The organism is Chryseobacterium sp. RLHN22, assembly GCF_051011795.1.
Classification (GTDB): domain Bacteria; phylum Bacteroidota; class Bacteroidia; order Flavobacteriales; family Weeksellaceae; genus Chryseobacterium; species Chryseobacterium zhengzhouense.
Map to the genome: position 1 here is coordinate 230,687 of NZ_JBPCHW010000001.1, position 57,671 is coordinate 288,357.

General features: G+C 35.8%; 40 protein-coding genes and 1 pseudogene (1 of these 41 cut by a window edge). 23 read left to right on the forward strand and 18 right to left on the reverse strand.

Translation table 11 applies throughout. From position 1 onward, the window contains the following. The 11 genes from ACR1PN_RS01025 to ACR1PN_RS01075 all read left to right on the forward strand — a co-directional run. A protein-coding gene (locus ACR1PN_RS01025; RefSeq protein WP_433978498.1) for a rhamnogalacturonan lyase crosses the window boundary here: on the forward strand, positions 1 to 392 show its final stretch. 1,483 nt of this gene lie to the left of the window's left edge; only the last 392 of its 1,875 coding nucleotides appear in the window; its start codon lies off the left edge, out of view; the stop codon is at positions 390 to 392. A 203-nt stretch (positions 393 to 595) separates the two neighbouring features. Continuing rightward, positions 596 to 1,372 (forward strand): rhamnogalacturonan acetylesterase, encoded by a 777-nt coding sequence (locus ACR1PN_RS01030; RefSeq protein WP_433978499.1) that lies wholly within the window; start codon positions 596 to 598, stop codon positions 1,370 to 1,372. 318 nt (positions 1,373 to 1,690) lie between these two features. Continuing rightward, entirely contained in the window at positions 1,691 to 2,848 is a 1,158-nt protein-coding gene (locus ACR1PN_RS01035) for a glycoside hydrolase family 88/105 protein (protein ID WP_433978500.1), read from the forward strand. Between the two features lie 485 nt (positions 2,849 to 3,333). After that, positions 3,334 to 4,422 (forward strand): L-rhamnose/proton symporter RhaT, encoded by a 1,089-nt coding sequence (gene rhaT, locus ACR1PN_RS01040; RefSeq protein WP_433978501.1) that lies wholly within the window; start codon positions 3,334 to 3,336, stop codon positions 4,420 to 4,422. A gap of 4 nt (positions 4,423 to 4,426) precedes the next feature. Then, on the forward strand, positions 4,427 to 4,744 hold the full coding sequence (gene rhaM, locus ACR1PN_RS01045; protein WP_378173143.1) for an L-rhamnose mutarotase: 318 nt from the start codon (positions 4,427 to 4,429) through the stop codon (positions 4,742 to 4,744). Positions 4,745 to 5,090: 346 nt separating this feature from the next. Further along, positions 5,091 to 8,132, forward strand: coding sequence for a SusC/RagA family TonB-linked outer membrane protein (locus ACR1PN_RS01050; protein WP_433978502.1), 3,042 nt, complete (start codon positions 5,091 to 5,093; stop codon positions 8,130 to 8,132). Positions 8,133 to 8,151: 19 nt separating this feature from the next. Next, the gene (locus ACR1PN_RS01055; protein ID WP_433978503.1) at positions 8,152 to 10,230 is read left to right on the forward strand and encodes a RagB/SusD family nutrient uptake outer membrane protein; all 2,079 of its coding nucleotides are present in this window, start codon (positions 8,152 to 8,154) and stop codon (positions 10,228 to 10,230) included. 194 nt (positions 10,231 to 10,424) lie between these two features. Next, positions 10,425 to 12,527: a bifunctional aldolase/short-chain dehydrogenase gene (locus ACR1PN_RS01060; protein ID WP_433978504.1), complete on the forward strand. Its 2,103-nt coding sequence runs from the start codon at positions 10,425 to 10,427 to the stop codon at positions 12,525 to 12,527. Between the two features lie 257 nt (positions 12,528 to 12,784). Beyond that, positions 12,785 to 14,065 (forward strand): sugar isomerase, encoded by a 1,281-nt coding sequence (locus ACR1PN_RS01065; RefSeq protein WP_433978505.1) that lies wholly within the window; start codon positions 12,785 to 12,787, stop codon positions 14,063 to 14,065. A gap of 225 nt (positions 14,066 to 14,290) precedes the next feature. Continuing rightward, positions 14,291 to 15,676: an FGGY-family carbohydrate kinase gene (locus tag ACR1PN_RS01070; protein ID WP_433978506.1), complete on the forward strand. Its 1,386-nt coding sequence runs from the start codon at positions 14,291 to 14,293 to the stop codon at positions 15,674 to 15,676. A 124-nt stretch (positions 15,677 to 15,800) separates the two neighbouring features. Next, positions 15,801 to 16,952, forward strand: coding sequence for an alpha-hydroxy acid oxidase (locus ACR1PN_RS01075; RefSeq protein ID WP_433978507.1), 1,152 nt, complete (start codon positions 15,801 to 15,803; stop codon positions 16,950 to 16,952). A gap of 215 nt (positions 16,953 to 17,167) precedes the next feature. Here the strand turns inward: ACR1PN_RS01075 and ACR1PN_RS01080 are convergent, their stop codons facing one another. The 6 genes from ACR1PN_RS01080 to ACR1PN_RS01105 form a co-directional block, all read right to left on the reverse strand. Next, a complete protein-coding gene (locus ACR1PN_RS01080) occupies positions 17,168 to 17,608 on the reverse strand; it encodes a nuclear transport factor 2 family protein (protein WP_433978508.1) in 441 nt (146 codons plus the stop codon). Between the two features lie 91 nt (positions 17,609 to 17,699). Beyond that, positions 17,700 to 18,746, reverse strand: a complete 1,047-nt coding sequence (locus ACR1PN_RS01085; protein WP_433978509.1) for a GntR family transcriptional regulator — start codon at positions 18,744 to 18,746, stop codon at positions 17,700 to 17,702. A gap of 319 nt (positions 18,747 to 19,065) precedes the next feature. Further along, the gene (locus ACR1PN_RS01090) at positions 19,066 to 21,201 is read right to left on the reverse strand and encodes a hypothetical protein (RefSeq protein ID WP_433978510.1); all 2,136 of its coding nucleotides are present in this window, start codon (positions 21,199 to 21,201) and stop codon (positions 19,066 to 19,068) included. A gap of 236 nt (positions 21,202 to 21,437) precedes the next feature. Further along, complete coding sequence (locus ACR1PN_RS01095; RefSeq protein ID WP_433978511.1) at positions 21,438 to 25,001, reverse strand: DUF4450 domain-containing protein; 3,564 nt, start codon at positions 24,999 to 25,001, stop codon at positions 21,438 to 21,440. Between the two features lie 241 nt (positions 25,002 to 25,242). Then, positions 25,243 to 26,643: a glycoside hydrolase family 28 protein gene (locus ACR1PN_RS01100; protein ID WP_433978512.1), complete on the reverse strand. Its 1,401-nt coding sequence runs from the start codon at positions 26,641 to 26,643 to the stop codon at positions 25,243 to 25,245. A 252-nt stretch (positions 26,644 to 26,895) separates the two neighbouring features. After that, the gene (locus ACR1PN_RS01105) at positions 26,896 to 27,960 is read right to left on the reverse strand and encodes a 3-oxoacyl-ACP synthase III family protein (protein ID WP_433978704.1); all 1,065 of its coding nucleotides are present in this window, start codon (positions 27,958 to 27,960) and stop codon (positions 26,896 to 26,898) included. A gap of 301 nt (positions 27,961 to 28,261) precedes the next feature. Here ACR1PN_RS01105 and ACR1PN_RS01110 point away from each other — a divergent pair, with 301 nt between their 5' ends. Next, positions 28,262 to 29,386 (forward strand): 1-acyl-sn-glycerol-3-phosphate acyltransferase, encoded by a 1,125-nt coding sequence (locus ACR1PN_RS01110; RefSeq protein WP_433978705.1) that lies wholly within the window; start codon positions 28,262 to 28,264, stop codon positions 29,384 to 29,386. A gap of 112 nt (positions 29,387 to 29,498) precedes the next feature. Here ACR1PN_RS01110 and bglX read toward each other — a convergent pair whose 3' ends face one another. The 3 genes from bglX to ACR1PN_RS01125 form a co-directional block, all read right to left on the reverse strand. After that, positions 29,499 to 31,793, reverse strand: a complete 2,295-nt coding sequence (gene bglX, locus ACR1PN_RS01115) for a beta-glucosidase BglX (protein ID WP_433978513.1) — start codon at positions 31,791 to 31,793, stop codon at positions 29,499 to 29,501. Between the two features lie 179 nt (positions 31,794 to 31,972). Next, positions 31,973 to 33,598, reverse strand: a complete 1,626-nt coding sequence (locus ACR1PN_RS01120) for a DUF6377 domain-containing protein (protein ID WP_433978514.1) — start codon at positions 33,596 to 33,598, stop codon at positions 31,973 to 31,975. 74 nt (positions 33,599 to 33,672) lie between these two features. Further along, positions 33,673 to 35,097, reverse strand: a complete 1,425-nt coding sequence (locus ACR1PN_RS01125; protein WP_433978515.1) for a PLP-dependent aminotransferase family protein — start codon at positions 35,095 to 35,097, stop codon at positions 33,673 to 33,675. Between the two features lie 98 nt (positions 35,098 to 35,195). Between ACR1PN_RS01125 and ACR1PN_RS01130 the strand changes: the two genes are divergently transcribed. The 3 genes from ACR1PN_RS01130 to ACR1PN_RS01140 are packed head-to-tail and all read left to right on the forward strand — an operon-like array spanning position 35,196 to position 36,856. Continuing rightward, entirely contained in the window at positions 35,196 to 35,681 is a 486-nt protein-coding gene (locus ACR1PN_RS01130) for a cupin domain-containing protein (RefSeq protein WP_378173065.1), read from the forward strand. Between the two features lie 19 nt (positions 35,682 to 35,700). Beyond that, on the forward strand, positions 35,701 to 36,600 hold the full coding sequence (locus ACR1PN_RS01135) for a dihydrodipicolinate synthase family protein (protein ID WP_433978516.1): 900 nt from the start codon (positions 35,701 to 35,703) through the stop codon (positions 36,598 to 36,600). Between the two features lie 25 nt (positions 36,601 to 36,625). After that, the gene (locus ACR1PN_RS01140; RefSeq protein ID WP_433978517.1) at positions 36,626 to 36,856 is read left to right on the forward strand and encodes a thioredoxin family protein; all 231 of its coding nucleotides are present in this window, start codon (positions 36,626 to 36,628) and stop codon (positions 36,854 to 36,856) included. 53 nt (positions 36,857 to 36,909) lie between these two features. On the opposite strand, the gene ACR1PN_RS01145 is transcribed toward ACR1PN_RS01140, so the two are convergent. Further along, positions 36,910 to 37,797 carry an AraC family transcriptional regulator gene (locus ACR1PN_RS01145; protein WP_433978518.1) on the reverse strand — a complete coding sequence of 296 codons (888 nt, stop codon included), beginning with the start codon at positions 37,795 to 37,797 and terminating at the stop codon, positions 36,910 to 36,912. 407 nt (positions 37,798 to 38,204) lie between these two features. On the opposite strand from ACR1PN_RS01145, the gene ccoG reads away from it, so the two are divergent. From ccoG to ACR1PN_RS01185, 8 genes and pseudogenes are all read left to right on the forward strand, one after another. Continuing rightward, positions 38,205 to 39,662: a cytochrome c oxidase accessory protein CcoG gene (gene ccoG / locus ACR1PN_RS01150; protein WP_378173050.1), complete on the forward strand. Its 1,458-nt coding sequence runs from the start codon at positions 38,205 to 38,207 to the stop codon at positions 39,660 to 39,662. A 126-nt stretch (positions 39,663 to 39,788) separates the two neighbouring features. Continuing rightward, on the forward strand, positions 39,789 to 40,121 hold the full coding sequence (locus ACR1PN_RS01155; RefSeq protein ID WP_433978519.1) for a DUF6660 family protein: 333 nt from the start codon (positions 39,789 to 39,791) through the stop codon (positions 40,119 to 40,121). A 154-nt stretch (positions 40,122 to 40,275) separates the two neighbouring features. Next, positions 40,276 to 44,640 carry a CusA/CzcA family heavy metal efflux RND transporter gene (locus ACR1PN_RS01160; RefSeq protein WP_433978520.1) on the forward strand — a complete coding sequence of 1,455 codons (4,365 nt, stop codon included), beginning with the start codon at positions 40,276 to 40,278 and terminating at the stop codon, positions 44,638 to 44,640. Positions 44,641 to 44,642: 2 nt separating this feature from the next. Next, complete coding sequence (locus tag ACR1PN_RS01165; protein ID WP_433978521.1) at positions 44,643 to 45,872, forward strand: efflux RND transporter periplasmic adaptor subunit; 1,230 nt, start codon at positions 44,643 to 44,645, stop codon at positions 45,870 to 45,872. A gap of 59 nt (positions 45,873 to 45,931) precedes the next feature. Next, the gene (locus tag ACR1PN_RS01170) at positions 45,932 to 46,609 is read left to right on the forward strand and encodes a response regulator transcription factor (RefSeq protein WP_433978522.1); all 678 of its coding nucleotides are present in this window, start codon (positions 45,932 to 45,934) and stop codon (positions 46,607 to 46,609) included. A 100-nt stretch (positions 46,610 to 46,709) separates the two neighbouring features. Next, a pseudogene (locus ACR1PN_RS01175) lies at positions 46,710 to 46,994 on the forward strand (four helix bundle protein). 27 nt (positions 46,995 to 47,021) lie between these two features. Then, positions 47,022 to 48,305 carry a sensor histidine kinase gene (locus ACR1PN_RS01180; RefSeq protein ID WP_433978523.1) on the forward strand — a complete coding sequence of 428 codons (1,284 nt, stop codon included), beginning with the start codon at positions 47,022 to 47,024 and terminating at the stop codon, positions 48,303 to 48,305. 54 nt (positions 48,306 to 48,359) lie between these two features. Then, complete coding sequence (locus ACR1PN_RS01185; protein ID WP_433978524.1) at positions 48,360 to 50,366, forward strand: LTA synthase family protein; 2,007 nt, start codon at positions 48,360 to 48,362, stop codon at positions 50,364 to 50,366. Position 50,367: 1 nt separating this feature from the next. Here ACR1PN_RS01185 and ACR1PN_RS01190 read toward each other — a convergent pair whose 3' ends face one another. The 8 genes from ACR1PN_RS01190 to ACR1PN_RS01225 all read right to left on the reverse strand — a co-directional run bounded on the left by ACR1PN_RS01190 (position 50,368) and on the right by ACR1PN_RS01225 (position 57,429). Next, on the reverse strand, positions 50,368 to 50,949 hold the full coding sequence (locus ACR1PN_RS01190; RefSeq protein WP_433978525.1) for a YdeI/OmpD-associated family protein: 582 nt from the start codon (positions 50,947 to 50,949) through the stop codon (positions 50,368 to 50,370). Next, positions 50,949 to 51,335 (reverse strand): DoxX family protein, encoded by a 387-nt coding sequence (locus ACR1PN_RS01195; RefSeq protein WP_433978526.1) that lies wholly within the window; start codon positions 51,333 to 51,335, stop codon positions 50,949 to 50,951. The genes ACR1PN_RS01190 and ACR1PN_RS01195 overlap by 1 nt, the downstream gene beginning before the upstream one ends. 1 nt (position 51,336) lies before the next feature. After that, positions 51,337 to 51,807: an SRPBCC family protein gene (locus ACR1PN_RS01200; RefSeq protein ID WP_433978527.1), complete on the reverse strand. Its 471-nt coding sequence runs from the start codon at positions 51,805 to 51,807 to the stop codon at positions 51,337 to 51,339. Position 51,808: 1 nt separating this feature from the next. Next, the gene (locus ACR1PN_RS01205) at positions 51,809 to 52,132 is read right to left on the reverse strand and encodes an ArsR/SmtB family transcription factor (RefSeq protein WP_433978528.1); all 324 of its coding nucleotides are present in this window, start codon (positions 52,130 to 52,132) and stop codon (positions 51,809 to 51,811) included. Between the two features lie 88 nt (positions 52,133 to 52,220). Continuing rightward, positions 52,221 to 55,016, reverse strand: a complete 2,796-nt coding sequence (locus tag ACR1PN_RS01210; protein ID WP_433978529.1) for a COG1470 family protein — start codon at positions 55,014 to 55,016, stop codon at positions 52,221 to 52,223. A gap of 8 nt (positions 55,017 to 55,024) precedes the next feature. Continuing rightward, on the reverse strand, positions 55,025 to 56,050 hold the full coding sequence (locus ACR1PN_RS01215) for a hypothetical protein (RefSeq protein WP_433978530.1): 1,026 nt from the start codon (positions 56,048 to 56,050) through the stop codon (positions 55,025 to 55,027). Continuing rightward, a complete protein-coding gene (locus tag ACR1PN_RS01220) occupies positions 56,043 to 56,834 on the reverse strand; it encodes a fimbrial biogenesis chaperone (RefSeq protein ID WP_433978531.1) in 792 nt (263 codons plus the stop codon). The genes ACR1PN_RS01215 and ACR1PN_RS01220 overlap by 8 nt, the downstream gene beginning before the upstream one ends. 73 nt (positions 56,835 to 56,907) lie before the next feature. Further along, the gene (locus ACR1PN_RS01225; RefSeq protein ID WP_433978532.1) at positions 56,908 to 57,429 is read right to left on the reverse strand and encodes a hypothetical protein; all 522 of its coding nucleotides are present in this window, start codon (positions 57,427 to 57,429) and stop codon (positions 56,908 to 56,910) included. Positions 57,430 to 57,671 lie beyond the last annotated feature (242 nt).

Below are 57,671 nucleotides of genomic sequence, written 5' to 3' on the forward strand. Positions count from 1 at the left end.
GGGATGGTGATTTTTTGAGCGAAATTTTAGACGGAACCGTTATTTCAAAATGGGACTGGAAAAAAGAGAAATCAAATGTCCTATTGGATGCCAAAGATTTCCAATGCGAATCGAATAACGGAACCAAGAAAAATCCGGCTCTGGTTGCCGATTTATTTGGAGACTGGCGTGAAGAAGTGATGTACAGAACTGCCGATAATCAGGAATTAAGAATTTTCAGTACAACGATTCCGACGAAACATCGTTTGTATACTTTGATGCATAATCCGCAGTATCGATTAAGTATTGTCTGGCAAAATGTAGGGTATAATCAACCGCCGCATACGGATTATTATCTGGATGAATCAGTGAAGGGAGTTCCGAAACCGAATATTTTTACGGAAAAGAAATAGATTTTAACCGCAAAAGTCACAAAAGATTTTAGACACATTAGTTATTTAAGTTGGTCATTCGACTTTTAAGAAGAGCACATAAGTTTCGAAAATCAAAGATTTTCATAGTGAGCTTCTATAAACGATAGTGGCTCTGTGAAACTAAAAAACTAAAAAATTAAAAAGAAACTTTGTGAGCTTAGTGTTCAAAAAAAATATAAATTATGAAAATAAAATTTTTAGTTCCGATTGTAGCTTTAATTGTTTTGATTACAGCTTCATTTCAAAAAAATCAGAACAAACCGGTTTTATACATCATCGGAGATTCTACTGTACAAAATGGTTCAGGAAAAGGGGCAGATTCACTTTGGGGATGGGGAAGTTTTATGGATTTGTTTTTAAATACGGATAAAATTGAAATTCAGAATCATGCAAAAGGCGGACGAAGTAGCCGAACTTTTTTAACGGAAGGAAGATGGGATTCCATTATGAAAACCATTAAAAAAGGTGACTATGTTTTGATGCAGTTTGGTCACAACGATGGCGGTGAACTGGCGGATACGTTAAGAGCGCGAGGTACGATTAAAGGGATTGGAGAAGAGTCTAAAGATATTTATAACCCAATCAGAAAAGTAAATGAAACAGTGTATACTTTCGGACATTACATGAGAAAATATACGAATGAAGCGAAATCTAAAGGTGCAATTCCAATTATCGTTTCGCCAATTCCTAGAAATAAATTTAATGCAGAAGGGAAAATTGAAAAAGATCATTATGGAGTTTGGGCTCAAGAAGTGGCACAACAAACCGGAGCTTATTTTTTAGATTTAAATACGATGGTTATCGAAAAATATGAAAAAATGGGTGCCAAAAAAGTGAAGGTTTATTTTCCGAAAGATCATACTCACACTAATAAAGAAGGTGCCATTGTAAATGCAGAATTGGTAACAAAAGGTATTAAACAATTAAAAGATTGTGACCTGAAAAAATACATTAAATAACTCATTGTGAATTCGTTTCTGATGTTTGAATAAATATGAAAACTGATTAAACTTTTTATTTTTCAAAGTTTGTCATTCTGTAGGAATCTAGGCAAAGTATTAGAAAATAAAATGGAAAGATTCGAGTCCAGACTCCTACCGGAATGACAAACTCTGCAGATATGTCATAATGCTTAAATCGAGGACAAGAGCCATAGCCCCGATTGCAACGACATCCTTTTGTGTAGCGAAGCGGAGCAAAAGATATAGTGGAAAGCGGGAAAAGCTTCAAATAAAAATTTATGATTAAAAAGAAAATAGAAAAATAAATATATACTTATGAAAAGACTATTAACAGCAGGTTTTTTTGCCGTAATCATTGGGGGATTTTCCTCTTGTACGGCTCAAAAACAGAAAAATGCTAAGGTTGTTCTTCCCAACAAGAAGGAAGTTTTGGAAGTTGCTCAGCGAACGAATCAATATTTTATGAACAAATGGCCCGATACCAAAAAAGATATTGTTGGAAAGAAGGTTTGGCCAAGTAATTTGTGGACGAGAGCTGTTTATTACGAGGGTTTAATCGCATTATATAAAGTAGATCCTAAAAAAGAATATTACGATTATGCCATGTCGTGGGCAAATAGCCACAATTGGAATTTACAGCGTGGAACGTATACAAGAAATGCCGATCATCAGGCTTGTGGACAAACCTACCTTGATCTATATGAAATTGATGGCAGAAAAAATCCAGAAAGGATTAAGAATGTAAAAGCTGCGATGGACAGCATGATTGCCACAAAAAAAGTAGACGATTGGTGGTGGATTGATGCGCTTCAAATGTCGATGCCGATTTTTACAAAATTAGGGAGAATTACAGGTGAGCAAAAATATTTCGACAGAAACTATGAAATGTACGCTTACACAAAATACAAGCACGGTGGAAATGGTTTATACAATCCGAAAGATCAGCTTTGGTGGAGAGATAAAGATTTTGTTCCGCCTTACAAAGAGCCGAATGGTGAAGATTGCTATTGGAGCCGTGGAAACGGTTGGGTAGTGGCGGCTTTGGCAAAAACATTAGATGATACTCCAAAATCTGATGCCCACTATAAAGAATATCTTAAGGACTACAAAGATATGTTGACAGCTTTAGTTCCGCTTCAGAGACAGGACGGATTCTGGAATGTAAGTTTGCACGACCCCAATAATTTTGGCGGCAAAGAAACTACAGGTACGGCACTTTTCGTGTACGGAATGGCCTATGGAATCAACAAAGGATTAATTGATAAGAAAACCTATTTACCGGTTTTGGTTAAAGCCTGGAATGCGATGGTGAAAGATTCTGTTCAGCCCAACGGATTTTTAGGATGGGTTCAGGGAACGGGAAAGGAGCCTAAAGACGGACAGCCTTTAGCCGTAGACAAAGTTCCGGATTTTGAAGATTACGGATTGGGATGTTTCCTTTTGGCAGCGAGTGAAGTTTATAAATTAAAGTAAGACTTTAATAGCCAAGTAAAAAGTAAAAAGAGCCAAGTTTAATACATGTTTCTGAAATAATTTGACCTGATGGATTTATGATTCATCAGGTTTTTTATAAATTGACGAGTCAGATTAGTGAAAATTTCAGCTGTGATTTGCTGAACGGAGCGCCCATGTGAACGAAAAAAATAAAACATTTTAAACAATCACTTTGCAAGCTTAGCAAAAAAACAGTTCGTATACTTTTCATTTCAGTTAACTCAATTTCATAACATTTTTAGTATGATAAGCTAAAATCATAAACTTGGCTCTATGTTTTGGGAAAAATTTTAGGTTTAAAATAAATCTGAAATCAGTATAACTGCCAAGAAAATAGTAGTTTAAATGTTTTTTTTAAGACCTGGCGAAAATTCTTATTTTATCGAAACTTTAAGCATGACACTACAAGATGCGCAATCGGTTTCATCTTGGTAATTTTCAACATCAATCAATTAGAATAAATTATGAATGCATTATTAGGAGTAATTTTCCATTTTTTAGGAGGCTTTGCTTCGGGCAGTTTTTATATGCCCTACAAAAAAGTAAAAGGTTGGCAATGGGAAACTTTTTGGTTGATCGGGGGCTTGTTTTCGTGGATTATTGTTCCGCCTTTAGCAGCATTTCTTACAATTCCGAATTTTTGGGGCATTATTCAGAGTGAATCTTCATCTATCATAGGTTTCACATTCTTGTTTGGAGCACTTTGGGGAATCGGTGGTTTCATGTATGGTTTGGGCGTTCGTTACTTGGGCGTTGCTTTAGGAAGCAGCATTATGCTGGGCTTAACGATGGTGATCGGGTCGCTTCTTCCTTCTATTTATTATGAATTTAATCCGCAGGATGGAAAAGATAATATAGGCTTAATGCTTTCCAGTGAGTGGGGAAAAATGGTTCTTTTAGGGCTTTTGGTGTGCGTTATCGGGATCATCATCAGCGGAAAAGCGGGAGTGATGAAAGACAAAGAACTTCAGACAGACGCTGTTGATCCTCACGGGGTAGAGGTGAAAACGGAATATAAATTTGGTTTAGGATTAATTGTTGCCATTATTTCAGGGGTTTTAAGTGCTTGTTTCAATTTTGGTTTAGAAGCAGGGAAGCCAATGGCTAACGTTGCCAATGAAGCCTGGAAGATGGCAAATCCGAATCAGGGAGAGTTTCTTTTTCAGAATAATGTGACGTATGTTGTGGTTCTTTGGGGCGGAATGGCTTCAAACCTTATCGGCTGTCTTTATCTTTCATTTAAAAATAAATCTTATACAGATTATACTAAAAAGAATGTTCCTGCAGTAAAAAATATTCTCTTCTGCGCTTTGGCAGGAACGATGTGGTTTTTACAGTTTTTCTTCTACGGAATGGGAGAAAGCAAAATGGGGAACGGCCCAAGCTCATGGATTTTACACATGGCATTCATCATTTTAATTGCCAATCTTTGGGGCGTTATCATCAAAGAATGGAAAGGGGTTTCCAGGAAAACAATCTCTACGATTGTAGTAGGAATGCTGGTAATGTTTGTTTCTATTTTAATTGTTGGGTACGGGAACTCGTTGAGATAATTTAATGATGAAAAGAATCGCATTTAAAATGTTTCTTCATCAAGGTTTCGAAGAAGAATATAAGAGAAGGCACAAAGAAATCTGGACGGAGCTTAAAGTTCTTTTAAAAGAATCTGGAGTGGAAGATTATTCTATCTTTTTAGACGAAGAAACTCATATTTTATTTGGTGTTTTAAAGTGCAGCAATGAACTTCGATATAAAGATCTGCCGTTGCAACCGATCATGCAAAATTGGTGGGAATACAACAAAGATATTATGCAGACCAATGAAGACAATTCTCCAAAAAGTATCAGTTTGGAGGAAGTTTTTTATCTGGAATAACAAAATTCTCAATTTAATAAAGTACAAAATTTACTTTTTTTTATCATATTCATATAGTTAAGAGTTAGAAGCTCAAAGGCACTGAAAAATTCAGTGCTTTTTTGTATTAACTAAAAATGAATTCTGGCAACAGTTTTTGGTTAAGAAAATTAATATATAATATTTCAGTTTCAGTTTAAAATTAATATTTATATTATCTTTTTATAAATGAATTGATGGTTTTTGTACCTAATATTAGTTTTTATGTGTTTATTTATGATAAATTATGAATTTTATAATGCAGGATATTGCAGGATGCCAAAGTTTTTGTAACGGTGTACTTTGGTAACATAAAAAATTAATAGATATGTCTTTGATGGTTAAACAGAAGAACTTTAAGCCGCTTATCGCACCGCTGTTTTTGCTTGCGTCTGGCTTTATGTTCGGACAAAAAACAGTAAGTGATACTGCAAAAGTAGATACAAAAGATATCGAGGAGGTAGTTGTCATCGGTTACGGTAAAGTAAAAAAATCTGACTTAACAGGTTCTGTAGCTTCTGTATCGGCAAAAGATTTGGCAGCAACACCGGCGATGAATGCTTTACAAGCTTTACAGGGTAGGGCTTCAGGTCTGAATATTGTAACTTCAGGCGGCGCTCCGGGAGCGGGTGCAAACGTTACCATTCGTGGAGGAGCTTCAATTACACAAGGCACCTCTCCTTTGTACATTGTAGACGGTTTCCAGCTGGATAATGCATTAAATGTAATCAACCCGAATGATATTGAAAGTATTGATGTACTAAAAGGAGCTTCTGCGATTGCAATCTACGGAGCACGTGGTTCAAACGGTATTATCGTTATCAAAACTAAAAGCGGTAAAAAAGGCAGAACAACCATCAATTATAATTCTTTCATGATGTTTGATATGCTTTCTAAAAAACTGGATATGATCTCCAATGCAGAGCAATACGTAAAATATCAATACGAATTTGCGCAGCTTCAGAATAAAATGACAGGTTGGAGTAGTGTTTTTGACAATGGTCTTCCATTAGATACGCCGGGGTTTTATGCAGGTGCTTTCAACAGAATTTCCGATCGTTATGCATCAGCTTCAGCATTAGACTGGCAAGACAAAATGTTAGGAGGAACTGGTTTAACGCAGAATCAGAATGTAAACATTTCTACCGGAAACGAAAAAACTCAGGCTTTCATCAGTTATAACTACAATAAGCAGGATGGTTTATTACAAAATTTCAGTGAAACAAGAAACTCATTGCGCGCAAATATCAATTCGGAATTATACAAAGGCGTTAGAGTAGATTTTAACTCAATGTTTAATTCAAACTCTACGAATGGCGGGGGGGCTTATGGCGGAATGAAAAAAATTCTTCTTCAGCCGATCACGGGAGGTACTCTTTTTAACCAGGATCAGCTGTTCAATACACAGACTTTCCCAGATTTCTCAAGTCTTGATTCAGGTTTCGATACAGAAAACCCTTTTGTGGAAACCAATGCGTCAACTTCAAACAACCGTTCCAGAACATTTATTGCCAACGCTGGGATTGAGTTTGACTTCCTGAAAAACTTTACTTTCAGAACTGCAGGTCAGTATAACTGGAACCAAAGCAAATCTACATCATTCTCAGACGAAAATTCAAGAGCTTATCTTACAGATCCGGTAAACACAGGGATTAATGGAAGTATCGGGAATAGTGAGTCTTACAGATATCAGATCACTAATACTTTAACCTTTAACAAAACTTTTGCAGAAAAGCATAGGGTGAACGCATTGTTGGGTTACGAGATTGTTTATTCACAATCTGAAAATAACAGCATGCGATTAACCAAGTTCCCATTCCCCAACTTTGGACTGGATGATATATCTAATGCTTTTGTACAGGAAAAATCGTCAGGTCGTTCCAGCAACAGTTTATTGTCTTACTTCGGACGTGTAAATTATACTTATGATGATCGCTACTTATTAACAGCAACTGTGCGCCGAGATGGTTCTTCTAAGTTCGGGCCAAGCAATAAATGGGGTGTATTTCCTTCTGTAGCAGCAGCATGGCGTGTTTCTCAAGAAAGTTTTTGGCAGGATTCTAAAATTGAAAAATTCATTAACGATTTAAAATTAAGATTTGAATACGGTATTACTGGTAATAATGATATCGGAAACAATTTATTTGTAACGAATCTTTCACTGACCGATTATCCGATTAATAATACACCGGGAAATCCTGCATATGTAACAAGTACAAATTTAGGCAACCCTTTACTGAGATGGGAAGAGCTGAAATCTACCAATTTGGGAATAGATATCGCATTATTTAATAACAGAGTGAAATTAACTTCAGAATGGTATAACAATAATGTGAGCGGAATGCTACTACAAAGCGTTCTTCCGGTTTCAACAGGATATTCAAGACAGTATCAGAATATTGGTTCTTTAAGAAACCGAGGTTTGGAATTTACTTTAAACACTGTTAACATTAAGTCTGAAAGCTTCAGATGGTCAACAGATTTCAATATTTCATTTAATAAATCCAAAGTAATGTCTCTTGAGCAGGGACAAACCAATAGAACATTCAGTGTGGGTGGAAACAGAACCGGTATGGTTACTTATTATGCTACAGTAGGTGAAGAGTTAGGAGATATGTATGGATATGTTTATCAGGGAGTATATACTACTGATGACTTTATTCAGAATGCAGACGGATCTCTTAGTTTGAAACCAGGTGTTGTAAAACCTGCTACAGGAACTCCAAAGCCAGGTGATATGAAGTTTGCTGCAGACAACGAAAAAGGTGACCAGTTTACAAGAAAAATGCAGAAAATTGGTAATGGTACTCCGGATTTCATAGGAGGTATCAGTAATAATTTCTCGTATAAAGGTTTTGATCTTAATATATTCATGAAATTCAGTGTAGGAAATGATATTTATAATGCAACCAAGCACAGTTTGAGTCCTTATGCAATGTTTCAGAACGTACCTTCAGAATTTGGAGATAATTACTACCGTCTGATAGATCCTAATACGGGTTTAATTACCAATAACCTTGCTAGATTGAGAGAACTGAATCCTGATGAAAGTTCTCGTCTTTGGAGTTTGAGTGGTGTAAACTCTCAAAATATTACTTATCCTTCATCATACTATGTAGAAGATGGTTCTTATCTTAGAATTGCGCAGGTAACATTAGGATATAGCTTTGCAAGAGAGTTTTTAGAGCATGTGAAGCTTACCAATGCACGTATTTATTTTACCGTTAATAATCTGGCAACAATTACAGGATATTCAGGTTATGACCCTGAAGTAACAGCAGCAAGTGGTGTTGCGGTTACCCCTGGATTTGATAGTTCAACCTATCCACGTTCAAGAAGTTATGTTCTTGGTTTAAATTTAACCTTCTAAGTAAAAAATGTTTCAGATCATGAAAAATGCTAACAATAAATTAAAACTTTTAAAAAGACTGATCATCATTCCGTCTTTAATCGTTGCATCACAAATGATAAATTCATGTAGTGACGATTTTTTAGATCAGCCTGCATATAATGCCGCCGATACAGAATCAGTATTTGCAGATCTTACAACTGCAGATATGTTTGTTCAGGGATGCTACAGAAGTTTGGTTCCTACAGAAATGTACTATCAGTTGGGAGCTGGTGATACGGTAATTCATTCAAGTGAAGACGGTTCTACCAATAATTCAAAGTATAATATCTGTAATTATCAATATGATGCGTACACGCCAAATACACTTACAGGAATTTATGCGGCAATGTATGCATCCATTGAAAGAACGAACATTGCAATCAGCAGATTAGGACAGATGCCTGCAAGTGAAAAACGTGATGCTTTACTGGCTGAAGTGAAAGCTATCCGGGCTTATTGCTATTATAACCTAATCAGAGTTTATGGTGATGTTCCGGCAATCTGGAAACAGCTTTTAGAGCTTGATCCGAATGATCCGAACACACTATATCCCAAACGTGCTTCACGTGATGAAATATATGATCATATTATCGCTGACCTTCAGGAGTCTGTAAATGCGATGCCTACTTTGGGACAACCTGGTTTTCCTACCACTGAAAGATTAACAAAATCAGGAGTTAATGCTTTGCTTGCAAGAATTGCTTTATATGCAGCAGGATATTCACTGCGTTGGCCTTTAAATTCATCAACTCCGGGAACAATGTCGCGTCGTCCGGATAATGCAAGAGTTCAGCAATTGTATCAGATTGCAGATAATGCGGCAGCTGCTGTCATAAATGGAGGAGGGCATTCTTTAATGCAGGCTTCGGGCGGAAAAAGCGGTTTCGAAAACTTATGGTTTAATTTCTGTCGTAGAAATCTATCGGCAGTTAATAATGAAATTATTTGGCAGATCGCTCAATATGGGCAAAATACCAACTCTGCATTTGGAGTATATGCACATCCGGGAACAAGAGGTGGTACATATGGTTCCCGTAAAGCGCTTCAGTTTGTCTTGCCCACTTATTACTTATCATTTGCTCCGGGAGATACCAGAAGAGATGTATCTTGTACCTCATATAGTATTTATTTCTTAAATAATGGAAATGCCGGAGATACATTTGTGGATGTAGGAACTACATTCTCATGTATTATGCCGGGAAAATTCAGAATTGGGTGGTGCGTAGAACCACAAGCGGCTGATGCAAGAAACCTAAACATTCCGTTAATAAGATATGCAGACGTATTATTAATGTATGCAGAAACCCAAAACTATCTAAATGGAGGTCCTACAGCGCAAGGAATTGCAGCATTGATGCAGGTAAGAAACCGTGCAGGAATTGGTTCAATGCCTGTTCCAAGTGGTCAAGCTGCATTTGAGCAGGCTCTTGTTCAGGAACGTAAATGGGAGTTTGCCGGTGAGTTTAATCTTCGTACTGATTTAATCAGAATGAATAAACTTGAAAGTGAAATTAATGCTACAAGACAGGCAATGAAAAATTTGTCAGACAAAACGGGTGCTTATGCAAATACTCCGGCAATTCGTCTTTATAAATTTCATAAAAATGCACAGGTTTATGGGGATCCTTTCTTGGCAGTAACCTACATTAATATTACAGATCCTGCACAAATTGCAACGGTTTCGGCAATCCCAACGAACTCAGCTAACTATGCTGCATATCAAACAACTTTAAAAAGCATAGCATTAGCGAACGGACAGGCTTCAACAGCTGATGACAAATGGTACCCTGTAAATATGTTCCAGGCATATACAAGTACTTTTAATGCTAATGCAAGAAGAACAGTTGGGTTTAGTACAGGCGCGGTAAACACATTACAAATTGGAAACATCATTTACACCAAACCAACTGGTTCTGCAGAAAATGGAGGAACTTATCCAAACTGGATTCAGGGTGGAGGTGATGGTCTTTTCTACGGATTTGTACCAAATAAAACAGAATTATTTCCGTTCGCAGCGCAATCTGCAGGTCATCCAATGGTTGATAACCCGAACTTAACTCAGCTTCCTGGGTATTAAGATATTTAAAACACCAAATCATAATATTAATTCACCATTAACCTAAAATGAAATACCGTACGGCTGAATCGTAAACATGATAAATGTCACTGTTAATTTATCTTTAAATCATAGATTCAGCAGTATAGTACGGGATGCTGTAGAAATTAGGACAGTCTAAATTTGGGTTAAAATTCAGAAAACAAAAGAAATCAATGGAAAAAGTAAAAACATTCAAATACGTAGACTATTTGTGGGATGATGAAAAAGCAGCATCTTTCGGAGATGACCAGGTTGCTTTATTTTTATACCGTTCAAACATCTTGGGAGCAGACCTTAGAATCACCAATTATGGAGGCGGAAACACAAGCTGCAAAACCATCGAGAAAGATCCTTTAACGAATGAAGATGTTGAGGTAATGTGGGTAAAAGGTTCAGGTGGTGACATCGGAACGTTGACAAGAAAAGGGATTGCTGGTTTGTACACAGAAAGATTAAGAAATCTTAAAAATGTATACGAAGGTTTGGCAGACGAAGACAGAATGGTTGGCCTTTTCAATCACTGTATTTACGATTTGGACAGCAAAGCACCTTCTATTGATACGCCGCTTCACGGACTTCTTCCATTCAAACATATCGATCACCTTCACCCTGATGCTTTAATTGCCGTAGCTGCAGCAAAAGACAGTCAGGCGGTAACTAAAGAAATCTGGGGCGATACAATGGGTTGGGTTCCTTGGCAAAAACCAGGTTTTGACTTAGGTTTACAGTTAGAAAAATGTTTAAACGATAATCCTGGAATCAGAGGAATTGTGTTAGGCAGCCACGGTCTGTTCACTTGGGGAGACACTTCTTACGAATCTTATATCAACAGTTTGGAAGTAATCGAAATGGCTTCTGAATATATCGCTAAAAAAATCGAAGAAAAAGGTCAGGTTTTTGGCGGACAAAAAGTAGAATCCCTTCCAGCTGAAGAGCGTAAAGAAAAAGCAGCTCAGATTATGCCTTTACTAAGAGGTTTAGCTTCTTCCGAAAACAGAATGGTGGGTCATTTCACAGACAGCGATGTAGTGTTGGAATACATCAACAGTAACGACTTGGAAAGATTGGCTCCGCTTGGAACTTCTTGTCCGGATCACTTCTTAAGAACGAAAATTCAGCCTTTAGTTTTAACTTTAGATAAAAATGAAGATTTAACAGATTCTAAAGCGATTTTAGAAAAATTAAATCCACTTTTCGAGCAATACAGACAAGAATACAAAGAATATTACGAAACTTGTAAACATCCAAACAGCCCTGCAATGCGTGATCCGAATCCGGTGATCATCATTTATCCGGGAGTGGGGATGTTCAGTTTCTCAAAAGATAAACAAACGACTCGTGTTGCAAGTGAGTTTTATGTAAATGCCATCAACGTAATGCGTGGTGCAGAAGCAATTACAGAATATACTTCATTGCCAAGACAGGAAGCATTCGACATTGAATATTGGTTGTTGGAAGAAGCAAAACTTCAGAGAATGCCGAAAGAAAAGCCATTGTCAAGAAAAATTGCTATCGTAACCGGAGCCGGAGGCGGAATCGGACAGGCAATTGCTGATAAAATGGTTGCTGAAGGTGCTGTTGTCGTTTATACCGATTTAAATACAGAAGCGGTAGAATCTGCAACTTCAAAATACAACAAAGATCAGGCGGTTGCTGTTCGGTGCGATGTGACGAGTGAAGAAGCGATTGCCAATGCTTTCAAAGAAACTGTTTTGGCTTTTGGTGGAGTAGATATTATCGTTCATTCAGCTGGTTTGGCGATTTCTAAATCATTGGAAGATACTACTACAAAAGACTGGGATTTATTGGAAAATGTTTTGGTAAAAGGTCAGTTCCTAATGTCAAAAAGCGGTGTAGAAATTATGAAAAAGCAAAATTTGGGTGGCGACATTGTAAATATTGCAAGTAAAAATGGTTTGGTTGCAGGTCCGAATAACGTAGCTTACGGAACGGCAAAAGCAGCGCAACAACATATGACGAGATTATTGGCGGCAGAATTGGCAGCAGATAAAATTCGTGTGAATGTTGTAAATCCTGACGGCGTAATCGTTGGAAGCAAAATCTGGGAAGGTTCTTGGGCAGAAGGCCGTGCAAAAGCCAACGGAATCACCGTTGAAGAATTGCCTGCATTCTACGCAAAAAGAAATCTTTTGAACGAAATTATTCTTCCGGAAGATATCGCCAACGGAGTTTTTGCGTGTGTTGCGATTTTAGATAAATCTACAGGAAATATCATCAATGTAGACGGTGGAATGGCAAATGCGTTCCCGAGATAATATTTTTGGTTGTCGGTTTTTAGTTGTCAGTTGCTAGTTTTTTTAACTTTCAATTTATTTGGGCAGCTTTATCCGCCCTCCGTTCCCGCTTTTTTGTCTCCGCTTCGCTGCGACAAAAAGAGCTCCACTCAGGTCGGGCTGCGAGCGATTCGAAAGCAATTGAAGGAACGAAAATAAAATATTTAGTACTAATTTAGACAATAAATTTAGCCTTGTCAAGATTCAAAACCTAGACAAGGCTAATCAAAAATCAAAATATGATTATAGGAAAAGATATCATTGAACAAAATAATAAAAACGAGGTTGAAAATTTCAATTCAGACTTCGCTTATTTATCAGATAAATTAACAAAATCAGGAGCCAACGTTTCTGAGATTGTCAACAAAATCGCTGACTTCCAAGTAGCAATTCCAAGTTGGGCTTTGGGAGCAGGCGGAACCCGTTTCGGGAGATTTTCTTACGGCGGCGAACCCTCTTCTTTAGAACAAAAATTAGATGATGTAGGATTAATTCACGCTTTAACACATTCTGCAGGAGCAGTTTCTCTTCATATTCCTTGGGATATTCCAAGCGATGTAGCAGCGATTAAAGAAAAAGCAGCTTCTCACGGATTGATTTTCGATGCGATGAATTCAAACACATTCCAAGATCAGCCGAACGCAAAACAATCGTACAAATTTGGTTCGTTAAATACGGTAAATGAAGATGCAAGAGCTTACGCAGTAGAGCATAACAAAGAAGTCATCAGAATCGGGAAAGAATTAGACTCAAAAAGCTTAACCGTTTGGTTGGCCGATGGAGCAAGTTTCCCTGGACAATTAAATTTTCAGACCGCTTTGTCAAAAACAGAACAGAGTTTAAAAGAAATCTACGCAGGAATGCCGGAAGATTGGAAATTATTCATCGAATATAAACCATACGAACCGAATTTCTATTCAACAACCATCCAGGATTGGGGAACATCTTTTATGCTGGCAAACGCTTGCGGAGATAGAGCCTATACTTTGGTAGATTTAGGTCATCATTTACCAAACTCAAACATTGAGCAAATCGTTGCAACTTTGATGTACAAAGGTAAATTAGGAGGTTTCCATTTCAACGACAGCAAATATGGAGATGATGATTTAACGGTAGGTTCAATCAAACCTTATGCATTATTCCTGATTTTCAACGAACTGGTGTACGGAATCGAGAACAATCCGAATAACCCTTATCCGGCTTGGATGATTGATGCAAGTCACAACATCAAAGATCCTTTGGAAGATTTAATTCAGTCTTTGGAAGCGATTCTAATTGCTTATGCACAGGCTCTTTTGGTCGACCAAAAAGCATTGAAAGATGCTCAATTGAAGAATGACGTAGTTCGTGCACAGGAAATTTTGCAGAATGCGTACAGAACAGATGTGCGTCCGTTATTAAAAGCGGCAAGATTACAGACAGGTGCTGCATTAGACCCAATTGCAGCGTACAGAAACCTTAAAGTAAGAGAAACATTAATCTCCGAAAGAGGTCTGAATGTAAAAGCAACAGGATTATAAGCCTGTTTTAATTTGATAATTTAAACTTTCAGGTGCAATCGAAAGTTTTTAATTATATGTATCCTTATATAGTTTCGTTAAGGTAAAAGTGTTCGGATATTAAGTTTACTTGATGTCTGAACACTCCTTAATGATTTTGTTTTTTTATAATTAAAGTAAAACAACTTAGTGCTATTAGTGAAAATACTTGCGCTATTTGTGTTTAAATAAATAATTCATCCAAGAATGTCCAAAAAAAAGGTAACCATCGTATTTGATATTGGAAAAACCAACAAAAAGTTTTTTCTGTTTGATAAAAATTACAAAGAAGTTGTTCGTGAGTATACAGAATTGCCGCTCACGACTGATGAAGACGGTTATCCCACGGAAGATCTGGTCGCTTTGCAAAACTGGATCAAAGATAATTTTAATGCCATTCTTGACGATGAAAATTTTGAAGTAAAAGCCATCAATTTCTCTACGTACGGAGCAAGTTTTGTACACTTGGATCAGAAAGGAAATGTTCTGACGCCTTTGTACAATTACACAAAACCGATGGAAGATGAAATACTGGATTTATTCTATGAGGAACACGGAAGCAAACTGAAAATTGCCCGTGAAACAGCTTCTCCACAAGCAGGAATGCTCAATTCAGGATTGCAGTTGTTTTGGTTAAAATACAAGCATCCGGAAGTCTTCAAAAAAATCCGCTACAGTTTACATTTGCCTCAATATTTATCGTATTTGTTTACCGGAATTTGTGTGTCGGAATTTACTTCGATAGGCTGCCACACAAATTTGTGGGATTACGATAAAAATGATTATCACGACTGGGTTTACGAAGAGGAAATCGATGCTTTATTGCCTCCGATTGTTCCGACTTCTGCAAGTATTAATACTTCGTACAGAAATAAAAAAATAAAAATAGGTGTTGGAATTCACGACAGTTCTTCAGCACTTTTACCCTATATTTTAAGTAAAAAAGAACCGTTTTTACTGCTTTCGACAGGAACCTGGAGTATTTCCCTGAATCCTTTTAATGATGAAAGTTTAACCGATGAAGACATTGAAAACAATTGCCTGAACTACATGAGAATCGATGGAAAACGTGTAAAAGCATCCCGTTTTTTCATGGGGAATGAATATAAAATTCAGGTTGAAAAGCTGTGTGCTCATTATGGAAAAGAATATGGTTTCCATAGAGAGGTTCAGTTCGATCAGGATTTGTATCTGCGTTTGATGAAGCATAAAGCGGTGTATTTCCGTTTTGAAGGCATAATTTTAAAAAGAAAAATGATCAGCGAGACAGATTTGAACTCCTTTGCAACATTTGAAGAAGCGTATCATCAGCTGATGATTGAGTTGATGGATTTACAGATTCACACGATCAAAAATGCCATCGGAAATTCAGACATTGAAAATATTTATATCGACGGCGGATTTACAGACAATGATGTATTTATGAAACTCATGTCGCATCATTTTCAGCATTACAATGTGATGTCTACCCATTCTCCGTTGGGTTCTGCATTGGGAGCTTCGATGGTGATTTCCAACAAAAAGATAGACGAAACTTTTTTACAGCAGCATTATCAGATGAAAGTGCTGCAACCTTTAATTTTTAATTTATAAATTTTGTTGGAAGCTGGAAGTCAGATGCTGGAAGTTAAATGAAAATATACATATTAATTAATTTTGTATTGTCTATCATCAATTATCAAACATCCATCACCCAACATCAAACATCAAACAAACTATGGCATTTCCATTTGATACCAAATATGCATCGCTTGAACTTTTAATTGAAAGGGCTCAAAAAAGAATGCCCCGTTTTGCCTTTGAATATCTGGACGGAGGCTGTAATGAAAACATCAACCGCGACCGAAATACAAGCGAATTGCGTGAAGTTTTGCTTCGTCCGCAATATCTGAACAACAACTACGCAGAAGCCAATATGGAAACTGAATTATTCGGAAAAACCTATTCTGCACCTTTCGGAATTTCTCCGGTGGGTTTACAGGGGTTAATGTGGCCGAATGCTCCTGAAATTTTGGCAAAAGCAGCTTTTAAACATAATATTCCTTTCATTTTAAGTACCGTAACAACAAGCAGCATCGAAAGAATTGCTGAATTAACGGAAGGAAAAGCCTGGTATCAGTTATATCATCCGAAAGAAGAATGGTTGAGAGACGATATTCTCGACCGTTGTGAAGCTTCCGGTTACGATGTACTTTGTGTTTTATCAGATGTTCCGACTTTTGGTTACAGAGCCAAAGAAATCAGAAACGGTTTGGCAATGCCTCCACAACTAAATTTCAGAAATGTTTCTCAGGCTTTGGTAAAACCTCAGTGGTGTTTGGAAATGCTGAAACACGGCGTTCCGAGCTTTAAAACCATGGAGAAATATATGGATAAAAACATGAACGTGAAACAATTGGGACAGTTCATGAATTCTACTTTCTCAGGAAGATTAAATTCTGATAGAATCAAAGCCATCCGCGATAAATGGAAAGGAAAATTGGTCATTAAAGGTGTTGCTTCTGATGAAGATGCCGCAGAAGCAGTACGTTTAGGTTTTGACGGAATGATTATTTCCAATCATGGCGGAAGACAGCTTGATGCAGGAGAATCTACGATCGCTGTAGTAAAAGAAATCAGTGAAAAATATAAAGGTCAGATCAAAATAATGATGGACAGTGGTGTAAGAACCGGTCCGGATGTTGCCAGGGCTTTAAGTTGTGGTGCTGAATTTACCTTTATGGGAAGAACATTTATGTACGCAGTCGGAGCTTTAGGCGAAAAAGGCGGAGATCACATTATTGAAATGCTGAAAATGCAGTTCAGACAGGTTATGGAACAGGTTTGCTGTGATAAACCGGAGCAGTTACAGAATTTCAGGGTAAAATAGTTTTTTGGGTGAGAGTTAGAAGTTGAAGGCTGGAAGTTGCCCAATATTCTATAAAATAAATATATTACTGAATCAATATTCAATAGGAACGGGCTTTAGCCCGTTTTTTTATTATGAAATTTTCAATTGGCTTTAGCAAAATTTACAAGATGCTTCAAAATAAAAAATTCGCAACCCTGAGTTTGCGAATTTTAGTTTCTCCCTAAATAGATGACTTATTTTTTCTTCTCAGCTTTTACTGCTTGTCTCGCCAGCAATTTCCAATCCTTTTTCATTTTAACCCAAACCAAAACAATATCCAGACTTACATCTCCGGGAGCTTTGCCTAAATCCGCTGTAGTAGCATATAAATGATGACGCACAATCGCTGTATTTCCTACAATCTGTACATTTTGGTTGGTAATTTCAATGGTTACAAAATCCGATTTTTTGTTGACCAATTTATCCACAAATTCCTCCGCATCATCAATATGTCCTCCAGAATGTCCATAAGTCAGTTCTGGTAAAATTAATGACTCCAGAGCAGATTTTTCGCCGCTGACCATAGCTAATCTTAGTTTTTCTACAGCTTCTGTTACAGCTTGATCATTTTTCTTTTGTGCAGAAATAGAAATTACTAGTAAAAAGCTGAAAGCAAAAATTATTTTTTTAAACATGATTTGAATACTATATTTTTTGAATTGATTAATAAATGTTTTAAATGCAATCGATTGCATTTTGTTATTATAAATTGAAACAAATATTTAATTACAGAGAATCCCTTTGAATAAATTTAAACACATTATTCACCTGTTCTTTTTTATTCTTCAAAATCATATAAGCTGCAGATTCTCCCATTGCTTTGAAATCTGTTGTAATTACGGTAATTCCAAGCAATTCCTTCAAAGGAGTCTCATTGTAAGAAATAATGCCGATGTCTTCGCCCAATTTAAGATTTTTCTGTCTGATTTGTTTTACCAAATTCACAAGATCACGCTCACGAATTGTGATGAAAATATCTTTGTCCTGTAATTCCATATCGGGATAAATTTCATCAAGAATTTCATAATCAAGCTTAAAATCTTTGCAGAATTTCTCAAATCCACGCGCAATTCTGAAAGGATAGGGATGAATATCTTTATCGGGATAAACCAATATGATCTTCTCGTATTTCTGTATTTTGTTTAACCCTTCCTTTAGAGCATTGTAAATATCATGCTCAAAATCCTGAAATATTGAACCATACTCTCCTGAAATATCGGGTTTCGTATTATCAAGCATCAATAATTTGTTTTTCGGAATTTTCTCGATAATTTCAATGATTTCTTTGGTAGAACTGGTATGCTTTGATTGTTCATCTCGGAAATGCGGCATAATCACATAATAATCAAAACCGCCAAGATTTTTTTTGAGTGAATTGATGAAAAGGGTCTCATCACAATGATAAATGTACATTTCTACATTTCCTTTGCTACCGATAGCGTTCACAAAATAATTGTAGATCATCATTTTGTAGGTACTCGGTTTGTTGATCAGAAAGAAAATATTGATGCTGTCATTCTTGTTGATGCGTGAAATATAATATCCTTTACCTTTTACCGACTCGATGATCTGTCTTTTTCTAAGCTCTTTATAAGCTTTTTCTACAGTATCTCTTGAAAGAAAACATGATTCGCTAAGTTCGTTGATAGAAGGAATTTTCTCTCCGATCTTGATTTCGCCACCATCAATTCCGTTCAGAATAGAATCTACAATCTGCTTGTATTTTGGAACCCTGGAGTTTTCGTTGATGTTTATTTCGAATGTTTCAGCCATGACTTGTCGTAATGAAATTTATTTTAGTTTAACAAAATTTAATTTCAAAAAATGATTTTGTGACAGAAGACAAGTTACAAAAAAATATGATAACTGATAATCGTCATGTTTAAATAGGAAATTGTTTTTAACTCGTTGATTTTTAATGAGTTTTTATTTTTGCTTTATTAATGTTTAATATTGTTAAAATCACCAATTTCTTAACGTAAGATTAAACTATAAGATTTTTAAACTCTAAAACACTTCGACATTCCAACTCTCCAACAAAAAAGCCTGCCCTTTTCAGGACAGACTTCGATTAATATAAATGTGAATTTTTTTAAGGCATCTTTTTGAACCCTTCCGCTTTTATTTTCCAGGTTCCGTCTTTCGGGAATCCTGGGAATTGTCCTGTAGAGCTATCCCAACCTTCAAGCATCATTGCAACGGTCGTCAGAATTCCACCGTTTCCGGGAAGATAAATTCTCAATCTTCCATCCTGAAAATTATGTCCGTTTTTCAAATAAGTATTCGTCTGAACATCCATAAATAAAGCATCCAAAGCTTTGTTTGGAAGTCCCAATCTTGCGGCATTCATCGCGGTCATCGGGAAATCCCAACCCCAGGTGTGCCCCCAGTTCCATCTTTCCCAAACGATGTCGAGCGTGTTTTTCATTATTTTTTTATCCAATTTCGGAGATTCGGGAACCATTCCCAAAGCTCCTAAAACTGCAGGGTGGTCGGTCATCCATTTTGGAAAAGTGAAAGAATCTTTCGCTGATTCTGTGGATAAATAAACACCGTCCTGAACCGGAAGCGGAGCTAATTTTGTAATCACATCATCCCATTTTTTATCCCTCGATTCACCTAATCTTTCTTTCCATTGTTGCGCTACTTTTAATGCCCAATCCCAATACGCCACTTCATAAGTCGGATTATAAGTATCTTTCGCAGGGAAAACTTCCTGTGCTGGAATGACACCTTTTCCTAAATTATAACGGTTTTTCTCTTTATCGTAAGTTGCAAAATCAGCCATAAATTCTGCTGTTTCGTACACCAAATCTTTATATTTTTCTAAAACTTTTTTGTCTTTGTTGTGACGGTACAAAAGCTCAGTCATATAAATCAAATGCGGTTGTTCCCAAATCAAAAATGCGGCTACGGAAGAAGGACTTTCGTTTCCTTCATTATCCGACATTTTAATCCAACGAACACCTTTATAACCTTGTCTTTCCGCTAATTTTTTTGCTTTTTCAAACGACCTGAAATAATAATCCAATTGCTTTTCCAAAATTTCCGGTCTTCCCCACAAAGCGAAATGAACGCCGTGCCACCAATGCATTTCGGTGTGTGGTTTTCCATACCAGCTGTTGAATGTCAAACCTGTTTCCTGTGGCGGATTGCTTCCTCCACACTGAACTTTCGTTAAATATTCTGACAAAACAATTCTGCGCTCCAGTTCATTGGCTCTTTTATCTGTACTTCCTTCAAAATCCACAGCTGCACCGCTTTCCCAAAAGTTCTTCCATCCTGAAATACTTTCTTTTTCAGCATCTGCAAATAAAGTTTTTGAAGTTTTCTGATTTTTTTCTGAAAATTCAACCGTCAATTCTAAATTTTTGCTTTTTGAAGAAGGTTCGAACACAAAATAATGTTTTCCAGCCTCGCTCAATTTCCCATCGGTGAAGTATAATTGAGTAAAATAATCTGCAGTCTGTAATTTATGCTCAATCAATCCCTGAGTTGAATTTGAAGAGATGATTTTTGTTGAATGTTTATCAGCATTTCCGTAAAAAGCTGCTTCATCCAAAAACTGTCCGCTCGGATAAGGATATTTTGCAAAAACCTTTAATCTTTTCTGACTGATTAAATCAGACTCAATTTTCACCCCGATTTTGTCTGAATTTTGGAAAGAAGCCGTCCAGACTTTTACAGGAGTTCCTTCTAAAGAAAATTCACTGGTGATAATTCCTGTCCACAAATCAATTTTCTGATTGATGTTTTGAATATCTGAAACCTGCGCTTTCTGACCGTTCTTTTTAATCAGTTCAATCCCGACATTTCCGAGTTGCAAACGATGTTGATTGACTCTGAAATATTCAACTGCCTTTTTATTGCGTTCCGGCTCTTTGATTTGCACACTGTACAACGCTTTTCGACCGTCATTATTAAAATCGTAAGGCTTTAAAGTTTCCTCAAATTTGAAATTTTCAGTATTCGGAAAACTGTTCCAGCCCCATTCCGACTGCGTTCCCAAAGAAACTCCGTTTTTGTAATATTCAGGGAACGACTGCATTCCGGTGATGTCAACCGTGTAAGCAAATTTCCCGTTTCCAACTGTTAAAGTTGATAAAGTATCTGCTTTTGTGTTGACCACATTATGTCGCTGAACCACTTTTTTACGGTCGATTTTCTGAGCATTCAGGGATGAAAATCCAATGCAGAAAAGACTCAGATATATTGCAATTTTCTTCATTTTTAAATTTATTTTGTTTTTAACCGCAAAAGAGACAAAAGATTTCTCTTATTATTTAGCTATTCAAAAGATGGCAAAACGAGAATGGAAAATCATACATTTGCAAACTTTTGAATTTCTTATTTTCAAACATTTCTTTTGAACCTTTTGCGGTTAAATCATTTAATCATTTATTTTTATCAGCCACTAATGCACAAAATTTTCATTCAACTATTCGTGCATTCGTGGCATTTAATTTATCTCAAAACCGTGGCACTCATCATTCCAATTACCACATCATTGCTCACTGCCGTTAATTTCACAGATTTTAATTCTTTATTCGCATCAATTGGTAAATCCAAAATAGTGGCAGCTCCACCATCAACCTGACGGTCTGTAAACCCTTTAATGCTCGAATATTTATTCAAAGTTCCGCCTTTGTACAATTCACCGGTTCTTAATTTTACACGATACGGAATTTTATCATCCGGAATTTCAAAAGCAAAATTGTCATCAAACAAATCCTGCTCAATCGGCCACCAGTTCGTCGGGTTTTTCAACTCCAATTCTGAAGTTGAACCATCAGCATATTGAACCGTAATTTTTCCATTCACTATCTGCGACTGCATCGGATTGGTAGAACCAGCCATCAGGAAATAGATTTTCTTTCCTTTTCCATTCAAAGGGATTTCAATAGAATCAGAATAATTGTCCCACTGACTTGCGAACACAATATTTTTATCTGTTTTATCAATTAAAAATGGAATTCCAAGAAAATCAACTTTGTTGTTTTTTCTTTTATTCATCAATCCGCTGTCATCGATTTGAGCTGTAATCAATGGATAACACCAGTTTCCAATTCCCTGCCAAGGAAGTTGTAGCGTAGGGATTTTCAATCTTGGTGAAAGATATTTTTGGTTGAAAATCTCCGTTACTTTTTCATTGTATTTTGATGCTAAAGAAATATTATTGAACTGACCTTGGTTTTCAATTTCCCAGTCTGTGATTTCAATATTTTGTTTAATTCCGTTGTATTCGAGTTCTATGGAATTGGTTCCTTTGCTTAAATAATTTAGAGGAATTTCAATTAATGTATTTTGATTTTTCTGAATGGTAAAAGTTTTATTTAAACCATTAATGCTCAGTTTTCCATTAATCGGATTCGGTGATTTTGACTGAATTTGTAGTTTTTTATTCGCCCATTTTGTCTCCAAAGGAAAACGAATGTCAACATTTACAGGTTGCCACCAAGTTGTTCCGTTTTGTTCAACCTGAACGAAAAAAGTCCCTTTCCTTTCTTCCTGAATTAAATTAAATTGATTTCCATTTCGATTTTTAACCAATTCTTGTGGGTCAACAATATCTTTAATTTTCTTTTTTGAATCGAAATTCAACTGAAGATTTTCTGAAATATAATTAGTAAAATCTGTCTGTTCGTTTTTCAGTTCTTCACCGGAATAATTGATTTCAATCTTAAAATCTTTTCCTTTCGGCGTTTCAAACTGAATAATCGGCTGTAAAATAGAATTAGGTTTAACTTTCCAATCCACTTTTTTACCATTCACTTTCACCGATTTGATATTGGAATCATTCACAGGGATCTGCATTTCCAAAGAAACAGGATTCTGATATTTCGATTTAAATAAATATTCCGTTTTTTTCGAACTTCTTTTAAACTGATATTCCCAATCCGGAAGTTTCAGTTCTGCAGAATTCCAATCTTTTGGGAAGCCAGGTTTGATGCTGATTTTATTTTCTAATAAATTCGGATTAACTCCGAAAAGTCCTTCTGTCAAAGTTCGTGAAGCGACACCAATCGGGTCGGCAAAATCCCGGTACAATTCGCCACGAAATGCATCATAATGAGACAGTTGCTCAAAATTTCCCGGACTGATGCCGTAATACATCGATTCAACCAGATTTCCTTTCCAAAGTTGGTACGCATCCTCATTTCTTCCGGCCTGCCAATACGCCAAAGCGGTCTGTAAATTTTCCGCCAAAGCGACGTTGTTAATCGACCAGTCGTAAGGTTGCCAGTTGGTCGTCGCTAACGTAAAATAGTCTTTTTGATCCGCACCTTTCACCGTAATAGGAATTTTCGGTGTGTGATTATTGATGTATTGTAAGTTCTGATAATCCTCAAATTCATTCAAAATAAACGCATCTGAAACGTGGTAAATCGACCAGATTCCCGGTTTGTCGTGAACGATTTGATTGCCCAAAGCATCTTTATGTTCAGCAAAATAGCCTTTGTTTTTAATCCAAAGTTCGTTTTTCATTGCCTTTAAAATCGCATCAGCTTCCTGTTCATAAGGTTGCGGATTTTCGCCAATAATTTTTGCCAGCTTCGCCATTTCACGGTTGGCTCTGTAATTATATGCCGAAGTATGGGTCACTTTTCCACCCGAATATTGAAGCGCATCACTCGCCCAAATCGCCGCATATGCATCGTACAAATCGCCACGTTTGAAGTTTCGTTTTTCCCAATCCATATGACGAACCATCGTTGGCCACATTTTCTTCAGAAATTCTTTGTCGCCCGTGTAATTGAAATGCGAAAATAGCTGGTCAAAAAATACTAGATTCATATCGTAATGATGCGGTTTCGTGTTGTCATTCGGATTTCTGGAAATATATCCGCTTGAAAAAACAGAAGTCCCCATTTTCTCCGCACTTCTCGCCAAATGAAGCAATGTATCCATTTCTACTGGCGCAGAATCGGGCTTCAAAACCTGCGAATTCGCATAACTTTCAAAATGTTCTTTTGCTCGGTCGTGCCAACTTAATGCATCGGCTGTGTAAGCGCCTCTCCAAGCATTCAGTCGCATTCTCCACGCAACGGCGCCGTGAAGGAAGGTCGGACTTTCCCAAATTCCGTCGGCGGCAACGGCTAAATTGGCTCCGAAATTATTTAAATCTGCATCCGGAGTTTTTAACTGAATTCTGTTCGTTAAGATTAAACGAGCTTTTTCAGCTTCATTAAATATGTTTTTTAAGTCTTCATCCGAAAAGTTTTTGGCTGATTTCCCCTTTGCAATCTGAATAAAAATCGGTTGTTTTTGCGAAGAATAGGAAGCGTAAACAATCGGTGATTTGTCTGTTTTATTTTGAGTAAACTCAGTCAGTTTTTCTAAAGTTTGAGCATCGGTTTGCTGTAATAAATTTACATTTGAAAAACTTCCACTGACAATTTGAGTTTCTTTTTTCTTATTTAAATAATTAAGCTGGAATTGATTTTTATTAAGCTGAAACTGGTTATTCAGGCAATATTCAGGCAACAAGTAAAATCCGGATTCCGGGTCTGCGCCGATGTCTCCGTTTCTGCTGAAAGTCGTTCCGCTCGCACCGCCATACACCGCATAGATTTTCGTTGACGAATCTATATTGACCGTTTCCATTTTTAAAACCAAACCTTCTTCTTTCGCTTGAGCCAAAACGGTTAATTTCAAGGTTCCGTTTCCAAGAATCGGGTCTTTGATTTCATAAAGCATCGTTCCCGGACGATAACGGGTTTCAATTTTATTAGCCTGAATTAATTTTTTAATGGAATTTCCTTTCTGAATGACGAACTGAAGATTTCCGCCCATTCCCGGAAGATACAATGCAAATTCCGGCAAGTCTCCCGCTTCAACTCTCGATGCACGATTATCTCCGTACAAAGCTCGATTGAAACGGTATTTTCCGTTGACCAATAAAAAATCACCTTTGTCTTGTTTATAATGCAGTTCACGCTCGTTGTTCTGCCAATGTTTTGATTGGGCAAAAGAATGGGAGAGTGCCGATAAAATGATGAGTCCGGCGAAAATGGTTTTTCTTCGCATTTTAATTGTTAAAATATTCTGTATTCATTTCTATCACATCAATTTTTTGAACATTAAGCTCACAAAGAGTTTTGATAATCATCTAATAATTTTAGTCTCACAAAGCCGCTTCGCTTATAAAAGATTCTTTGTGAAAAACTTATAATGCTTTTATAAGCGAAGCGGCTTTGTGGACTTTTAAACAATATAATTTTTAAAAACATTGTGTTTTTTTATTTATGCAGACTCTGAATAATTTTTTTTACGGTTTTAACTCAGTTAAAGGTTGTCCGTTAACAGTTACATTTTTCAACGTCACATTTTTCATATAATCCACTTTGTAAGGAATCTGAACGCCCACCATTTTAGCATTAATCATTGTGAAGTCTGTTACAGGAGAAGATTCGTAAGCATCAGAAAAAACTGCATATTTTCCGCCTTTGTCAACGGTTAGATTCTCCACCCAGATATTTCTCATCGTCGGAATGTGGTTTCCAGGCTTTTCGTAGTGCATATTGAAACGAACGGCTGCTTCTTTGTAAGCGCCCACTTTTGTGTTGTAGAAAAATACGTTTTCGATGATTCCGCCACGGCTTGAGCTGGTTTTTATTCTTAAAGCACGATCAAGATTTTTGCTGTCCATTACGTTTCCGATGGCGTAAATGTTTTTCGCACCTCCTGCAATTTCACTTCCAATGACAACACCGCCGTGACCGTCTTTCATTTCGCAGTTTTCGATGATATGGTTTTCGGCAGGTCTTCCAATGTCTCTTCCGTCCTCGTCTCTTCCGGATTTAATGGCGATACAGTCGTCTCCTGTGTCGAAATAGGAATCTTTAATCCATACATTTTTACAGGCTTCAGGGTCGAAACCGTCGTTGTTTGGTCCGTGACTGATGACTTTTACTCTTTCAATCAAAACATTTTCACACAAAACAGGATTCAGGTTCCACATTGGAGAATTTTTAACCAAAACATCCGCCATATAGAAGTTTTTCGACTTGTAAGGCTGAACGAAATTAGGTCTCAAATACCATCCATCCCCGAAAATTCTTTCTCTTGCAGGTTTTCTCTGCGCCATATATTCGTGAAGTTTCGCACGGGCTGGATTTTGTCTTCCTGGACGAGTTTCGTTGTAACCATATTTTGTAGCACCGCACCAGAACCACCAATTGTCATTGTCAGAATTTCCATCTAAAGTTCCTTTTCCGGTTACGGCGATGTTTTCTTCTTCGTAAGCGTAAATCAAAGATGAATAATTCATACATTCCATACCTTCCCAACGCGTGAAAACGATAGGGTAGTCGTTGCTGTCGTGACTGAATAAAATCGTAGAACCGTCACTTAAATGAAGATTGACATTCGATTTAAGATAAATTGCTCCCGTTAAGAAAACGCCGTTCGGAACGACAACTCTTCCGCCACCTTCAGCATTACATTTTTCAATCGCTTTTTTGAAAGCTTCGGTATTTTTTGTTTTTCCATCCCCAACCGCTCCGAAATCTGTAATTAAGTAATCAAATTTTCTGAATTCAGGTTTTTTGATTTGCTTTTTGAGGGCTTTGATTTCCTTTAAAGGCTGTTTTGCGGAAGTCCACGGTTTGTATTGTGCAGATAATGTAATCGATATTGATGTAAGTAGTAGGAATACTAATTTTTTCATGACGTCGGAATATTACTTAGTTTAAAATACTTTCTTTTATAATCGCAATCTAAATTAATTCAAAATATAAATTATCCTGCACTGTCGGTAAATTTTAAATTTTGTAATCGATTGCGCAATTTTAGGTTTATTAGAAAGAAAAAAGGTGATGTGAAACTTCTTATTTGTATTTTAAAATAATTAAAAAATTGGTTTTAATAAAAAAGAGAAACAAACAGGTTATTTCTCTTTAAATTTTAATGATGATTAAGTCTAAAACTTATACACAAAAGCATTGATATTCATTCCTGCACCTACCGAAGCAAACAGAACAATATCTCCTTTTTGAATAGAATGAGAGGGCAGTTCATTATTTAAAATCATTGCTAATAATGAAGGTATAGTTGCCACACTACTGTTTCCTAATTTACTGATAACCATCGGCATAATGTCTTGTGGCATAGATTTCTCATATAATTGGTAAAATCTTTGAACAATCGCTTCGTCCATTTTTTCGTTTGCCTGATGAATGATAATTTTGTCGAGCTGATCAATTGAATAACCGCTGTCATCGAAGCATTTTTTCATGGCAACGGGAACATTGCTTAGCGCAAATTCATAGATTTTGCGGCCATCCATTTTAATGTATCTTATATCCGGACAACTTTCGTTATTGTAAGATTTACCGAAATTCAGATAATCTTTTTCATTTAACGTGTAAGATGCCGATAAGTGGGATTTTATTCCCGAATCGTCTTCCTCGGAATTGGCTTCTACAACAACTGCTCCGGCTCCGTCTGCGTAAATCATGCTGTCTCTATCGTGAATATCAACTACCCGGGAAAGTGTTTCAGCACCGATAACCAGACATTTTTTTGCGATCCCGGATTTGATGAATGCATTTGCCTGAATAATTCCTTCGATCCAGCCGGGACAACCAAACAATAAATCGTAGGCAACGCAGAAATTATTTTTAATCTGCAATAAATGTTTTACTCTTGAAGCAAGACTGGGAACCATATCAGACTGAATCGTACCGAATCTCACATCTCCGAAGTTGTGCGCAAAAATAATATAATCTAATGTCTCAGGATCTACGCCTGAATTTTCAATCGCTGCTTTTGCTGCTATAAAACCCAAATCAGAAGTTGTCTGATCATTGCTTGCATATCTTCGCTCTTCAATACCCGTAATTTTTTTAAGCTTACTTGTGATTAAGGCATTGTCTTCTTTCAAATTTTCACCCTCTTCATTCATAAAAATATGCTTGTCAAAAAATAAATTGGTGATCGTTTCTGATGGTATGTAGTTGCCTACACCTGTGATTTTACTTCTCATATAAAATAGTCTCATTGTTGAGAATTGAAGGAAATATTGTAAAAAAGTTAAATTTCCTTAGATAAAGGTATGTATTTATAAACGAAAAATAGAATTGATTGTTATTTGTTACATTGAATTAATGTTTTAAAATCTTTTTATTTTTAAAATTTAAGAGTAAAATATTTTTAAAGAACTGATATTGTGTGTTTTTCTGCCATAAATGTTAAATTTTATTCAAAACATAATTATGATCCGAATTCATTCATTTACTGAATAAATTTTTTGTTCTTTTGCAAATCGAAATTTTTTAAATAAAATGATGTCGAAATTTGATGAGATCAGGTTTTTTTATGATCATGAAGTGAACGATGCCCTGCAAAATGTTGCGAGGCATCCGATGATGAAGGCATTAATGCAGTTTACTTTTCCTGATTCTGATGAAGATTTTTGGCTTGAAAAATTTAAAAATATTCAATCAATAAGTGATTTTCAGCATCAATGTATTTCAAGTACTATACGACAGATTCTAAAACAGAGTTCTGAGGGTTTATCAACTTCCGGATTTGAAAATTTAGATAAAAATACTGCATATTTATTTGTATCCAATCACCGCGATATTGTTTTAGACACATCATTGCTGAATTTGGTTTTGCTTGATAAGAAATTGATTATGACAGCATCTGCAATCGGAGATAATCTTATTCAGAGAAATTTTCTGCACGTTTTAGCAAAATTAAATCGTAATTTCTTAGTTCAGAGAGGATTGTCAATTCGTGATCAACTGAACAGTTCAAAAATTATGTCGGAATACATTTTCGATTTGTTAAAAAAAGAAAACCGTTCGGTCTGGATTGCACAACGTGAAGGTCGTACAAAAGACGGAAACGATGAAACACAGCAAGGTGTTTTGAAAATGTTGGCAATGGCATTAGAAAAGGAATCTTTAACTGATTTTTTTAAGTCTCTTAAAATTGTTCCGCTATCGATTTCTTATGAATATGATCCTACGGATGCTCTGAAAATGCCACAAGTGATGGCAAAATCTAAAAATGAAGTCTATATAAAAGATGAAAATGAAGATTTTAAAACCATTCTGAGCGGCGTTTTAGGGCAGAAAAAAAGAATTCATCTACACGCAGGAAAAGTGTTGGATAATGAGTTTGACGAAATTGCATCAACCACAGAAAATAAAAATAAACAACTTCAGGCTATCGCAAAGATTATTGATGATTCCATTATCGAAAATTACAAACTTTGGCCAACCAACTATATTGCGTTTGATTTGCTGAGTGAATCAAAAAAATATTCTGAATTTTATACAGAAGAAGAAAAGCAGCTCTTTGAACGTCGTCTTGAAATGAGAATCGACAGCTCTGAACCTGTTTTAAAAGAGAGTTTTCTGGCGATGTATGCAAATCCCGTGGTCAATAAACATAAAAAATGAGACGCAAAAAAATAATTAGCTTTCTGCGCCTCAAAAAACTGTATAGAATATATTTAAGCCAAAAACTGACTCTAAATATCAAAAATAGATAAGCTTAAAGCTTAACATGATGTTATTTTAAAGCAAATTTTACTTTTTTCACATCTTGACTGTTAGTTCCAATCATCAAATCAAAATCTCCTGGCTCAACCACATACTCCAAATCATAATTATAGAACTTCAAAAGTTCAGGAGTGATTTTAAACGTAACTGTTTTTGTTTCGCCGGGTTTTAAAGAGATTTTCTCAAAACCCTTCAGTTCTTTTACAGGACGCGTAATACTTCCGACGATATCACGAATGTACAACTGCACAACTTCCTGACCTTCTACAGAACCTTTATTCGTAACCTCTACACTTGCTGTGATTTGTCCGTTTTGATTTAATTGATTTGAACTTAGCTTAATACTTCCGTATTCAAATTTGGTATAACTTAAACCATATCCAAAAGGGTAGAGAGGATCATTGCTGACGTCAATATAATTTGACCTGAATTTCTCAAACCATTTTCCTTCTGCCAAAGGTCTTCCTGTACTTTTATGATTGTAATAAATCGGGATTTGTCCAACATTTTGCGGGAAGGTCATCGGTAATTTTCCACTCGGATTTACATCGCCGAATAAAACATCTGCAATTGCAGGACCAGCTTCAGAACCCCCAAACCAAACATTCAGAATGGCTGGAACGTTTTTCTGTTCCCAGTTTAAGGTTAAAGGTCTTCCGTTAAAAACAACCAAAACAACAGGTTTTCCTGTTTTTAATAATTCGGCTAATAATTTCTGCTGAATATCAGGAATATTAAGGTCTGTTCTGCTGCTCGATTCTCCACTGAATTCCGAAGATTCTCCTAAAGCAGCCACAATCACATCCGATTTTGAAGCCACTTCAAGCGCTTCCTTAATCATTTCTTCATCGCTGCGTTTTTCGTTTTCTCTTCCTAATCCTCGCTCGAACATTGTCGCTCTTTTCTCCAGTTCTGGATCAGCGGTCAAATGACTTCCTTTTGCATAAAGAACTTTCGCGTTTTTTCCTGCAACAGACTGAATTCCCTCTACCAAAGCCGACGGTTTTTTCAAATCAACAGAAACGCTCCAGGTTCCGGGCATATTCGACCTAGTATTGGCTAATGGACCAACAACTCCGATGGTTCCTTGCTTTTTTAATGGTAAAACATTCTCATTTTTAAGCAAAACAAAACTTTCAGCCGCAATCTTTCTGGCAAATTCTCTGTTTTCTTTGGTGTAAATATCCTTTGCAGGTCTTTTTACATCAATATATTTATATGGGTCTTTGAACAAGCCCATTTTATATTTAGCTTCCAGAATATAACGGCAAGATTTATCAATATCTGCAACCGTTATTTTTCCCTCGTCAAGAGACTTTTTCAGAGTCGCCAAATAACTTTCACTGACCATATCCAAATCAACTCCGGCTTTCAAAGCTCTTGCAGAAACGGTTTGCAGATCGCCAATTCCGTGGTCAACCATTTCGCTCACTCCCGTGTAATCGGTCATAATGAAGCCTGTAAAACCCCATTGCTTTCTCAGAACATCATCCAAAAGCCATTTGTTGGCAGAAGCAGGCAATCCGTCGATGTCGTTGAATGAAGTCATTACACTTCCCACTCCCGCATCTACAGCGGCTTTGTAAGGATACATATATTCGTTGAACATTCTTTGGCGGCTCATATCCACCGTGTTGTAATCTCTTCCGGCTTCACTCGCTCCATATAAAGCGTAATGCTTCACATTCGCCATAATCTGGGAATTGGTTTTATAGGTATTGTCTCCCTGATAACCTTTTACCAAAGCTTTTGCAATCTCTCCGCCCAAAAACGGGTCTTCACCATTTCCTTCAGAAACTCTTCCCCAACGTGGATCTCTCGAAACATCAACCATCGGACTAAAAGTTAGACTAATTCCATCTGCGCTCACTTCTTTTGCTGCAATTCTTGCTGATTGTTCAATCATCTTTGGATTCCACGTTGCAGCTAAACCCAATGGAATTGGAAATCCTGTTTCGTAACCGTGAATCACATCCAAAGCAAAAAATAAAGGAATTTTCAGGCGGCTTTCTTCAACCGCAACTTTCTGGATTTCTTTAATTTTTTCGACACCTTTAAGATTTAGGATTGCTCCAACATTTCCCTTTCTTACTTTATCTGCGATGTTGCTGTTTTTTGCCTGACCTGTCGTAACATCTCCACCGCCCGGAAAATTGAGCTGACCGATTTTTTCCTCAACCGTCATTTTGCTCATCAGTTCCGTGATGAATTTATCCATTTTTACCTTTTCATATTGAGCAACTGTCTGCGCATCGATTTGAGAAATACTTGCCGCCATACAAGCTGCGATAACCATCCTTTTCATTATTAAAATAATTTAAATTAAATGTTAATTGAACCGTTTAAGGCAAAACTAAAATTTAATAGAAGCGGATTTGGATCGGAAAGCTAAAAAGTAGTAGTTTTTAAAATTAAGTATCTGAAGATTAATTATTTATAATTTTAAATAAGACAAAAAATGTAGCGGAAATATAAAAAATCGAGTTATTTTGAAGCGATTTCTCCGATGTTTGCCACCCTGTTTTCGAACAAATCTCGTGACTCAGCGGCCTTATTTCTGGTCTTGGTTCTGTAATTGTAAATCGTGCTTAAAGAATATCTAAGGAAGGCTGCAATTTTTACGCTGTCGGTAATTCCTAATCTGATGAGGGCAAAAATCCTCAGTTCGGTGTTCAGAAGTTCGCCTTTTTTCAAGACAATTTTTTCTTCAGGAATTAATAAAGAATTAAAATCGGTGACGAAGCTTGGATAAAGATTCAGGAAAATCTGGTCGAAATTTCGGTACAATTCCTCCAGCTCATTTTCAATCAAAGTATTTGAACGTAAGGTTTTGAATAGTTCATCAAGCTGATTGTCTTTGGCTTTTTTATTTAAATTTTTTCGGTAATCTTCCAGTTTATTAATGTAAGCCGAGCAAGTATCAAAAAAATAGGCGATATATTCTTCTTTAATTTGGTTTGATTCTGATAATTGCTGATTGAGAAGCTGTAGTTTTTCGTTGGTTTTTGTAATTTCAGAATTGGAAAGTTCCAATTGTTCCGTCGTTTTTGAAAGCTGCTCTTTGATGCGGGTAACCTTTTTCATCTGACGGTAAATGTAAATAATCAATCCGGCAAGAATCGCAGAAAGCAAGCTGATGAAAATTAAATATAATTCCAGCTGACTTTTTGATTTTGTTTCTTTATCAACATAGGCTTTATTGATAATCGAATACATTTCAGAAATATTCAGAGTCCTGAATTTCACATTACAAAAAATAGCATCCTCAATCGCAGATTTTGTAAAAAGATAGGCTTTATCAATGTCTCCATTATGATAAAAGATCATTGCTAAATTTTGGTAAGAAGCATTGTCTTTAATCGCATTTTGGGTATCGGTAATCGCTGATATAAGGTAATATTTCAGCTCGTCGTCCTTCTTATTTTTCAGTTTGTAAACATCTCCCAAAAGATAAGCCGACATCGCATAATCGAGATTTTTTTTCTTGGCTTCATTAATCAGATTGTGCAGAAGTTGTTCAGCGTTATCCAGCTTTCCTTCGTGAATATATTTTTGTGAAAGATTAATTTTATATTGAACAGTAGATTTGGGAAGCACCATCAAAAGTGAGTCACGGTACAGTTCAATATTTTTTATACCGTTGACATCATTAATATTGGTGGTATAGTGTTCATAAAATTTGCTGTAAGTATCGTAATAATTGGCTTTGGTATCGTTGTCTAAAGTGTTTTTATTAATACTTTTCAAAAGATTTTCAGACTCTTTGTATTTCCCCAAGGTCGAGTAGAGATGCGCCAGTTGAAGACTCGATTCAGCTATCATTTTCGGATTATGAAGCTGCTCCGAAATCGCCATATTTTTCTTTACATAATGCACGGCAGAATCAATCTGATATTGCTTGTACAGCCTGTAAATATTTTCATTATTACTATATTCCTGATTTGGATTCTGTGATTTGTTTCTCTTTAAATCCTCAATAGCCGCTTCTTTTTTATCACTGTACATTTTCTTCTGACTGATTTCTTTGGTCAATGTTTTCAGAAGTTCATTATTGCTCTGAGAATGAAATAAAGATGAAAAAAAGAATAAAAAGCCGAAAAAGAATTTCATGAGAATACTGTTGAATTTTCAATTAAGAATTTACAAATTTACTTGTTTATATTTTGATGCATTAATTGATAAAATTAAACCTGCAAAAACTCACTCAAAGCAATAATACTTTCTTCCAGTTCTTTTTCCGAAAGAGAGCCATAACCAAGCCTGATTCCGTTGATAATTTTGTCAAAACTGTAATTGTCGGGAGTAATTATTTTAATACCTTTTAGTTTTAAGTTTTCTGAAATTTCAAACCAGTCGACTTGTTTTTTAGGAATAATCCAGAATGCCAATCCGCCTTCAGGAATTTTGTAGTCTGCTTTATCCTTTAGATATTGGCTGAGTATTTCCGCAACCGAATGGCATTTATTCTTATAAAAATGGGTGGCTTTTTTAATATGTCTTTTTACCGTTCCGTCTTTTATTAACTGTAAAACCGCCTGTTCCATAATGTTGTCTCCCTGAACATCAATGATTTTTCTCAATTCTGATATTTTTTCAATAAATGAATGATTATTGCAGGCGAGATATCCAATCCTCAAAGCCGGAGCAACCACTTTACTCATCGTCCCGATATATACGTAATTTTTAAGTTCAGGTAAACTTGAAAGCGGTAAAATAGGGCGGAAACCAAAACAGAATTCATTATCATAATCATCTTCGATAACCGTAAAACCGTATTCATTCGACAGTTTAACAAGCTCAAGGCGTCTTTTTAAACTTAAAGTAACCGTTGTCGGATATTGACGATGTGGAGTAATATAAATAGCTTTTATTTTTTTATTTTTCTTTAAATAATTCGCAACCTCTTCGATAATCAATCCGTCTTCATCCACATTTACGGGTAATAATCTGGCTCCAGCATTTTCGAAAGCCTTCCAGGCAGGTTTGTAACCCGGATTTTCTACCATCACAAAATCTCCGTCATTCAAAAGACATTGCGCTGTAAGATACATCGCCATCTGACTTCCTCTTGTAATGCAGATCTGATCTTCATTCGTATGCATTGCTCTTTGATGATTAAGCATTTGCGCAATATTTTTTCGGAATTCTATGTCTCCCAATTCATCGCCGTAACCCATCATTTGCCATTTTGCTTTTCGGTTGAAAATCTGTCGGTAAGCTCTTGCCAATTCTTCAATCGGTGCAATTTTAGAATCAGGATAACCGTCATCAAACTGAATACGGAACTGATTTTTATGTTTAAATTCAGACGATTCATTTAGTTTCTTATTCTTAAAATTGGGCTCTGAAGGCAAAAAATCGGCTACAAAAGTTCCTTTTCGTTCTTTTGAAATGAGCCAGCCCTCATTCAGCAAAACATTTAATGCTTCTACAACCGTATTTCTGTTAACTTTTAAAAGTTGAGATAGATTTCTGCTTCCGGGTAATGCATCTCCTGCTTTCAGTCTTCCGGAATGAATGTCATTCATAATCGCATCGGCAATCTGCAAATAAATGGGCTTACCATATTCACTTTTTAATTCTATCTGAAAATTCCAATCTCGTAACATCTGGACTGTTTATTTTTGTTGATTCTGTATCACAAAGGTAGTCCAAATATCAAATACTTTTGTAAAGCAATAATGCAACAGAATATTAAATTTAGAATATGTCAGAATTTAAAACAAATCAGCAGTCTGAAAAGACGCAATTCAGTTCAAAAGATTTTCATCAAACTTTTGCAAGACCAGCTTTTGTGAAACCAAGTCATGTCATTCATAAGAATGTGGAAGATGCGGGAGTTCACAGTCAGTTTTCTGATGAGAGAAAGCATCCTGTTTTTTTCGTGGATTTGCCAAGTAAAAACGTAAGTATGACTATTGGCGGATTATTGCCCGGACAAAAAACGAACCGTCACCGCCATACGTATGAAACAATTTTATATGTTTTGGAAGGGAAAGGCTGGACTTTGGTTGAAGATGAAAAAGTAGAGTGGGAAGCAGGAGATGCAGTCTACATACCTTCCTGGGCTTGGCATCAGCATCAGAATTTGAGCGATACAGAACCGGCAAGATATATTGCCTGTGAAAATGCGCCGCAACTTCAGAACTTGGGTGTTGCATTGAGAGAAGAGGAAGGTAGAGATTTTAATTAATCATTTAAAGAAGAAAATTATGAATAAAGTACCATTTAAAGGTGTTATTGCTTACCCGATTACTCCTTTTGACAAAGATGAAAAAGTAGATATCTATTTATTTAAAAAGTTGTTGGAGCGTTTGGTTGTTTCAGGTTCACACGGCATTGCACCTTTGGGAAGTACAGGTGTTTTACCTTATCTTACTGACGAAGAAAAAGAGGCAATTACCGAAGCAACAATTCAACAGGTTGCAGGAAGGGTTCCGACTTTGGTCGGTGTTTCAAACCTTACCACTGAAAAAACAATTTATCACGCGAAGTTTGCAGAAAATGCAGGGGCAGATGCAGTTATGATTATTCCGATGAGCTATTGGAAGCTGACTGATGATGAAATTGTTGCGCATTATGATGCGGTTGCTTCAAAAATCTCTATTCCGATTATGGCGTATAATAATCCGGCAACTAGTGGAGTTGATATGTCGCCCGCTTTACTAAAACGTCTATTGGAAATTCCGAATGTAACGATGATTAAAGAAAGTTCAGGAGATATTCAGCGAATGCATTATCTGAGAAAGGAATTAGGCGAAAATGTGGCATTTTACAATGGTTCAAATCCTTTGGCATTGGCCGCTTTTGTTGCCGGCGCAAATGGTTGGTGTACTGCTGCACCGAATTTAATTCCTGAACTGAACGTTGATCTTTACAATGCTATTCAGAATAATGATCTTGAAAATGCTCAGAATTTGTTCTACAAGCAGATTGACTTGTTAAAATTCATTGTAGCGAAAGGTTTACCGAGAGCCATCAAAGCTGGTTTACATATTTTAGGAGAAGATGGCGGACAACTGAGAAGTCCTTTAAAACCATTAAGTTCACAGGAAAGTTCAGAATTGAAAGAAATTCTGTCAATCATTACAGATAAAGTGTATCAATCATAATTTATTTAATTTAAAACAAACAAAAATGTCAAAAGCAGTTTTTTATCATGCAGGTTGTCCGGTTTGTATAAGTGCAGAACAGGATTTATTAAACTTAATTCCTGAAAGTCAGGTTGAAATCATTCACTTAGGAGAAAAAAAATCAAAAGTTAAAGCGGCTGAAAAAGCAGGTGTGAAATCGGTTCCGGCTTTGGTAACACCCAACGGAAATGTATTACACATCAACTTTGGAGCTTCAATAGAAGATTTAAAATAATGATGAAAATGAGCCCGGAATATAATTTTCGGGCTTTCTTTATTTAAAAATAACTAGTTAGACTTACTGTAATACTGCTTTCTGAAAGCTTCAGGAGTAACTCCTGTGTGTTTTTTGAAGAATTTTACAAAATTAGAGTTGTCAAAATAATTCATTTTTTCTGCAATGGCTGCAATGGACAAATCAAAATTAACCAAAAGCCTCTTCGCTTCGAGGATAATTCTATTTCTGATAATTTCTCCGGCCGATAAATCGATTTGCTGTTTACAGATGAAATTCAAATGATTAGGAGTGATATTTAGTAAAGAAGCGTAATCTTTAGGCAATTTAATCTCCTGAAAATTGGCTTCGATTAATTCGATAAACTGTTTGAAAATAAGCGAGTTGTAATTTGTTTTGTTGAATGCAGCTTTAGAATCGATTTCTTTATCAGCTAAAGCGAAAATCTGCAGTAAAATGGCAGCAATCATAATCTGCGAACTTCCGTTTGGGTCGGAAGATTCTGAAATAATATCTTCAAAATAAGCTTTCATTTTATCCGAATTATTTTCAGATAAAACAATCATCTGGTCACTCGGAAAAAGATTGAAAAATGGGAACTGGTCAATCAGAGAAGAATTAATTTGCAGCTGATCAAAAAAAGTGGATAAAAAATTGACTACATAACCTTCAACGTTTTCATTCAAAATCCAGTTGTGAACCTGCCCGGGACGCATAAGGAAAATACTTCCGGGAGAAACTTCATACGATTTAAAATCCATAATATTTTCCCCGGTTCCTTTTACGAAATAAGTGATGTGATAGAACGAATGCCGATGTACTTTCGTTGTTTTTGGGTTGCCTTCAAGGTACTCTGAAAATCTGTCAATACTGAAAATTTCGTTGATTGAATTACAGGTCGACAAATTGTTGATATCAAAAGTAGGATATAAATCTTTCATTTTTAAATTTCAATAATAATTTGCAGTCATCAAAATGACTATTTTTTCAATGAAAAATACCATAAAAACTAACTGTAGCTGTTTTAAATTTGAAAAGTTAAATTCTCATTTCAAAATTATTTTTATTCTTTTTAAAATTAATAAGAGACCTTTTATTTTAAAGCTTTTTTAAGTTTCAATCTAAAAAATATAAGAGCATAAATATGAGAATTTCTTTTAGAAAAATGAAATATGGAAGTACAAAAAATTGGCTATGAACAGCGAGTTTTCTTTTATTCTTATCTCTTTATCGGAATTTTAAAATTAATTGTTAAAAATTTTCTTAGACAGGAAAGTAAGAATTGATGGAATTCTGTTCAATGAGTATTAAAAAGTAACATCCATAAAATTTGAAAACTGAAAAATAAATGTCAAAAGTAGACGAACAAATCGCACGTGGCGGACAAGGGCAGGTTTTATATCCCGAGACTTACAGAGATTCTATTGGTACAATGGAGCAATCCGGTAAAAGGAAATGGGTTTTTCCGAGGAAACCCAAAGGAAAATACACCAACAAAAGAGAGCTCGTAAGTTATTTATTGCTCATCATTTATTTTGCGATACCATTTATTAAAATTAACGGAAATCCTTTTTTTAGGTTTAACGTCATTGATGGCGAGTATTTTATTGCGGGACAGCCTTTTTATCCGCAGGACTTTTTTATTCTTACTTTGGGAGCGATTGCTTCGCTTATTTTCATTATTGTTTTTACCATTGCTTTCGGAAGAATTTTTTGTGGCTGGATTTGTCCGCAGACTATTTTTATGGAATCTGTTTTCCGTAAGATAGAATATTGGATTGAAGGCGACCGAAACAAACAGATGAGACTCGACCGACAGGAATGGAATTCTGAAAAAATATGGAAAAGAGGTTTAAAATGGTCGGTTTACATCGTGATTTCATTGATTATTACCCATTTCATGTTCATGTATATCGTTGGATATGAAGAAGTTTTTAATATTATTTCACAAGGTCCGTTCGCCAAGCTTACCAATTTTATTGTGATGATTCTTTTCACTGCGGCATTTTACTTTGTGTTTGCGTGGTTCAGAGAGCAGGTTTGTACATTGGTTTGTCCGTATGGAAGATTGCAGGGCGTTTTAATCGATAAAGAAACCATCAATGTTTTTTATGATTTTAAAAGAGGTGAAAACCGCTCTAAATGGAGAAATAATGAAGACAGAAAACTGGCTGGGAAAGGAGATTGTATCGATTGTTATCAGTGCGTTGTGGTTTGCCCGACCGGAATTGACATCAGAGACGGGCAACAATTGGAGTGCGTAAACTGCACCGCTTGTATCGATGCTTGTGACGAAGTGATGGAAAAAGTAGGCCTTCCGAAAGGCTTAATCCGTTATGCATCAGAAAAAGAAATCGAAACCGGAGCTCCGTATAAATTTACCGGAAGAATGAAAGGATTTGCTGTGATTTTGGTTTTACTGGTAGGATTTTTAGGATTTTTGCTTTATAATCGTGGTGAAATGGAAGCCAAGTTCATCAAGCCTGCAGGAAGTACCTTCTTCGTAAGAGACGGAAAAATTACAAATACGTACAATTATACTTTTTTAAATAAAACCAACGAGAAAAAAGTAGTGAGCATCAAAGTGATAGAACCTGCCCATGCGGAAATCAATTACAGTTTGACAAGTAAAATTACGGTGGATCGTGACAAAATTTCAAAAGGAACCATCAACATCAGTTTCCCGGAATCTGAAATGAATTTGTCTAAACAAAATATCACGATTGGAGTTTACGACATGAAAGGAAAGCTAATCGATTCTTATCAGACATATTTTGAAGGACCGTTTAAATTGCAGATACCTTAATTTTGACTTGAAATAAATTAAAGTGAACGATTATCTTCTGAAGTATTAAAGATTTTGCTTAAAGTTTTTTGACATAAATGTATGATGAATAATTTTTTCTTATAAAAAAATTTCTACATTTGTCAGATGAATTTTCTAAAACTGCTACTAACAATCTATTTCATCGTACTTTCTGTAGTGCCTTGTAATGACGTTCATGCGCAGTCTCCGGATAATTCTAAAGAATCTTACGGTGTTTTAATCAATTCAGACGATAATCACTCCAAAGACCAGGGAGATATCTGTTCTCCGTTGTGTACCTGTAACTGTTGTCAGATAACGGTTGCTTCTTTTAAAATGGATTCTTTACTGTCTACCCCTCAAAAGACAACTGAATATTTCTCAAAGAAAATTCATTTTCAGAAAAACGATTTTGCTTATTTGGTGTACAACCGGATTTGGCAACCTCCTAAAATTTAATTTTTTATTGATTTGATGGGAGACCTGTGTCTTTCATCCATTTGTCGTGGAAGCTTTGCAATACCATTGCAACGTATTTCCGTTCATTTTTGTCGTTCATTATTCATCTTTTTTGAGATAAAATAATTGTGACATTCAATAAAAATTAAATTCAATGTTAAATAATATCATACGATTTAGCATCAGGAATAAAATTATCATTGGGATAATGACCTTGATGCTGGTCATTTGGGGGACCTGGAGTGCCACCAAACTACCGATTGATGCCGTGCCTGATATCACAAACAATCAGGTGCAGATTATTACCGTCTGTCCAACTCTTGCCGGACAGGAAGTGGAACAGTTAGTCACATTTCCCATCGAACAAAGTATTGCCAACGTTCCGGATATTGAGGAAACCAGAAGTATTTCACGATTCGGACTGTCTGTTATTACCGTTGTCTTTAAAGAAGATGTTAATATTTATTTTGCCCGTCAGTTAATCAGCGAGCAATTAAAACAGGCTTCCGAAGAAATTCCAAAAGGGGTCGGAACTCCTGAAATGGCGCCTGTGAGCACTGGTTTGGGCGAGGTTTATCAATACATTCTCCATCCCAAAAAAGGAAGCGAAAAAAAATACAGCAGTAAAGACCTTCGGACAATGCAGGACTGGATTGTCCGAAGACAGCTTAACGGAACACCCGGCGTTGCAGAAATCAACAGTTTTGGCGGGGAGTTAAAACAATATGAAGTTGCGATTAACCCGAACCGTCTGAAAGCAATGGGAATCAGTATTACTGATATTTTTACGGCTTTAGAAAAGAATAATCAAAATACGGGCGGTGCTTATATTGATAAAAAACCTAACGCTTATTTTATTCGTGGAATCGGGATTGTAACCTCGATTGAAGACATTAAAAATATTGCCGTAAAAAATGAAACAGGAAGCGTCCCTATTTTTATAAAAGATGTTGCCAATGTGGGGCTTGGTCACGCTGTCCGTTACGGAGCTTTGACATATAATGGTGAAGTTGACGCCGTTGGAGGTGTTGTAATGATGCTGAAAGGAGCAAACAGTAATGAAGTTGTAAAGAGTATAAAAGATAAAATCCCAACCATTCAGAAATCGCTTCCGGCAGATGTCGTGATTGAGCCGTTTTTAGACCGAACAGATTTGGTCGGAAGAGCAATCAATACAGTTGAAAAAAACTTAATTGAAGGAGCATTAATCGTCATTTTTGTCCTTGTCCTTTTTCTTGGAAATTTAAGAGCGGGATTGATTGTCGCATCAGCCATTCCACTTTCATTATTATTCGCTTTAGGAATGATGAATGTTTTTGGAGTAAGTGCCAATTTAATGAGCTTAGGAGCTATTGATTTTGGTTTGATTGTCGATGGAGCCGTAATTATTGTTGAGGCAACTTTGCATCATTTAGGGTTAAGAAAAACCAATACAATCCTTACCCAATCTGAAATGGATGAAGAGGTTTTTCTTTCTGCATCGAAAATTAGAAGCAGTGCTGCTTTCGGAGAAATCATCATCTTAATTGTTTACATTCCAATTTTAACTTTGGTTGGTGTTGAAGGAAAAATGTTCACACCCATGGCAAAAACAGTAGGATTTGCCATTTTGGGAGCATTGATTTTGTCATTGACCTATATCCCGATGATGAGCGCATTGTTTTTGTCTAAAAAGCCAATGAACGAAGTAACTTTTTCAGATAAAATGATGAATAGGCTCCAGAAAATTTATCAGCCTTTACTCGAAAGATCTTTAAAGATAAAATATTGGTTTGTAGGAATTACGGTTACACTATTTGCCATTTGTCTTTTGCTTTTTAAAAATATGGGAGGCGAATTTATTCCGCAGTTGCAGGAAGGTGATTATGCTTTTCACTGCATTCTTCCACCAGGAAGTTCACTTAGCCAAAGTATTGAAACCTCAATGCAGGCGTCAAGAATTATTAAACAGTTTGATGAGGTTAAAATGGTGGTCGGAAAAACCGGAGCAGCAGAAGTTCCGACCGACCCGATGCCGCCTGAAGCATCTGACCTGATTGTCGTTTTAAAACCTCAGAAAGATTGGAAGACAAAAAAATCCTATGAAGAATTAGCCGATGAGATTTCAGAAAAATTAGAAAATATTCCGGGAGTTTTCTTTGAGAAAAATCAGCCAATCCAAATGCGTTTTAATGAATTAATGACCGGAATTCGACAGGATGTTGCCGTGAAAATTTTTGGCGAAAATTTAGATTCTTTAGGAATTTATGCGGACAAAACCGCTAAAGTCATTCAATCAGTAAAAGGAGCGACTTCGCCACAAATCGAACGTATAAGCGGACTTCCACAAATTAATGTGGAATATGACAGAACCAGAATGGCGAATTATGGTTTGAATATCGAAGATGTGAATAACGCGGTAAGTACTGCTTTTGCAGGGAAATCTGCGGGTCAGGTTTTTGAAAATGAAAGACGGTTCGATTTGGTTGTACGTCTCGACAGTCTGAACCGAACTAATATTGATGATGTCAATAACCTGATGATTGCCACGAATTCCGGCGCACAGATTCCTCTTTCTCAGGTGGCAAATATCAGTTATAAACTCGGTCCTGCGCAAATCAGCCGTGAAGCGGGGAAACGCAGAATTGTGATTGGTTTTAACGTAAAAGACCGTGATGTGCAAAGTGTTGTTGAGGAAATTCAGCAAAAATTAGATGAAAAGGTCAGGTTGCCTTCCGGATATTATTTCACCTATGGTGGTCAGTTTGAGAATTTACAGGCCGCAAGCGAAAGATTGATGATTGCCGTTCCGATTTCTTTGTTGTTGATTTTCCTGCTGCTATATTTCACATTCCATTCGTTCAAACAGGCAGCATTGATTTTTACGGCCATTCCAATGAGTGCAATTGGTGGTGTTTTCGCTTTGCTACTTAGAGATATGCCGTTCAGCATCAGTGCGGGAATAGGGTTTATTGCTTTATTTGGGGTTGCTGTTTTAAACGGAATTGTGTTGATTGGAACTTTCAACCAACTTGAAAAAGAAGGTGAAACCGATATTCTGAAACGAGTAGTGGAAGGAACAAAAACCCGATTAAGACCGGTTTTAATGACAGCAACGGTAGCTTCTTTAGGCTTTTTACCGATGGCAATTTCTACGGGAGCAGGTGCTGAAGTTCAGAAGCCTTTAGCAACCGTTGTCATTGGCGGGTTAGTGACGGCAACTTTTCTTACTTTGTTTGTTTTACCGATGTTGTACATTATTTTTAATTCTAAAATTAATTTCAAAATTTTTAACTCTAAAACGATTACAACAGCAATTATTTTGGGATTTTTATTTTTTGGACAGACTTTTAGTGCACAGCAGGGAGATCCTTTGACGGTACAACAGGCAACTAAGATGGCTTTGGAAAACAGTTATTTAATGAAATCGAAAGATTTAGATATTCAATCATCTGAAGCTTTGAAACCGACATCAAAAGAACTTCCGAAAATGAATGTTGATGCACAACTGGGACAATACAATTCGAGAAAATTCGATCAGTCGTTTGCGATTTCTCAGACGATTCCGTTTCCTACTTTGTTTAAAGCAAGAAAAGAATTGATTAATGAACAAATCAAAGGAAAGCAAATCAACAAGGAGATTTCGGTAAATGAATTGGCAAAACAAGTCAGAACCTATTATTATCAGATTGAATATCTGCAATACAACCAATCAAAACTGAAAAATTTAGACAGTTTGTACAATGATTTTATCCGGATTGCAACGGTAAGATTTAAAGCGGGAGATATTAAGAAAATTGAAATTAATACTGCTGAAACTCAAAAAGGCGAGATCAATTTATTGTTGAAGCAAAATGAAGTATATCTGGCAAATGCTTACAAAAATTTAAAAGCAGTTTTAAACACCTCAGAAGATATTGCGGTTCCGTCTGACCAAAATTATCAACCCTTAAAAGCTGATTACGTTTTAGACAGTTCGACAATTGCGAAACATCCTTTGGTGAAAGCTTTTTATCAGGAAATGGAAATTGCGGAAAAGAATAAAAATGTCGAAAAATCGCAGGGACTTCCTGAATTCACAATCGGTTACACCAATCAATCGTTGATTGGCTTTCAGAATGTGAATGGAATGGAACAGTATTTCAATAGCGGAAACCGTTTTCATTCGGCGACAATCGGTGTCTCGATTCCTTTGACCTTTGGAGCAACAAAGGCGAGAATGCAGTCTTTTGATTATCAGAAACAGATGGCGGAATCAAATGCGAAATTCCAGCAAAAACAATTAGAAGCACAATTGGAAAATGCTTTGAACCAATATCAGCAAAACGTAAAACAGTATGAATATTACGTAAATCAGGCAATTCCTAATGCTGAAAAAATTACAAAAGCCGGACAGCTGGGATACAAAACAGGAGAAATCTCTTATGTGGAATATCTTTTCGCTTTACAGACGGCAACCAATATTCAATTAAAATATCTGGAATCGATTCAGCAGGTAAACGAATCTGTTATTGTCATTAATTCAATCATAAATCAATAAAAATGCAAATTAAATATAAAATCATTTCATTCATATTCATTTCACTTTTCGCTGTAAGTTGTGGAAAAAAAAAGGAAGAAAAAAGTGAAATTAAAACCGAGAAATCGGAAGAAAATCACGACGAAGCTCCAAAAATCATTGCTGAATTAACCGAAGAACAAATGAAATCTGTAGGTGTGACTTTGGGAACTGTCGAAATGAAAGAACTGACTTCAACCATCAAAGCCAACGGTTTATTAAGGGTTCCCAACAACAAAAAAGCAACCGTGACGTCTTTGTATGGCGGAGTTATTCAGACCATTAAAGTTCAGATAGGAGATTTTGTAAGAAAAGGTCAGGTTTTGGCGACGATCAGTAATCCTGAATACCTTCAGATTCAGGAGCAATATTTGACGGTAAACAGCAGAATTTCTTTTGCTGAGCAGGAATTCCGAAGACAGAAAGAATTGTTTGACAATGATGCCGGAGCGAAAAAAAATCTTCAAAGTGCCGATGCAGAGCTGAAAAGCCTGAGAACGCAAAGAGCTTCTCTGCAAAGACAGTTGCAGCTGATGGGAATCAGTCCGGGGAAAGTTGCTAATGGAAATTTACGTTCAGGATTGGTCATTACTTCACCGATTAGCGGTACAATAAGCAATATTAATGCGCAGATTGGAAGTTATGTGGATGTTTCATCGCCGGTTTTGGATGTTATTGATAACCAATCGATTCATCTTGATCTGCAGGTTTTTGAGAAAGACTTACCAAAAATGAAAGTCGGACAAGTCGTTCATTTTAAACTCACGAATAATCCAGAAACGGAATATGATGCAAAAATTTACAGCATCGGTTCATCCTTTGAGAATGAAAGCAAAACAATTTCTGTTCACGCCAATGTTACCGGAAATAAAACAGGTCTGATTGACGGAATGAACATTACAGGGATTGTAAGCCTTGATAAAAGTACAACTCCGGCAATTCCCGATGAAGCGATTGTGGAAGCTGATGGAAAATATTATGTTTTTGTTCAGACGAATAAAAAAGCTGAGGAACATCACGAAGAAAATAATAAAGGCAAAGAAGAATCTCAAACAACAAATTTCGAAAAAATTGAAATCGTAAAAGGTTCTTCTGATATGGGTTACACAGCGATAACTCCAGTTACACCAATTGCTCCAAATGCAAAAATTGTGGTGAAAGGAGCATTTTTTGTGAATGCAAAACTGGCTAATTCAGGTGAGCACGCACATTAATTGGTATTTCAAGATTAAAATTCTAAATTTATTCTAAATTCGAAATATAAATTCGCAGCATGAAAGTTTTAATCATAGAAGACGAAAAAGACCTTGCCAAAAGCATTTCTGAATATTTGTCGGAAGAAAATTATCTCTGCGAATTTGCCACTACTTTTCATGAGGCGATAAATAAAATCAATACATATCAGTACGATTGTATCATTCTGGACATCATGCTTCCTGATGGAAACGGTTTGAATATTTTAGAAGAACTGAAAAGACAAAATAAACAGGATGGTGTTATCATTGTTTCTGCTAAAAATGCAGTTGACGACCGTGTAAAAGGGCTTAAGATGGGCGCCGATGATTATCTTACAAAACCCTTCCATCTTTCTGAATTGATGGCAAGGGTTTTTTCAATTATTCGGAGAAAGCAATTTGATAATTCGAATAAAATATTAAATAATGAGCTGCAGATCGATTTGTTGTCGAAGAAAGTAACGATTAATAACAAGGAAATTGTATTAACCAAAAAAGAATTTGACCTCTTGATTTATTTCATCGGGAATAAAAATAAGGTTATCTCAAAAAGTACTCTGGCTGAACATCTTTCCGGAGATTTTGCAGATATGCTCGATAATCATGATTTTGTATATGCTCACGTAAAAAATCTAAAGAAAAAGCTGTACGATGCGGGTTGCGATCATTATTTGAAAACCGTTTACGGAACAGGTTATAAATGGGAGGTCATTTAGTTATAAATTATAAATGATGAATTATGAGTGATAAGAAGAATATTTTGAAAGATAAGAGTTTAATTTTGCAATCAGGATTGTAAAACTCTACAAATATCTTATTGCTGACAAAAAAGAGTTTGTACTTAGTAAGCAATTATTAAGAAGTGGAGCAGTGGTTGGCGCATTAATTCGGGAAGCACAAAATACCTAAAGTAAAGCAGACTTCGCTCACAAACTTGCATTTGCTCAAAAAGAATGTGACGAATTTATCCATTGGATTGAACTTTTAATTAAAACTGAATTTTTGTTACCTACAGAATATGAAAACATTCGTCATGATGCGTTGGAAATTTTAAAAATGATTCGAAGTTCCATTATTACAACCAAATTAAAAAACTCATAATTTATAATTCATAACTCATAATTTTTAGTGAAACCATTATTAAATAAAACCACAAAACCATTTATTATTTACGTGCTGATTGTCTTGATAATCAGTATTCCCGTATATTATTTTGTGGTGGATTTTATCTGGCAGGAAGAACTGGATGAGCATAATACAATTGTTGCCGAAAAAACGTCGTATGAATTCAACAAAGCTCATATCGGCGATGACGAAGTTGAACAGAATATTGCACTTTGGAATAAGATTCAGCCGGGAACAAATATTGAAAAAATCTCTGCTAATCAGATCAAACCGGATTCTGTTTTTACCGTAGAAAAATACAAGCCTTTCTCTGCAGATAAAAAAATCGAACGTTACAGATGTCTTCGGAAAGTAGTTTATATTAAAAACGTTCCTTATCTTTTTACGATTGAGACCAACATCGAAGAAACTGAAGGTACCGTAATGATTATAGGTTTGATTACAGGCTTTTTCTTCATTCTGATTGTGACCGGATTGTTTATTTTAAACAGAAGATTATCCAGAACGATTTGGAAACCTTTCCGGGACACTTTAGAGAAATTGCAAAAATTTAACCTTAATAATCAGGATAAAATTGATTTTCTGAAAACCGATACCAAAGAATTTGAAGATTTAAACGATTCTTTACGAAAACTGATTGATCACAGTGTTTCTGTTTATGCTACACAAAAGGAATTTACCGAAAACGCCTCGCATGAATTGCAAACTCCTTTAGCCATTTTAAAAAATAAGCTTGATATTTTACTGCAAAGCAAAGACTTAACTGAAAAGCAGTACGAAATCGCCGAAGAAATGAACCGTGCTTTAACAAGAAGTTCGAGAATCAATAAGAACTTATTGTTGTTAGCTAAAATTGAAAACAACCAGTTTGAAAACTCTGATATGCAATTGGATGAACTTCTCATGCAATGTTTTGAGGCAATTCAGGAGCATTTTCAGCAGAAAAATATTTCGGTTACAAGTACAATCCATTCAAATGTAAGAGCGTTCGGGAATTTGGCTTTAACGGAAGTTTTAATTAATAATCTCCTTATTAATGCGATTCGCCATACTACGAATTCTGGAACAATTAAGATTGAATTGAATAACAAATCGTTTAAAGTATGCAATTCCGGAACTCAAGCTTTAAATTCTGATTTGCTTTTTAAAAGATTTTCCAGGTTTTCTTCAGATCATAACGGTAGTGGTTTGGGTTTGGCGATTATCAAAGAAATCTGTAGATTTCAGCATTGGGAAATAGAATATGCTTTCGAAAATGATTTTCATATTTTCTCTGTGAAGTTCTAAAATTCAAAATTTCTTCAAAATTGAAACGTAATCTTGTCGTTACAAATTATTGTGATGATGTTCAAGAAACTGTCAGCTTTCATTAAAAACCTTTACAGAACAAGATTTTCTGCACTTTTTAGCGTCTTAAGTTTATATATCTTGTTCTCATTTCTCATTCGGATTTCTTTTCTGATTTGGTCTTCAAAAGATGTAGACTTTAATTTAATTTATATTCTAAGAGCATTTTTTACGGGATTTATTTATGATTTTACCATCGGAACTTTACTTCTGTTTTTATATGTTTTGTATCTTTTGATTATTCCTAAAAAATGGATTGGTTCTCTTTTCGACAAAGGTTTCACTTACTTTTATTTAACACTCATTTTCATCATTATTTATTTTAGCTTACTGGCTGAAATTCCGTTTTGGGATGAATTTGGTGTGAGATTCAATTTTATTGCGGTTGATTATCTTATTTATACTTATGAAGTCGTTGAAAATATCAACGAATCTTATCCATTGCCTTTGATTGGTATTGTTTTGATAGCTTTGATTGCGCTTACTTTTGTTCTGTTTAAAAAAATAAAGATTTTCAAGCATACTTTTTCAGATAAAGTATCTGTTTCAGGACGTCTTATCATTTTGTTTCCTTTATTGCTGATTTCAGTTGGTTTAGGTCTGATAATGAAAAATAAGCAGGCAGATTTTAGTAATAATATGGTTGTTAATGAACTGGGGAAAAACGGGGCTTTTTCTTTTGTTTCTGCATTCAGGTCAAACGAATTAGACTATGAAACATTCTACCCTAAACTTCAGGAAAAAGAAGCGTATTCAATTCTCAAAAAAAATCTTTTGCAGGAAAATCAAAAATTTAGAACTAATAGTTACGATGATATTTCAAGGTTTACAAGCGGAGATCACGAGCAGAAACCAAACATTATTTTAATTGCTATTGAAAGTTTCAGTGCCGATTTTCTTTCAGAATTCGGGAATAGAGATCATCTTACGCCAAACTATGACCAATTGTCAAAAGAGAGCATATTTTTTACGAATTTATATGCAACCGGAACCCGAACAGTCCGCGGAATGGAAGCTTTGACTTTATGTGTTCCCCCAACTCCCGGAAACAGCATTGTGAGAAGACCGGATAACGAAAATTTGTTTTCGATTTCCACTATTATTAAATCTAAAAATTATCACCCGTATTTTATTTACGGTGGAGACGGATATTTCGACAATATGAATAACTTTTTTGGCGGACAGGGTTTTGATATTGTCGACAGAGACCGTGGAAATCCGTTATCAGATCAAATAAAAACTTCGAGATTCCCTATAAAAGACAATGAAGTAAGTTTTGAAAATGCATGGGGAATCTGTGACGAAGATTTGTACAAACAATCGATAAAATATGCAGATTTGAATTATAGAAAAGAAAAACCTTTCTTTGAGTTTGTCATGACAACTTCCAATCACAAACCTTATACTTTTCCGGATGGCAAAATAAATCTTCCACAGGGAGACAGAAATGGCGCAGTGAAATATACAGATTATGCTTTGGGAAAATTTATTGCCGAAGCAAAATCGAAACCGTGGTTTAAAAATACTGTTTTTGTAATTGTTGCCGACCATTGTGCAAGCAGCGCCGGAAAATGGGAAATTAATATTGCAAAACATCACATTCCTGCCATTATTTATAACCTTAATCATTCACCTGACAAAATCGACCGATTGACTTCTCAGATTGATCTGATGCCGACTTTATTCGGGTATTTAGGCTGGAATTATAGCTCTTCTTTGTATGGAAAAGACATCAATAAGACAAAAGTAAGAGATGAGAGAGCTTTCCTCGGAAATTACCGCACTTTGGGAATGTTAAAATCGAACATTTTCACCCAGATTGACGACAGAAAAAGAGTAAAACAATTCAGTGTTTCCGGAAACGATCAGTCTTTATCAGAATTGAAAAATAAAAACAAGCTTTTGGTTTCCGAAACCATTTCTTATTATCAGACGGCAAGTACGAGATTTAAAAATGGAAAGATGAAAAATAATAAAGTCCTTTTAGCAAGAAATAAATAAATCAGTCGTCAATACCTTTCCCGTCTAAAATTTTCTGATAATATTTTTCAATTCTTGATTCTCTGGTTTTGGCTTGTTTGGCCTGATTAAAATAAAAAAGATAAGCTTTCTGTCTTCCGGGAGTCAGAGAATAAAATGCATCATTCAAATTTTTATCTTCATCTAATGCGGTTTGAAATTCAGATGGAACAGGGTAGTCTGAAACTGTTTTCAGTTCTACTTTCTTTCCTGATTTTTCAATTTCTACCGCTTCTTTAATATATTTTTTGATAACTGATCTAAGATTAATAATCTGTTGAATATTGGTAAATCTCAGTTGTCTTGCGGATTGCACATTTTCGGTTTGCTGTATTAAAATATTTTCAGGATCATTTATTAAAACGCCTTTATGAAAAAGAAGCGCACAATATTCTTTAAAACCATGAATAAGAACTACGTTTTTCCCTTCAAAAGTATAACAGGGATGCATCCATTTGTAATCTTCTTCCAGCGATTTGTTTTCAGAAACGATTTCTCGCAAGAGTAGAAATTCTTCTTTCCATTTCTTTGCTTTTTCGAAAAATAATTGTGCTTCTTTGTTCATTATAAATCATTTTTAGAAGTTAATTTTCTGTTTGAAGGTCTGAAATACCAGGACAAAACGGTTACGGTTAATAATATTAGCGATGGAATTGCCTCTGCAAAATTCTGTCCTACGGCCAGATGTGAAATTGCAGCTCCCGACATGACAAAGAAAAACCCGGCATAGGCCCATTCTTTCAATAAAGGAAATTTAGGAATCAGAATGGCAATGACACCCAATATTTTCCAGATTCCTAAAATCGTTAAAAGGTATAACGGATAATGCAATTTAGTTATAATTTCGTTGTAACCGCCAATTTGTAGCATTTGCTGAACGCCTCCGGCCAACATTCCTATCGATAAAAATATCGTTAAGACCCAATAAATAATTTTATTTCTTTTCTGCATTTTAATTTTGTTTTAATGGATTGGCAATTTCCTGAAGTCTGTCATGAGCCATGCTTAGTCCTTTTGCAAAAGGCATTTTCAAAAGCTGGTTTCTGTAGTCGACAGATTTAAAAATTTGCTGAATCGTGAGTTTGCTTTTATTTTCTTGTACTGATTCGAAAGTGAGAAACTCAAGCTGTACGGGAAACGAACTGTTTTCCATTTCAAAAGTTCGGGTAATCTTTTTATTGGGAACAAATTCAAGAATAACACCGTTTGCGGAAAATACCACCTGACCATCGTGAGAAGTTTCAAATCTCCAGCTCCCGTGTTTTCGATTTTCGAGCCTGATTACTTTTGTTCCCATCCATTGCTCTACGATTTCAGCATCTTCATACGCTTTAAACAGTAATTCCAGAGGAAGATCAAATTCTCTTGTAATGAAGAGTTCCTGTGCGTTTTCTTCTGCTTTAATTTTTGTTTTCAGTTCCATATTAATCTTTGTTTTTATAGTTTTTCATGATTGATTCCAGTTTATTAAACCTTTCATCCCACATCTGTCGGAAAGGTTCTATGAAATCGGCAATTTCTTTCATTTTTTTCGGATTGAGGTGATAAATAATCTCTCTTCCGTTTTGCTTGGAAGACAAAAGCTCACATTCCGTAAGAATCTGCAAATGCTTTGAAACAGTGGGTCTTGCAGTATCGAAATTGGATGCAATTGCACCTGCAGTCATAGACTGGGTAGCTACCAAAAGAAGAATTGCTCTTCGGGTAGGATCTGCGATTGCCTGAAATACATCTCTTCTCAAATTCATTATGAAGTCATTTGACTACAAATTTATATGTAGTTATTTAGCTACGCAAATTTTTAATGAATTTTTTTAGTGAAATTTAAAAATTAAATTAGTTGCTGAATGTTTTCTTATTTACTCTTTTCTCTTTTACTTTAAGAATAAAATCAGGGACTTTTGTTATTTCTCCGGCTGTAATGTTAACTTCTCTTACTTTTTGCTCGCAATAAACATTTGTCGGAAGAGAAGCTTCATCAATGATGACAGTGTATTCACCGGTAGGTAAAAATGATGTGAATTTTCCTTCATCATCCGCACTGAACCTTTCAATAAGCTGATTGTTTTTGAGAATATTAAAATAAATGGATGAGGTTTTAATGTCAAATTCCAATGATGTTGAAGCATTGTAATCCAGAAATAACTTTCCGGTCATTGTTCCGTTTTGGTGAAGCGGAATTTGAAGCGGATAATTGTATTTATCCAAATCCAACTTCTGTTCATCATAATACCATCCTTGCTGTATCAATTGTTTTAATTCAAAATTTCCGAAAGGAACATCTTTATAAAGGGCAGTTCCCAAGGCGTCAGTTTTAAGTACAACATTATTAATGTTTACAATATAATCATTCGCAGCTTTTTCTCCGGGATCGTAAATGTTATTGTTATTCTCATCATAAAAAGTAAAAATTTGAATTTTTCCTTTTTTTCCGGGATCGAGTACAGCCTTTTTAAGATTTATTGTTATCCCGACTTCCAATGTCAGAATATTGTTTGTTAAGCTGCCCACAGAATAATTGTACCACGAGGAATTGAAAAAAGCTCCGAATTTTTTAGCATTGTATTTTGCGTTGATGAAAGCAGAAGGTGCTTTTCCGTAAATAAGGTCATCCGCATACGAAACTCCGGTGCTGATGTTTAATTTCTGCTGTAAAAACTTTTCGTTATAAAACAGCGATAATGCAAGTTTATTATAATCTTCATCTTTATTGATGCGGTATGTAAATGCATATTCGGAAAGATAATAGCTTCCTTTCTGATAAATAGCATTAAAATTTAGCTTTCTGAAATTATAATTAGCATTAAGTCTAAGCTGAAACTGGGGAGTATCTCGAAGGGGATATTGCACGAATCCGTTTTCTAAGGATATCACGGCCGATTGTCTGGCTTTATTGTCAGACCACGTTAGAGATTCTATTAACCTGTGTGCCGTGATTTGTCTTGTTTCTTCACTCATCCAGTTTCCGAAAAAATTATTGAAACTGTTTGAAGATTCTTTTTGATACTGGTAAATCAAACCAAAATTCAGTTTTCGAATGCCGGGAAATTTTAAACCCAGATCAAATCTTGTGTTATCGGAAATCTGATTTTGGGTGAAAAAATAAAATTTCGGAGTAAAATTAGAATAACTAAAGCTTGTAAAAATATTGTAATCGCCAAAATTTTTTGAAATATTCTGTTGTATCTGGGTGCTTCCTCTACGGTTACCAGGGAAATAGTCTGAACTGTAGAAATAATTTCCATTGATGTCATACTCATCAATCGATCCTTTATAATTAGTTTCCAATGCCAATGACGGTTTCAGTACGTCCTGAACGTCGTATGAACTTAATCCTGCATTAATTTTTCCATTAAACTTCCATTGCTTATTAAATGCATAATTACCTTCAGACCCCAAAATATGATGCTTGGCTTTCTCGAAAGGATCGTATCTGTAAATATAGACTGCTGAAGCATTTTTGTCATCATTATTCGTGTTCACACTTCCTTTTGCGAAAAATCCGTAACCATTATTTAAAAAAGCATTTTTCTCAATCAGGTTAAAATTCTGGTCTACAAATGCAATTTCTATTTTTTTATCAGTACCAAAATGGCGTATATATTCTGCACCTCTTCCTGAAAGGGTAGTTTCGAACATTTTATTTATTGAGCCTACACGATATTCATTGCTTCCCTGAAATAGGCTGATATTGGTATTGGTGATAATGGGAAGCTCCTGATTGTTGAATATAGAAGCATTTGCTCTCAGTGACAGATATCCTGAAGGGAGGTTAAAGCCGCCATTTCCGTAAATCTGATACATATTCAGATTTTGCCCGACTCTTCTGAAGGATGTTGTGATTTCATTTTTAGAAAGATCATTAATATTGCTGTACTGGGGTTCCTGGTAACGCTGTTTGCTGGAAATATTCTGTACAGTAATGCTGGTTGTATTAAAAATTTCCTTCTCAGGATTTCTGAAACCAGAAATGTTAACTATATAATTAGCTGTACCCGATAGACTTTTAGACGGTTGATAGGTAAATGTAAACACAGAATCTTGCTTCACTGCAATTTCGGCTTCCTGCTCTAAGAAAACACTTCCTTTATCGGGATCAGGAAATTTACAGACCAGACTAATATTCTGAGCTATATTTCCTGTGTTGGTAATTCGGATTTTCACTGAAACAGGTTCATTATCCGCAGTTGTGAAAATAATAGGCGAAAGTGAGGTCATCGTCAGATTATTATCTACTTGTATGATGTGTTTGGTAGTTTTCTCAGACAAAATAGCACCTAAATCGTTTAAAAGCTGAATTTTTATCTCAGAGCTTCCGGCTTTTGCATTGGTTTCTGCGATCAGTCTTAGAGGAATATATTTCTTCTCTCCTTTTTGAAGATTTACAAGAATATCTGTTCCTGAGATTACTTTATATCCTTGCGGTAAGATAGTATGGAGTTTTCCCGTGAAAGTATCAGAACCATTATTTTGAAGTGCTATTACAATGTTGATGAGTCTTGATTTTGAGATATTATGATCTTCTTCAATCTCCATTGTTATAGGAAACATACTGAATTGTGCGTCGATTTTAATAAAAGACGCTAATAGTAAGATAAAAAACAGAAATTTATTTCTGTAGTTCAGACTCATCGGATAATTTATTGAGGCGTAATTTCGTATTGCAAAGTCGTAGAATATTCTCCCGGCCTTGCATTAATTAAATCGGGATCCTGAGCTAAAGAATAATAGATCAGGTCGTAGTTGTAGGATGTTGTCTGCGTTGTATTTCCTTTAGCCAAAATCTGGCTTGAAGTTGATAGGGTAACCGGATATATGGTCTGATTTCCTTGTGATAAGGGTTGTAATCGTACTTTAATAGCGGATACAGGAAGGATGTAACCGAGAGGTGAGCTCATATTACTCTGTACAGATCTTACCTTCACCTGAAAATTGGTATTGGTATTTACCTTAAGACCATTAGAATAAGTAATGCTGTTGCCATTATTATAATCCTGCATACTGTCAAAGATAAGAGTGCCGTTTGAGGCGTTCGAGTCTAAAACCATAGACATTTCCTGTGTGACCGGAGGTGTTCCTGAAAGTGTTGCAATATGAAACTGAAATGTATGAGGTATTCTTCCAATTACGTTATTGTATTGATCATACGCTGTAAATTCCACTGTTGCATTGAATCGCGTCCATGCAGGATAATTTCCAAGATATGCTCCGCCCATCAATGTGATTGCATATTTTAATGACAAGCTGTAATATCCGTTCGGGCTCGATGGATTATTATAGATCGGTGCGTTAGATTGAGGAACTAAAAACGCTTCAACATTTTCCTGTAAAAAAACATTTGATGCCGCACCTATTTGTGCCATAGAAGGTATCGGTCCCGGGCTGGCTTGTCCGGTTGTTGAAACTGGCTGGAATGAAACCTTATTGCCGGGAATGGTGTATTGCCCGTTTTCGGAAACTATATTTTGTTGCAAACGCGCAGAAAGCCTCCAGTGGGGAAGGTTAAAATTTCCGTTTCCTGCAAAAGTAACGGTATATGCATCAGGATTTGTATTCCCGTTGTAATTGTTGATCTGCATATAAGAATTAGTCCATGAACTTACGGAAACCTGTGCATTTAAGGTTACGCTAAAAATGAGTAAAATAAGGATCCAGTATTTATTCATAATTAAAGTTCAGTTCAGCCATTTCCAAAACATTGTCATCACCATAATCGATTAATACAGATAAATTGTATGCTCCTTTTTCTTCAAGACCATTTACCGGAATACTTAGTTTTCGAACGTCTCCCGGAAGTGTATAGAATACAGTAGGGTCGATCGATATTTTTTTTCCCGTTGTTGTGTTGATGAAGTCTGTACTTATTTTACCGTCAATCCACAATTCAGAATGATTTTTAAACTGAAGATTCAGTATTTTTTTAGCAATATCAAACTTCAGATCCTGAATTTCAATTTTTCTGGCTGTAGTTTCTGATTTTTTATGAAAAATTTTAATTCCGGATTTCACGCTTACCTTTAGTTTTGCGCCTTTGCTGTCAGTTCCCTCTACAGGATTCATCTGGCTTACGAAAAGTAAGGCAGTATGTGCTGCAAGCTTATCTTTTGCAACAGTAGGAGCGGTAAGTGTTACATTAATGTCTTTTCTTTCTCCCGGAGCTAGAGTAAAATAGGTGTCTTCTTTGTTAATGGTTATCCACTGGGCACAAGAATTTTCGAGTGTATTGGCGGGATGCATTATATTTTCGCCTCTTTCATCATATTCCCAGTCTCCTAAACTTACTGCAAGATCAAGAGTGTGCTTCGCACTTACGTTGGTTACTGTAATTTTTTGGGTGCTGCTGCTTCCGGGAGTTGTTTCAAAGTAAACTCGTGGCGGAGATACAGAAAGCCCGGTTTGAGCACTGATTTGAATGATCAAAAAACAGAGTAAAAAAGCAAATTTTTTCATACAATATAATTTATGACAAAAGTGTTACAAAATAGTATTGTAACACTTTTCATCAAATCAGTTTTCAATTGTTTTATGCACTTACAATAGTGTACATCAAATTCGTTGTATACGTAGAAGGGTTTTGATTAGGCACATAGTTGTCGATGTATGTATTGGCTCCGGCACCTGTATACTCTACATTTATGTTGTTGTTTACAGCACCGTTAGAAGAAGAAACTAAAGTAGTTTCGCTATCGGTAAGCGCTAAACCATTTTGGTATGATGCATTATTTAATGCTTTTGAACCTGCAGAAGCGGTAAGTTTTACTGAACCTACAGACATAGATTTTCCGGAAAGCTGCATGTTGGCAACGTTTGCTTTTACTTTTACCTGAAATCCACCAGTACTGTAAATTGTTAAATGGTCTTTGTTGATTTTAGTAACTCCATTTAAGTAATCATTAGTAGTATTGTATTCAAGATTTACAGTTTTTTGCTCATCATTTACTACAATAGTTTGGATAGGCTTTAACACTACGTTTAATGTAACTTGTTGAGCTTTAGTTGTTGCAAAAGCTACCATAGCAATTGCTGTTAATAAGAATTGTTTCATTTTCAATCAGTTTTAATGTAGATAGTTATCTATTCTTTTCGGATGCAAATGTACACAACAATTAGAGATTGGGATTTGCAAAAATGTGTTTATTTTTTGTGAATTCTTACACAAATGAGTATGCGTAATTGAATTTTGTGTAATTAAAGTATATTTTAAATTAAAATCTTTAATTTAATGAATATTATTCAATGAAAAAGGGCGTTAATTGAAGAATAGTTATTGTTTTATAAAAAAAATAG

What these genes read in the sequence shown, in the direction of transcription:
- ACR1PN_RS01190 (WP_433978525.1), bottom strand. Translation starts at nt 50,949, where the DNA reads ATGAACAAAGAAGCACAATTATTTTTCGAAAAAGCAAAGAAATGGAAA.
- ACR1PN_RS01210 (WP_433978529.1), bottom strand. Translation starts at nt 55,016, where the DNA reads ATGAGTCTGAACTACAGAAATAAATTTCTGTTTTTTATCTTACTATTA.
- ACR1PN_RS01110 (WP_433978705.1), top strand. Translation starts at nt 28,262, where the DNA reads ATGTCGAAATTTGATGAGATCAGGTTTTTTTATGATCATGAAGTGAAC.
- ACR1PN_RS01050 (WP_433978502.1), top strand. Translation starts at nt 5,091, where the DNA reads ATGTCTTTGATGGTTAAACAGAAGAACTTTAAGCCGCTTATCGCACCG.
- ACR1PN_RS01155 (WP_433978519.1), top strand. Translation starts at nt 39,789, where the DNA reads ATGAATTTTCTAAAACTGCTACTAACAATCTATTTCATCGTACTTTCT.
- ACR1PN_RS01100 (WP_433978512.1), bottom strand. Translation starts at nt 26,643, where the DNA reads ATGAAAAAATTAGTATTCCTACTACTTACATCAATATCGATTACATTA.
- ACR1PN_RS01055 (WP_433978503.1), top strand. Translation starts at nt 8,152, where the DNA reads ATGAAAAATGCTAACAATAAATTAAAACTTTTAAAAAGACTGATCATC.
- ACR1PN_RS01075 (WP_433978507.1), top strand. Translation starts at nt 15,801, where the DNA reads ATGGCATTTCCATTTGATACCAAATATGCATCGCTTGAACTTTTAATT.
- ACR1PN_RS01095 (WP_433978511.1), bottom strand. Translation starts at nt 25,001, where the DNA reads ATGCGAAGAAAAACCATTTTCGCCGGACTCATCATTTTATCGGCACTC.
- rhaM (WP_378173143.1), top strand. Translation starts at nt 4,427, where the DNA reads ATGATGAAAAGAATCGCATTTAAAATGTTTCTTCATCAAGGTTTCGAA.
- ACR1PN_RS01200 (WP_433978527.1), bottom strand. Translation starts at nt 51,807, where the DNA reads ATGGAACTGAAAACAAAAATTAAAGCAGAAGAAAACGCACAGGAACTC.
- ACR1PN_RS01105 (WP_433978704.1), bottom strand. Translation starts at nt 27,960, where the DNA reads ATGAGAAGTAAAATCACAGGTGTAGGCAACTACATACCATCAGAAACG.
- ACR1PN_RS01185 (WP_433978524.1), top strand. Translation starts at nt 48,360, where the DNA reads ATGATGTTCAAGAAACTGTCAGCTTTCATTAAAAACCTTTACAGAACA.
- ACR1PN_RS01170 (WP_433978522.1), top strand. Translation starts at nt 45,932, where the DNA reads ATGAAAGTTTTAATCATAGAAGACGAAAAAGACCTTGCCAAAAGCATT.
- ACR1PN_RS01145 (WP_433978518.1), bottom strand. Translation starts at nt 37,797, where the DNA reads ATGAAAGATTTATATCCTACTTTTGATATCAACAATTTGTCGACCTGT.
- ACR1PN_RS01125 (WP_433978515.1), bottom strand. Translation starts at nt 35,097, where the DNA reads ATGTTACGAGATTGGAATTTTCAGATAGAATTAAAAAGTGAATATGGT.
- ACR1PN_RS01065 (WP_433978505.1), top strand. Translation starts at nt 12,785, where the DNA reads ATGATTATAGGAAAAGATATCATTGAACAAAATAATAAAAACGAGGTT.
- ACR1PN_RS01090 (WP_433978510.1), bottom strand. Translation starts at nt 21,201, where the DNA reads ATGAAGAAAATTGCAATATATCTGAGTCTTTTCTGCATTGGATTTTCA.
- ACR1PN_RS01135 (WP_433978516.1), top strand. Translation starts at nt 35,701, where the DNA reads ATGAATAAAGTACCATTTAAAGGTGTTATTGCTTACCCGATTACTCCT.
- bglX (WP_433978513.1), bottom strand. Translation starts at nt 31,793, where the DNA reads ATGAAAAGGATGGTTATCGCAGCTTGTATGGCGGCAAGTATTTCTCAA.
- ACR1PN_RS01140 (WP_433978517.1), top strand. Translation starts at nt 36,626, where the DNA reads ATGTCAAAAGCAGTTTTTTATCATGCAGGTTGTCCGGTTTGTATAAGT.
- ACR1PN_RS01130 (WP_378173065.1), top strand. Translation starts at nt 35,196, where the DNA reads ATGTCAGAATTTAAAACAAATCAGCAGTCTGAAAAGACGCAATTCAGT.
- ACR1PN_RS01165 (WP_433978521.1), top strand. Translation starts at nt 44,643, where the DNA reads ATGCAAATTAAATATAAAATCATTTCATTCATATTCATTTCACTTTTC.
- ccoG (WP_378173050.1), top strand. Translation starts at nt 38,205, where the DNA reads ATGTCAAAAGTAGACGAACAAATCGCACGTGGCGGACAAGGGCAGGTT.
- ACR1PN_RS01205 (WP_433978528.1), bottom strand. Translation starts at nt 52,132, where the DNA reads ATGAATTTGAGAAGAGATGTATTTCAGGCAATCGCAGATCCTACCCGA.
- ACR1PN_RS01080 (WP_433978508.1), bottom strand. Translation starts at nt 17,608, where the DNA reads ATGTTTAAAAAAATAATTTTTGCTTTCAGCTTTTTACTAGTAATTTCT.
- rhaT (WP_433978501.1), top strand. Translation starts at nt 3,334, where the DNA reads ATGAATGCATTATTAGGAGTAATTTTCCATTTTTTAGGAGGCTTTGCT.
- ACR1PN_RS01060 (WP_433978504.1), top strand. Translation starts at nt 10,425, where the DNA reads ATGGAAAAAGTAAAAACATTCAAATACGTAGACTATTTGTGGGATGAT.
- ACR1PN_RS01120 (WP_433978514.1), bottom strand. Translation starts at nt 33,598, where the DNA reads ATGAAATTCTTTTTCGGCTTTTTATTCTTTTTTTCATCTTTATTTCAT.
- ACR1PN_RS01220 (WP_433978531.1), bottom strand. Translation starts at nt 56,834, where the DNA reads ATGAAAAAATTTGCTTTTTTACTCTGTTTTTTGATCATTCAAATCAGT.
- ACR1PN_RS01085 (WP_433978509.1), bottom strand. Translation starts at nt 18,746, where the DNA reads ATGGCTGAAACATTCGAAATAAACATCAACGAAAACTCCAGGGTTCCA.
- ACR1PN_RS01160 (WP_433978520.1), top strand. Translation starts at nt 40,276, where the DNA reads ATGTTAAATAATATCATACGATTTAGCATCAGGAATAAAATTATCATT.
- ACR1PN_RS01070 (WP_433978506.1), top strand. Translation starts at nt 14,291, where the DNA reads ATGTCCAAAAAAAAGGTAACCATCGTATTTGATATTGGAAAAACCAAC.
- ACR1PN_RS01225 (WP_433978532.1), bottom strand. Translation starts at nt 57,429, where the DNA reads ATGAAACAATTCTTATTAACAGCAATTGCTATGGTAGCTTTTGCAACA.
- ACR1PN_RS01195 (WP_433978526.1), bottom strand. Translation starts at nt 51,335, where the DNA reads ATGCAGAAAAGAAATAAAATTATTTATTGGGTCTTAACGATATTTTTA.
- ACR1PN_RS01030 (WP_433978499.1), top strand. Translation starts at nt 596, where the DNA reads ATGAAAATAAAATTTTTAGTTCCGATTGTAGCTTTAATTGTTTTGATT.
- ACR1PN_RS01215 (WP_433978530.1), bottom strand. Translation starts at nt 56,050, where the DNA reads ATGAATAAATACTGGATCCTTATTTTACTCATTTTTAGCGTAACCTTA.
- ACR1PN_RS01035 (WP_433978500.1), top strand. Translation starts at nt 1,691, where the DNA reads ATGAAAAGACTATTAACAGCAGGTTTTTTTGCCGTAATCATTGGGGGA.